The 48,036-nt window shown below is 68.1% G+C and carries 50 protein-coding genes and 2 pseudogenes (1 of these 52 running past the window's edge); 31 read left to right on the plus strand and 21 right to left on the minus strand.

Features of this window, described 5'->3' with window-relative positions; all coding sequences use genetic code 11:
- A protein-coding gene (locus LFM09_RS23015; protein WP_414098589.1) for a DNA repair helicase XPB crosses the window boundary here: on the minus strand, positions 1-491 show its beginning. It extends 1,150 nt beyond the left edge of the window; the window shows 491 of its 1,641 coding nt (coding positions 1-491); it begins with the start codon at positions 489-491; its stop codon lies beyond the left edge, outside the window.
- Between the two features lie 234 nt (positions 492-725).
- On the opposite strand from LFM09_RS23015, the gene LFM09_RS23020 reads away from it, so the two are divergent.
- From LFM09_RS23020 to LFM09_RS23035, 4 genes are all read left to right on the plus strand, one after another.
- A complete protein-coding gene (locus tag LFM09_RS23020; RefSeq protein WP_414098590.1) occupies positions 726-1,319 on the plus strand; it encodes a hypothetical protein in 594 nt (197 codons plus the stop codon).
- A 50-nt stretch (positions 1,320-1,369) separates the two neighbouring features.
- Complete coding sequence (locus tag LFM09_RS23025; RefSeq protein ID WP_414098591.1) at positions 1,370-1,852, plus strand: hypothetical protein; 483 nt, start codon at positions 1,370-1,372, stop codon at positions 1,850-1,852.
- Between the two features lie 161 nt (positions 1,853-2,013).
- Complete coding sequence (locus LFM09_RS23030; protein WP_414098592.1) at positions 2,014-2,568, plus strand: hypothetical protein; 555 nt, start codon at positions 2,014-2,016, stop codon at positions 2,566-2,568.
- A 97-nt stretch (positions 2,569-2,665) separates the two neighbouring features.
- Entirely contained in the window at positions 2,666-3,466 is an 801-nt protein-coding gene (locus tag LFM09_RS23035) for a hypothetical protein (RefSeq protein ID WP_414098593.1), read from the plus strand.
- A 55-nt stretch (positions 3,467-3,521) separates the two neighbouring features.
- Here the strand turns inward: LFM09_RS23035 and LFM09_RS23040 are convergent, their stop codons facing one another.
- The gene (locus tag LFM09_RS23040; RefSeq protein WP_414098594.1) at positions 3,522-4,499 is read right to left on the minus strand and encodes an ABC transporter substrate-binding protein; all 978 of its coding nucleotides are present in this window, start codon (positions 4,497-4,499) and stop codon (positions 3,522-3,524) included.
- A 484-nt stretch (positions 4,500-4,983) separates the two neighbouring features.
- Here LFM09_RS23040 and LFM09_RS23045 point away from each other — a divergent pair, with 484 nt between their 5' ends.
- The 4 genes from LFM09_RS23045 to LFM09_RS23060 are packed head-to-tail and all read left to right on the plus strand — an operon-like array spanning position 4,984 to position 10,104.
- Positions 4,984-8,325, plus strand: coding sequence for a nitrate- and nitrite sensing domain-containing protein (locus tag LFM09_RS23045; protein ID WP_414098595.1), 3,342 nt, complete (start codon positions 4,984-4,986; stop codon positions 8,323-8,325).
- The gene (locus tag LFM09_RS23050) at positions 8,322-8,741 is read left to right on the plus strand and encodes a roadblock/LC7 domain-containing protein (RefSeq protein WP_030470879.1); all 420 of its coding nucleotides are present in this window, start codon (positions 8,322-8,324) and stop codon (positions 8,739-8,741) included. Before LFM09_RS23045 ends, LFM09_RS23050 begins: the two co-directional genes overlap by 4 nt.
- A gap of 30 nt (positions 8,742-8,771) precedes the next feature.
- A complete protein-coding gene (locus LFM09_RS23055) occupies positions 8,772-9,518 on the plus strand; it encodes a DUF742 domain-containing protein (RefSeq protein ID WP_414098596.1) in 747 nt (248 codons plus the stop codon).
- The gene (locus LFM09_RS23060; RefSeq protein WP_030470877.1) at positions 9,499-10,104 is read left to right on the plus strand and encodes a GTP-binding protein; all 606 of its coding nucleotides are present in this window, start codon (positions 9,499-9,501) and stop codon (positions 10,102-10,104) included. Before LFM09_RS23055 ends, LFM09_RS23060 begins: the two co-directional genes overlap by 20 nt.
- Positions 10,105-10,243: 139 nt before the next feature.
- Here the strand turns inward: LFM09_RS23060 and LFM09_RS23065 are convergent, their stop codons facing one another.
- Together LFM09_RS23065 and LFM09_RS23070 are read right to left on the minus strand one after the other, a co-directional pair.
- Positions 10,244-10,921 carry a hypothetical protein gene (locus LFM09_RS23065; RefSeq protein WP_414098597.1) on the minus strand — a complete coding sequence of 226 codons (678 nt, stop codon included), beginning with the start codon at positions 10,919-10,921 and terminating at the stop codon, positions 10,244-10,246.
- Between the two features lie 117 nt (positions 10,922-11,038).
- Positions 11,039-13,291, minus strand: a complete 2,253-nt coding sequence (locus tag LFM09_RS23070; protein WP_414098599.1) for a helicase-associated domain-containing protein — start codon at positions 13,289-13,291, stop codon at positions 11,039-11,041.
- Positions 13,292-13,395: 104 nt separating this feature from the next.
- On the opposite strand from LFM09_RS23070, the gene LFM09_RS23075 reads away from it, so the two are divergent.
- The 4 genes and pseudogenes from LFM09_RS23075 (at position 13,396) to LFM09_RS23090 (ending at position 16,481) form a co-directional block, all read left to right on the plus strand.
- Entirely contained in the window at positions 13,396-13,581 is a 186-nt protein-coding gene (locus LFM09_RS23075) for a hypothetical protein (protein WP_109633120.1), read from the plus strand.
- Positions 13,582-13,688: 107 nt separating this feature from the next.
- Positions 13,689-15,071 (plus strand): NAD-dependent malic enzyme, encoded by a 1,383-nt coding sequence (locus tag LFM09_RS23080; protein WP_414098600.1) that lies wholly within the window; start codon positions 13,689-13,691, stop codon positions 15,069-15,071.
- Between the two features lie 47 nt (positions 15,072-15,118).
- Positions 15,119-15,592 (plus strand): cyclic pyranopterin monophosphate synthase MoaC, encoded by a 474-nt coding sequence (moaC, locus tag LFM09_RS23085; RefSeq protein WP_414098601.1) that lies wholly within the window; start codon positions 15,119-15,121, stop codon positions 15,590-15,592.
- Between the two features lie 8 nt (positions 15,593-15,600).
- A pseudogene (locus LFM09_RS23090) lies at positions 15,601-16,481 on the plus strand (molybdenum cofactor biosynthesis protein MoaE).
- Positions 16,482-16,799: 318 nt separating this feature from the next.
- Here the strand turns inward: LFM09_RS23090 and LFM09_RS23095 are convergent.
- The gene (locus tag LFM09_RS23095; RefSeq protein WP_414098602.1) at positions 16,800-17,426 is read right to left on the minus strand and encodes a transglycosylase family protein; all 627 of its coding nucleotides are present in this window, start codon (positions 17,424-17,426) and stop codon (positions 16,800-16,802) included.
- Between the two features lie 413 nt (positions 17,427-17,839).
- Between LFM09_RS23095 and LFM09_RS23100 the strand changes: the two genes are divergently transcribed.
- Positions 17,840-18,295, plus strand: coding sequence for a hypothetical protein (locus LFM09_RS23100; protein ID WP_414098603.1), 456 nt, complete (start codon positions 17,840-17,842; stop codon positions 18,293-18,295).
- Between the two features lie 2 nt (positions 18,296-18,297).
- Here LFM09_RS23100 and LFM09_RS23105 read toward each other — a convergent pair whose 3' ends face one another.
- A complete protein-coding gene (locus LFM09_RS23105; RefSeq protein ID WP_414098604.1) occupies positions 18,298-18,570 on the minus strand; it encodes a MoaD/ThiS family protein in 273 nt (90 codons plus the stop codon).
- Positions 18,567-19,625, minus strand: coding sequence for a GTP 3',8-cyclase MoaA (gene moaA, locus LFM09_RS23110; protein ID WP_414098605.1), 1,059 nt, complete (start codon positions 19,623-19,625; stop codon positions 18,567-18,569). Before moaA ends, LFM09_RS23105 begins: the two co-directional genes overlap by 4 nt.
- Positions 19,626-19,740: 115 nt before the next feature.
- Here moaA and LFM09_RS23115 point away from each other — a divergent pair, with 115 nt between their 5' ends.
- The 4 genes from LFM09_RS23115 (at position 19,741) to LFM09_RS23130 (ending at position 23,446) form a co-directional block, all read left to right on the plus strand.
- Positions 19,741-20,187, plus strand: coding sequence for a MarR family winged helix-turn-helix transcriptional regulator (locus LFM09_RS23115; RefSeq protein WP_414098606.1), 447 nt, complete (start codon positions 19,741-19,743; stop codon positions 20,185-20,187).
- Positions 20,188-20,191: 4 nt separating this feature from the next.
- A complete protein-coding gene (locus LFM09_RS23120; RefSeq protein WP_414098607.1) occupies positions 20,192-20,980 on the plus strand; it encodes an HAD-IIA family hydrolase in 789 nt (262 codons plus the stop codon).
- A gap of 70 nt (positions 20,981-21,050) precedes the next feature.
- Positions 21,051-21,836: a metallophosphoesterase gene (locus tag LFM09_RS23125; protein WP_414098644.1), complete on the plus strand. Its 786-nt coding sequence runs from the start codon at positions 21,051-21,053 to the stop codon at positions 21,834-21,836.
- Between the two features lie 14 nt (positions 21,837-21,850).
- Positions 21,851-23,446, plus strand: a complete 1,596-nt coding sequence (locus LFM09_RS23130) for an AMP-binding protein (protein WP_414098608.1) — start codon at positions 21,851-21,853, stop codon at positions 23,444-23,446.
- On the opposite strand, the gene LFM09_RS23135 is transcribed toward LFM09_RS23130, so the two are convergent.
- Positions 23,443-23,934, minus strand: a complete 492-nt coding sequence (locus tag LFM09_RS23135) for a DUF3558 family protein (RefSeq protein ID WP_414098609.1) — start codon at positions 23,932-23,934, stop codon at positions 23,443-23,445. The genes LFM09_RS23130 and LFM09_RS23135 overlap by 4 nt on opposite strands.
- 116 nt (positions 23,935-24,050) lie before the next feature.
- Between LFM09_RS23135 and LFM09_RS23140 the strand changes: the two genes are divergently transcribed.
- Complete coding sequence (locus LFM09_RS23140) at positions 24,051-24,443, plus strand: VOC family protein (RefSeq protein WP_414098611.1); 393 nt, start codon at positions 24,051-24,053, stop codon at positions 24,441-24,443.
- Between the two features lie 57 nt (positions 24,444-24,500).
- On the opposite strand, the gene LFM09_RS23145 is transcribed toward LFM09_RS23140, so the two are convergent.
- Positions 24,501-24,875: a YccF domain-containing protein gene (locus LFM09_RS23145; protein ID WP_414098612.1), complete on the minus strand. Its 375-nt coding sequence runs from the start codon at positions 24,873-24,875 to the stop codon at positions 24,501-24,503.
- A gap of 22 nt (positions 24,876-24,897) precedes the next feature.
- Here LFM09_RS23145 and LFM09_RS23150 point away from each other — a divergent pair, with 22 nt between their 5' ends.
- Entirely contained in the window at positions 24,898-25,854 is a 957-nt protein-coding gene (locus LFM09_RS23150) for a Gfo/Idh/MocA family protein (protein ID WP_414098613.1), read from the plus strand.
- On the opposite strand, the gene LFM09_RS23155 is transcribed toward LFM09_RS23150, so the two are convergent.
- On the minus strand, positions 25,833-27,038 hold the full coding sequence (locus tag LFM09_RS23155) for an Nramp family divalent metal transporter (protein WP_414098615.1): 1,206 nt from the start codon (positions 27,036-27,038) through the stop codon (positions 25,833-25,835). The two genes, LFM09_RS23150 and LFM09_RS23155, sit on opposite strands and share 22 nt — an antisense overlap.
- Before the next feature lie 46 nt (positions 27,039-27,084).
- Entirely contained in the window at positions 27,085-27,627 is a 543-nt protein-coding gene (locus tag LFM09_RS23160; RefSeq protein WP_414098616.1) for a TetR/AcrR family transcriptional regulator, read from the minus strand.
- 52 nt (positions 27,628-27,679) lie between these two features.
- Between LFM09_RS23160 and LFM09_RS23165 the strand changes: the two genes are divergently transcribed.
- Entirely contained in the window at positions 27,680-28,297 is a 618-nt protein-coding gene (locus tag LFM09_RS23165; RefSeq protein ID WP_414098617.1) for an HAD family hydrolase, read from the plus strand.
- Here the strand turns inward: LFM09_RS23165 and LFM09_RS23170 are convergent.
- The gene (locus tag LFM09_RS23170; RefSeq protein WP_414098618.1) at positions 28,269-28,472 is read right to left on the minus strand and encodes a hypothetical protein; all 204 of its coding nucleotides are present in this window, start codon (positions 28,470-28,472) and stop codon (positions 28,269-28,271) included. The genes LFM09_RS23165 and LFM09_RS23170 overlap by 29 nt on opposite strands.
- Before the next feature lie 124 nt (positions 28,473-28,596).
- Between LFM09_RS23170 and LFM09_RS23175 the strand changes: the two genes are divergently transcribed.
- Positions 28,597-28,986, plus strand: a complete 390-nt coding sequence (locus LFM09_RS23175) for a cold-shock protein (RefSeq protein ID WP_086662725.1) — start codon at positions 28,597-28,599, stop codon at positions 28,984-28,986.
- Positions 28,987-28,999: 13 nt separating this feature from the next.
- The gene (locus LFM09_RS23180) at positions 29,000-29,584 is read left to right on the plus strand and encodes an HD domain-containing protein (protein WP_414098619.1); all 585 of its coding nucleotides are present in this window, start codon (positions 29,000-29,002) and stop codon (positions 29,582-29,584) included.
- Here the strand turns inward: LFM09_RS23180 and LFM09_RS23185 are convergent.
- From LFM09_RS23185 to LFM09_RS23195, 3 genes are read right to left on the minus strand one after another with little or no spacing between them, the layout of a single operon-like run.
- Positions 29,581-30,015 carry a DUF2771 family protein gene (locus LFM09_RS23185; protein WP_414098620.1) on the minus strand — a complete coding sequence of 145 codons (435 nt, stop codon included), beginning with the start codon at positions 30,013-30,015 and terminating at the stop codon, positions 29,581-29,583. The genes LFM09_RS23180 and LFM09_RS23185 overlap by 4 nt on opposite strands.
- A 31-nt stretch (positions 30,016-30,046) precedes the next feature.
- A complete protein-coding gene (locus tag LFM09_RS23190; RefSeq protein ID WP_414098621.1) occupies positions 30,047-31,549 on the minus strand; it encodes an MFS transporter in 1,503 nt (500 codons plus the stop codon).
- 19 nt (positions 31,550-31,568) lie between these two features.
- Positions 31,569-32,309 carry a glutaminyl-peptide cyclotransferase gene (locus LFM09_RS23195; RefSeq protein WP_414098622.1) on the minus strand — a complete coding sequence of 247 codons (741 nt, stop codon included), beginning with the start codon at positions 32,307-32,309 and terminating at the stop codon, positions 31,569-31,571.
- Between the two features lie 58 nt (positions 32,310-32,367).
- Here LFM09_RS23195 and LFM09_RS23200 point away from each other — a divergent pair, with 58 nt between their 5' ends.
- Positions 32,368-33,096, plus strand: a complete 729-nt coding sequence (locus LFM09_RS23200; protein WP_414098623.1) for a DUF3027 domain-containing protein — start codon at positions 32,368-32,370, stop codon at positions 33,094-33,096.
- Complete coding sequence (locus LFM09_RS23205) at positions 33,093-35,867, plus strand: sacsin N-terminal ATP-binding-like domain-containing protein (protein ID WP_414098624.1); 2,775 nt, start codon at positions 33,093-33,095, stop codon at positions 35,865-35,867. The genes LFM09_RS23200 and LFM09_RS23205 overlap by 4 nt, the downstream gene beginning before the upstream one ends.
- On the opposite strand, the gene LFM09_RS23210 is transcribed toward LFM09_RS23205, so the two are convergent.
- The 3 genes from LFM09_RS23210 to LFM09_RS23220 are packed head-to-tail and all read right to left on the minus strand — an operon-like array spanning position 35,833 to position 39,059.
- On the minus strand, positions 35,833-37,101 hold the full coding sequence (locus LFM09_RS23210) for an MFS transporter (protein ID WP_414098625.1): 1,269 nt from the start codon (positions 37,099-37,101) through the stop codon (positions 35,833-35,835). The two genes, LFM09_RS23205 and LFM09_RS23210, sit on opposite strands and share 35 nt — an antisense overlap.
- Positions 37,102-37,159: 58 nt before the next feature.
- Positions 37,160-37,585, minus strand: a complete 426-nt coding sequence (locus LFM09_RS23215; protein WP_414098626.1) for a MarR family winged helix-turn-helix transcriptional regulator — start codon at positions 37,583-37,585, stop codon at positions 37,160-37,162.
- Between the two features lie 40 nt (positions 37,586-37,625).
- Complete coding sequence (locus tag LFM09_RS23220; protein ID WP_414098627.1) at positions 37,626-39,059, minus strand: NCS2 family permease; 1,434 nt, start codon at positions 39,057-39,059, stop codon at positions 37,626-37,628.
- A gap of 16 nt (positions 39,060-39,075) precedes the next feature.
- On the opposite strand from LFM09_RS23220, the gene LFM09_RS23225 reads away from it, so the two are divergent.
- Complete coding sequence (locus LFM09_RS23225) at positions 39,076-39,339, plus strand: DUF2530 domain-containing protein (RefSeq protein ID WP_414098628.1); 264 nt, start codon at positions 39,076-39,078, stop codon at positions 39,337-39,339.
- A 177-nt stretch (positions 39,340-39,516) separates the two neighbouring features.
- Here LFM09_RS23225 and LFM09_RS23230 read toward each other — a convergent pair whose 3' ends face one another.
- Positions 39,517-40,140: a superoxide dismutase gene (locus LFM09_RS23230; RefSeq protein ID WP_414098629.1), complete on the minus strand. Its 624-nt coding sequence runs from the start codon at positions 40,138-40,140 to the stop codon at positions 39,517-39,519.
- 91 nt (positions 40,141-40,231) lie between these two features.
- Between LFM09_RS23230 and LFM09_RS23235 the strand changes: the two genes are divergently transcribed.
- From LFM09_RS23235 to LFM09_RS23250, 4 genes are read left to right on the plus strand one after another with little or no spacing between them, the layout of a single operon-like run.
- On the plus strand, positions 40,232-41,884 hold the full coding sequence (locus LFM09_RS23235; protein WP_414098630.1) for an ABC-F family ATP-binding cassette domain-containing protein: 1,653 nt from the start codon (positions 40,232-40,234) through the stop codon (positions 41,882-41,884).
- Entirely contained in the window at positions 41,881-42,291 is a 411-nt protein-coding gene (locus tag LFM09_RS23240; RefSeq protein WP_030467775.1) for a hypothetical protein, read from the plus strand. Before LFM09_RS23235 ends, LFM09_RS23240 begins: the two co-directional genes overlap by 4 nt.
- Positions 42,292-42,326: 35 nt before the next feature.
- Positions 42,327-43,286 carry a hypothetical protein gene (locus LFM09_RS23245; RefSeq protein ID WP_414098631.1) on the plus strand — a complete coding sequence of 320 codons (960 nt, stop codon included), beginning with the start codon at positions 42,327-42,329 and terminating at the stop codon, positions 43,284-43,286.
- Complete coding sequence (locus LFM09_RS23250; protein WP_414098632.1) at positions 43,283-44,137, plus strand: hypothetical protein; 855 nt, start codon at positions 43,283-43,285, stop codon at positions 44,135-44,137. Before LFM09_RS23245 ends, LFM09_RS23250 begins: the two co-directional genes overlap by 4 nt.
- Before the next feature lie 10 nt (positions 44,138-44,147).
- Here the strand turns inward: LFM09_RS23250 and LFM09_RS23255 are convergent, their stop codons facing one another.
- The gene (locus tag LFM09_RS23255) at positions 44,148-45,644 is read right to left on the minus strand and encodes a glutamate--cysteine ligase (RefSeq protein WP_414098633.1); all 1,497 of its coding nucleotides are present in this window, start codon (positions 45,642-45,644) and stop codon (positions 44,148-44,150) included.
- Positions 45,645-45,853: 209 nt separating this feature from the next.
- On the opposite strand from LFM09_RS23255, the gene LFM09_RS23260 reads away from it, so the two are divergent.
- Entirely contained in the window at positions 45,854-46,645 is a 792-nt protein-coding gene (locus LFM09_RS23260) for a TrmH family RNA methyltransferase (protein ID WP_414098634.1), read from the plus strand.
- Between the two features lie 7 nt (positions 46,646-46,652).
- Here the strand turns inward: LFM09_RS23260 and LFM09_RS23265 are convergent, their stop codons facing one another.
- Positions 46,653-47,252: a DUF2537 domain-containing protein gene (locus tag LFM09_RS23265; protein ID WP_414098635.1), complete on the minus strand. Its 600-nt coding sequence runs from the start codon at positions 47,250-47,252 to the stop codon at positions 46,653-46,655.
- A 550-nt stretch (positions 47,253-47,802) separates the two neighbouring features.
- Here LFM09_RS23265 and LFM09_RS23270 point away from each other — a divergent pair.
- A pseudogene (locus tag LFM09_RS23270) lies at positions 47,803-48,036 on the plus strand (hypothetical protein); the annotation flags it as partial.

Below are 48,036 nucleotides of genomic sequence, written 5' to 3' on the forward strand. Positions count from 1 at the left end.
CCGGCGTGGTCCTCGGCCGGCCACCCGACCTTGAGCAACAGCTGCTTGAGCCGCCCCCGCTCACTGGGATGCACGACCACCGTGTCGTCGTCGATCCGCGCCCCGAACATCGGCGCGATCTTCTTGTTCCGCAGCACCTCTTCGAGCACAGCGCGGTCGTTCGAGTGCAACACCAGCCCGTGCGCCGGGTTGTTCGTCAGCACGAGCCGCCCGAACCGCCCCATGGTGTCGACCACGTCCACGAGCAACGGCTGCGGCACCGGGTAGCGGCTGAACCGCACCAGCGCGTCCACCACCTGCTCGGCGTCGTGGCCTGCCGCACGTGCGTTCCACAAGGCCAACGGCGTCACGCGGTAGGTGTGCACGTGCTCAGGCGCCCGCTCCAACTCGGCGAACGGCGCGATGGACGTACGCGCGTCGTCGGCGAGCGGGTGGTCGACCTCGAGCAGCAGCGTTTTGTCCGACTGGACGATCAGGGGGCCATCGGTCACGCGTACAAGTCTCCCTGACGACGCCAAATGCGTTCGACGTGCGTCGACCGGCGGCCGAGCCCCTGCCGCCGACCGTTTGGAAACAGCCCGAGACCGGTACCCGAGCCCTGCCGCCCCGACTCCGCCACCCAGGGCCCGGCTGACGACGCGAAACGCGTTCGACCTGCGTCAACTGGCGATAACAAGTGTGAGGCGACACACGCAGCCAACACGCGGTGTCGTACGTTCTCGCCCATGAGCACCGAGTCGACTGATCCCGTCGAGCCCCCCGCTTCGGTGGCACCGGCTTCCGTGGACACCGATGGAACCGAGACCGACGAGTCGCCCAAGAAGAACAACTGGCTGAAGTTCGTCATCGTCGGCGTGCTGGCGGTCGTGCTGGTCGGCGGCGGCGTGTGGGCGCTCACGGCGCTCAACAGCACCAAGGTCGGCGACTGCGTCAGCGCCTCGCCGCAGGACGTCGACAAGCCGGACGGCGAGTGGAACGTCTCCTCGCAGGGCTGCGGCGACCAGGCCGCCACGCACCGGGTCGCCAAGGTGCTGGCCAACACTGATGACGCCTGCCCCGACGAGGGCATCTACGAGCCCGTGAAGTCCGGTGGCGACTCGTTCTGCCTGATGCCGAACCTCGCCGAGGGCAAGTGCTACACCTCCGGTGACGACGGCGCCTTCAAGACCGAGCCGTGCACCACCGAGTCGCCCGTGAAGATCGTGAAGAAGGTCGACGGCCTGCCCGAGGAGGGCACGGTGTGTCCCGAGGGCTCCAGCGAGCTGCGGTTCAGCGAGCCGGCCTCGGTCTACTGCATGGGTGTGCACGAAGGGTCCTGATCGGGTGAACCCGCACAAGTTCACCACCTGACGCGACCGATACCCAGGCCATGAAGAAGGTCGGCCTGGGTATCGCTGTTGTCTTCGCGCTCGTCCTGCTCGGCGGTTTCGTGCTGAACCAGCTGGGCGATGTGGCGAAGGCGGCGCAGGTCGGCGACTGCGCGCGCATCACGGGCGCGCTCGACAACCCGAAGTACCAGGCGCTCGACTGCGCCTCGGAGATGGCGAACGTCAAGATCGCCAAGATCCTCCCGTGGAACGAGCAGAAGTGCCCGTCAGGTGGCATGGACTACTCGACGTACACGGGCGACTCCACGTTCTGCCTCATGCCGAACTTCGTCGAGGGTTCCTGCTACGGCCAGGACCCCGAGTCCGGCATCGCCAAGGTCGACTGCACCACCAAGGACGCGGTGAAGGTCGCCAAGGTGCTCAGCGGCAAGGCCGACCGCGCAGCCTGCGGTGACGGGCGCGCGGCGGTCTTCCCGGAACCCGCCGTCACCTTCTGCCTCCAGCGCGGGGACACGCAGCAGTAGACCTGCACTTATCTTGAGGTCAGGCGGACTTACCTCGAGGTGTGCACAAGCACCCGTAACGTTTCCGTAAAGCGGCAGCGGATTCCACTTCCGCGTGGCAACCTCTCCTCCGGCCGTTGTCGGGGGGCATGGGCCACATGGGGTAATCGGAAGCAGGAATCATGAGCACTGAACCAGTCGCGCCCGCACCTGCGCAGGAGCAGGCACCCGTCGAGCCGAAGAAGAAGTCGAGCATCGGCAAGAAGATCCTGACCTACGTCGTCGGTCTGGTCGTCGCCGGCGCGGCGATCTACGCGTTCAACTACTTCACCAGCGACGTCGCGCAGGCGAAGGTGGGGGACTGCGCGAGCGTCACGGGTACCTCGACCAGCCCTGAGTACAAGCCGGTCGACTGTGCCGCCGCCGAGGCGAACTACGTCGTCGGCAAGGCCGGTGGCACCAACGAGGCGTGTGGCGAGAACTACGACGAGTACACGCAGTCGCAGCGTCGTGGTCCCAAGACCAAGCTGTGCCTCGCGCCGCTGTACGCCGAGGGCAAGTGCTTCGACGAGGCCGTGGGCGGCGTCGGTGCCAAGGCCGTCGAGTGCTCCGGCAGCGCAGCGTTCAAGGTGACCAAGGTCGTCAAGGACACCGCCGCGCCGCAGTGCGCCGCAGAAGAGCAGGCGGCTTCGTTCCCCGAGGCCAAGCTGCACTACTGCCTCGGCGCACCCGCGTAACGGTTCGCGCCGTAGTTCGACCTCAAGAGGAAACCGGAGTCGTGGCACACGGCTCCGGTTTCGCGTTCTTCGCGTGTCCCATCGGAGAGGAATCAAGGTGACACCCCCCAACTACCCCCAGCAGCCAGGGCCTTACGGCCCGCCTCCCGGTGGGCAGCCCCAGCAGCCCTACGGTCAGCAGCCCTACGGCCAGCAGCCCTACGGCACGCCTCCGCAGGGCATGCCCCAGCAGCCGGGCTACCCCGGTGACCCCTACGCCCAGCCGCAGGGCCAGCCCGGCCAGCCCTTCGGCCCGCCTCCGCCGCCTCCCGGCCAGATGCCGCCGGGCATGCCGATGCCGTACGGGCAGCAGCCGCCGAAGAAGGGCGGTGCCGGCAAGGTGATCGGCTCGATCCTCGCGTTCGTGCTGGTCGCGGGCGGTTTCTTCGTCGTTCGCACGGTGCTCAACAGCACCGGTGAGCCCTCGGCCAAGCCGGGCGACTGCGCGAGCGTCACGGGCACCACGATCAGCCCGAACTACAAGAAGGTCGACTGCGGCGCTCCCGAGGCGAACTACATCATCGCCAAGGCCATGAAGAGCACGTCGGAGGCCTGCCCGAGCGACGACTACGCCGAGTACGAGCAGTCCGGCGGACGTCGCGAGACGCTCAAGCTCTGCCTCGTGGAGAAGCTCGAAGAGGGCAAGTGCTACGAGGAAGAACTCGTGAAGATCAGCATGGGCGGAATGAAGGCCGTTGACTGCTCGAAGGGCAACAACGAGTTCGCCGTCCAGAAGGTCGTGAAGATCGAGAAAGTCGTCAAGGCCGCCACTGCCGATTGCGGTGAAGCGACCGCTGTTTCGTACAACGAACCCGCGCCGGGCATCACGTACTGCGTAACGGCGCTCGCCGGACAGTGACCGAAACTGAGAAAGGCGGGCCACAAAAGCCCGCCTTTCTCATGTCATTCAGCAACTAGCCGGTAGTACCTGGCGGCAACAACTGCTGCACGTCCAGACGACCGGAAAGCACGTCCTCGGTGTCCATCATGTCGGCGACGCGCTGGAGCCGGATCGGGTTCAGCGACAGCGGGAACGTGCCCACGGACACGAGCGCCGCGGTCGGCTGGTCGACGTCTGCGTAGCTGGTCAGCGAGTCCTGCACGCTCAGCTTGTTGGCCTGTGCGCGCTGCTGCGCCTCACGCAGCACGTCGCGGAACACCTTCAGCGTCTTCGGGTTCGCCTCGGCGAACTTCTTCGACGCCGCGTAGCCGGACATCGGGAAGTCCAGTGTCGGGCCGCGGGCGGTGTCGGTGACGATCTTCGCGCCGATCTTGCGCTGCGCCTTCGTGATGAAGGGCTCGATCATGAACGCCGCGTCGACCTCGCCGGAGGTCAGCGCGTTCTCCATGTCCGCGAACGGCATGGCGTTGAACTTGATCTTCTGCTTCTCGACCGCGGCGGTGTCCAGCACGGCACGCGTGGTCAGCGCGCCGATGTCGGTCTCGCTGTTCACGGCGATGCGCGGCTGCGGCTTCTTGCCGGGGTCGTCGTAGTCCGAGTTGGCCGCCGTGACCAGCGCCATCGAGTTCGGACCGGCCTGGTAGGCCTCGCCCTGCAGCTGCAGCTCGGTGCCCTCGGCGACCGCGCGGAACAGGCTGACGTGCGTCGCCCACGTGATGTCGAGCGTGGTGTCCAGCTGCTTGATGGCCTCGGCCTCGCTGGGCTGGGTGACCAGGTTGACCTGCAGACCGGCCTTCTCGAAGAGCTTCTCGGTCAGTGCGATTCGCAGCGGTGCGACGTCGACGACCGGCAGCACGCCGATGCGCAGGGTGTCCCGCTCAACGTCCGCGGCACCGCCGTTCGACGAACTTCCGAACAGGCTGCAGCTCGCGGTCAGAACACACGTGATGAGCACTGCAGCAAGCCGCAGAGCTTTGGCTCGGGTAGCCATGGCACCTCTCGCCGGTAGGCCTTGAGTAGCATCAAGATGATCAGTGAGTGTCGTCACGGACCAGGTAGTCCGCAGTCCGAACTGCGAGTTCGAACGGACGTGGGGCGTGCCGACAACCGGGGATGTTAACCACCTGAACGTATGAAACGACACCCCGTCTCGATACGGTGAGTGCTTCCGGAGACTTCCCCAGAGCAGGGGGTGGCCATTACGCTCCCCGCTCGGGTGGCACTGGTCGTAGTAGACCGACGTGTCTTCAGACGGGGTAGGGCGCCTCACCGGGCGAACGACCTCTGTGCTGCAATTCGGCCCGTTTGACGAGTCCATGCTCGGTCCTGGGGAGAGACCGGGACACTGCTGCTGGAAGAGGAAGCCCAGAGTGGCCCGACGTGAGAGAGGTCCCAGCCAGTTTGGCGTGGGTGACACCACACGCTCCGAAAGGCCCGAATCGGGTGACGGACTGGCTGCGCTGGGTGACGGGACGATGAATGTGACGCCGCACGCGGTGAAGCAGGACGTCGCGCCCGGACCCGGACAAGGACCTGCCAGGTCCGCGGGATGGCGGCTGCGCAACTGGCGGTTGCGCACGAAGCTGCTCGCCGTTCTGCTCATCCCGACGGTCGCCGCCCTCGCCCTGGGTGGTCTGCGCGTGCGCAGCGACCTCCAGGCCGCGACGGAGTTCAACAACCTCGCGAACCAGATCCGCCTGGAGACAGCGGTCGCGGACCTGGTGCAGCAGCTCCAGCGTGAACGCGACCTGTCGGTCAGCTACGTCGCCTCGAACAAGAAGGTCGACCGGGTCGTCCTGGAGCGCCAGCTGCGCCGGGTGAACGACACCAGCGAGGCGTTCAGCAACAAGATCGCCGAGCTGAGCTCCGACCTGAACCCGCCGGCCGTCGAGCGCTTCCAGGTCGCGTTCAACCAGCTCAACCGCCTGAACAGCCTCCGCAACTCGGTGCGCGACACGCAGTACCCCGCCGAGGCCGTCCAGCGCACCTACTCGGAGTCCATCGAGACCCTCATCGGTCTCGGTGAGCAGACGATCTCCGAGATCAACGACCCCGCGCTGGTGCGACTGCACCTGACGACGAACGCCATCGCGCGCATCAAGGAGCAGGAGTCGCTCAAGCGAGCGATCCTCCTCGACGTCTTCCAGCGCAAGGCGTTCACCCCGTCCCAGCTGCGCTCCCTGCAGGCAGCGGACGCGGAGCTCGAAGCCGCACGTAACGACTTCCGCAAGTCCGCGACGCCCGAACAGGCCAAGATCTACGACGACACCGTCACCGGCCTCATCGTCGACACCGCGAACGACATGCAGGAATCGGCGATCAACCAGCAGAGCCGCAACAAGGACTTCAGCCAGCTGACGTCCGAGAAGTGGGACATCGCCGCCACGCTGACGGTCAACCTGACCCGTGACGTCGAGAACCTGCTGGTCGAGCAGCTGCAGAACCAGACCGACGTGGCCGCCGGCGACGCTCGCCGCAGTGCCTACATCCAGTCCGGCATCGTGCTGACGCTGCTCGCGCTCGCGTTGCTGATGGCGCTGTTCGTCGCCCGCTCGATCCTCAACCCGCTGCGCACGCTGCGCCGCACCGCCCTCGACGTCGCCGACCACGGTCTTCCGGACGCGGTCGAGCGGATCCTCGCGGACCCGAACCCGGAGGACGCGGCCAAGACGGCCGTCGAGCCGGTGCCGGTGCACACGCGTGAAGAGATCGGTCAGGTGGCGCGCGCGTTCGACGCGGTGCACGGTGAAGCGGTGCGACTGGCCGCCCAGCAGGCCCTCCTGCGTGACAACGTCAACGCGATGTTCGTCAACCTGTCGCGCCGTTCGCAGGCGCTGGTCGAACGCCAGCTGAACCTGATCGACCGGCTGGAGCAGGACGAGCAGGACCCGGACCAGCTGGCCTCCCTGTTCGAGCTGGACCACCTCGCCACGCGTATGCGCCGCAACTCGGAGAACCTGCTGGTTCTCTCGGGCACGGACCTCTCGCGGCGACTGACCAGGCCCGTCCCGGCCGCCGAGGTCCTCGGCGCCGCGGTCTCCGAGGTCGAGCAGTACGCCCGCGTGCAGGTCGGCCAGACCCCGGACCTCACCGTCCAGGGCCGCGCGGTCAACGACCTCGTGCACCTCATCGCCGAGCTGCTGGACAACGCCACGGCGTTCTCCGACCCGGTCACCAAGGTCACCGTTCGCACGGCCAAGACCCGCAAGGGCGAGCTGGCGATCGAGATCCAGGACCGCGGTGTGGGCATGGGCGACCAGGAGATCCTCGACGCCAACGAGCGTCTGGCCGACCCGCCGGACGTCGACGTCGCCGTCTCCCGCCGAATGGGCCTGTACGTGGTCGCGCGGCTGGCCAAGCGCCACGACATCAAGGTCCGCCTGCGCGGCAACGAGGACATCGAAGGCGGTACGACCGCACTGGTGATCGTGCCGGAGACGCTCATCGCGTTCCCCGGCCAGGCACCGGCGTCGACTCCGCCGTCCGGTACCGGCATCGCGGGTGCGTTCGGCATGCCGTCCCAGGCGCCGGCTCCGATGGCGCCGATGGCGCCGATGGCTCCTGCCGAGCACACGACCGAGATCGGCACGACCGCGACCAGGGCCAGCGGAATCGCCGGAGCGTTCGGCGGTGCCACCGGCACCACGCCGAGGATCGACGAGTCGAGCCCGAGCATCCCGGTCAGCTTCGTCCCGAGCGCGCTCACCGACACCGGTGCGGGCGCGACGGCGGTGCCGGTCTACAGCGAGCCGCCGATCGAGGACGCGACGCCGTCCGAGCGGTGGCGGCGCGACCAGCTGGCGGCCGTGGAGCCCGAGGGCTCGTTCGGTGAGCCGACGCTCTTCACGGCCTACGAGGACCGCCACGAAGAGGACGGCGGCGAGATCTCCTTCGAGCCGGGCTACGAGACGACCCAGTTCGTCCCGATCTCGCCGATGGACGACGAGCCGGTCTCCACCAACGGCGTCTCGCGCGCCTCGGTGGACTCCGACCTCGCGCACCGCAACGGCACCTCGGAGGCCTCGCGCAAGCAGGTCGAGCACGACCTGGACGCGCCGACCGAACGCCTGCCCATCTACGAGGCAGTTCTGTCGCAGTGGTTCCAGGCCGTCGGCAGCGAGACGTCCGCGTCCGCGGCCCAGCCGGTTCCGACTGCGGCGGAACACCCCGAACCTGCAGAGGCCAACGGACGTGTTGAGTCCAGGCTCGGCAGTGTCGAGAAGGCCGACAACGCGAACAAGGGCGGTGTCGAGTACATCGACGAGCCTCCGACCACCCCTCCGCTCTCGGACGGGCCGGAACCGGAGCTGCCGACCCGCAAGCCCAAGCCTGTCCCGGCGGTGGCACCCACCACCACGTCGGCCGCTGGTCTTCCCGTGCGCCAGCCGCGCGCGAAGGTCCAGCCGGCGGTCGAGGAAGCAGTAGTCGCACCCGCTGAGCAGGAGCGAGTTGTGGAACCGGAGCCCGTTGTGGAGGAGACTCCAGCGGCGGCACCCACTTCCGAGTCGGCTTGGCAATCGCCTGCCGATGAGGGATGGCAAGCGGCTCAGGCGTTGTTGAACAAGGCGCCGGAGACGAAGACGACGGCAGGATTGCCGAAACGGACACCGAAGGCTCAGCTCGTGCCAGGATCTGCAGCACCCAAGCCGCAGTCCCTGACACAGACGGCACAGCGACCTCCGCTGCCGCCCCGCTCCGCCGATGCGGTGCGCGGACGGATGTCGAGTCTGCAAAGTGGTGTCCGGCGAGGCCGGCACGCATTGATCGAGGCATACGCTGGTGACCAATCGAGCCGGCAGAACGAGGAGCAGGAGTGACGACCGCAGCGCAGCCAGGCAGCTTTGGTTGGCTTATCACCGACTTCGTGCGGAGGGTGCCCGGCGTGGCACATTCCGTCGTGGTGTCCGCGGACGGGCTGTTGCTCGCGGGGTCCCAGGGTCTTCCCCGGGACCGTGCAGAGCAGCTCTCCGCAGTCGCGTCCGGCCTGGTCAGCCTCACACAGGGTGCTGCCCGCTGCTTCGAAGCAGGCGGGGTCAACCAGACCGTGGTCGAGATGGAGCGGGGTTACCTGTTCCTCATGTCGATCAGTGACGGCTCGTGCCTTGCCGTCCTCGCCGCCCCCAACTGCGACATCGGCCTCGTGGCCTACGAGATGACGCTGTTGGTGGAAAGAGTCGGTCAACAACTCACCCCGGAGCTGCGCGCGCAGCTTCAGGGTGTGGTCCGTCGCTAGACCTCACTGGCAGTTCAGGGGTGAGAACAGATGGCTGGAAGATCTGGCGCTAGAGGCCGTGGCTTCGGTAGGAACTTCAACTACCAGGAGTGGGCCGCTGGTGGGTTCCAGTTCGACGAGCCTGACGAGATACCCCAAGAACCAGAGGAAGCCGAGGACGCACCCCACGATGAGCGGGTTACAGGGCAAGGGCTAGGCGATATGTCTCAGCGTGAGGTGGATGACTCGTCGTCGTATCCGTACGACGACGTGCCGAACCGGTTCGACATCGACGGGTACGGCACCGGGTTGTTCGGTGGCCCGGGTGCGGACCTCTTCGGCCAGCACGAGATGCCGGACGCGGTGCCGGAACAACTGCCGTACACCACCGGGCCGCAGCCGGTGTACGCCACCGGTGCACAGCCTGCTGTGCGTCCGGAGGAGAATTCGTCTGCGGACTCGGGTTCACTGGTGCGGCCGTACACACGCACCGGTGGGCGCACACGGCCCGACTACGACCTTGCTATCGAGGCGCTGATTTCGACCAGCGAGCGTGGCCTCGAACGGGATGCCGCAGTACTTCCCGAGCACAGGTCGATCTGCGGGTTGTGCGTGGACACTCGGTCGGTGGCCGAGGTCGCGGCACTCCTACGCTTGCCGCTTGGCGTCGTGCGGGTGTTGATCGGCGACATGGCAAGCATGGGATTGGTTTTGATTCACCAGGGCGGTCTGGTCGTGGGGGACCGGCCTTCCATGGAATTCCTGGAGAGGGTGCTCAGTGGGCTTCGCAGGCTCTAGTCCCCAGGGCGCCGAGGGCGCACGGAAGCCGACGACCTCCGCCAAGATCGTGGTGGCGGGTGGCTTCGGTGTTGGCAAGACGACGTTCGTCGGCTCGGTGTCCGAGATCGTCCCGTTGACCACCGAGGCGGTGATGACCGAGGCCAGCGCGGGGGTGGACGACCTCTCCGCCACGCCCAACAAGGTCACCACGACCGTCGCGATGGACTTCGGCCGTGTGTCGCTCGACAGCGACCTGATCCTGTACCTCTTCGGTACTCCGGGTCAGCACCGGTTCTGGTTCATGTGGGACGACCTCGTACGTGGTGCCATCGGCGCCATCGTGCTGGTCGACACCCGCCGACTGGCCGACGCGTTCGCCTCGATCGACTTCTTCGACGACCGGCAGCTGCCGTACGTCGTGGGCGTCAACTGCTTCGACGGCCTCCTCCACCACAGGCTGGAGGACGTCCGCGAGGCGCTCACGATCGACGAGTCGGTTCCGATCGTCACGTGCGACGCGCGCAACCGGCAGTCGACGAAGCAGACGCTCATCACGCTGGTCGAGCACGCGATGCGCCAGTGGATGTCCGTCCGCGCGGGCTGATCTCCACCCGTCGGGGACAACTGCAAACGTGAACGAGGCGAGCGCCACCTTCGGGTGCGGCGCTCGCCTCGTCGTTGCGGTCTGATTCAGTTGGTCCTCGTCGTGGTGGCCTCCCTCCGGGTCGTCGTGGTCAGCCGACTCAGATGTGGAGCTGGATCACGTCCGGCAACAGGCAGACGCTGAGGATTCCCAACGCGGTGATGTTGGGGCAGCCCGACGGCTTGACCTCCTCCGGGCAGTCCTCTTCTTCCTCGTCGCCCTTCGGCTCGTCCGGCAACGCCGTCGTGTCGTCGGTGGTCGTGACGGCGGACTCGAAGGCCGGCGCGGCCTCAGGTTCAGCCGGCGGCGCGGCCACCGCGGGTTCGGCGGGCGGTGCCGCGATCTCCACGGCCACGTCGACGTTCGCCTGCGCGTCGGCGGTGACGCTCACCTCGGCGTTCTCGACCGCCACGGCCACCGCGGGCCCGTCGACCGCGGCTGCGGCGGACGCTTCGACACCGATGTTCGTGAAGGGCACGCCGACCGAGGCGTCGGCCCAGACCTCCGCGTGGCCGATGTCCAGCGCGAGCTGGATGCCCTCGTTCTCGTCGAGGCCGAGAGTGATGCCGCTGCCCGTGTTGAGGCTCGCGCCCGCGCCCAGACTGACCGGGATCGAGTTGACGTTGTTGTTGTAAGCGCCAACGGTCACGTTGACGTTGTTGTCCGCGAGAACCTCGATGATCGGGTCGGCCTGTGCTGTTCCTGTTGAGAACGGCAAGGCGAACGCCAATGCCGTTGCGGTGAGGACCGCTCTACGCGCCCACCGGGTGATGGCCATTTGCGCTGCTCCTCCTTCGTCGAGCGAGCGTCGTGAAACGCCCACGCCACTCGACGCTAGGTCGCGACGCGCACACGCAAGGGTGGACGTGCGGTTCGTCCGGGGGATGACCGACCGTCAGGCCTCGTCCACCAATGCGGCGGACGTGATGCGATGAAGAGGGAACCTGAGTACCTCTCCGTAGCTGTGGTCGTAGCCCTCGAGCACGCCCCCGCCGACCACGTGCGGCTCGACCACGCGCTGCGCGGCCGTGCCGTGGGAGTCGACGAACCCGACGAGCACTCTCTGTCGCGCCCGTGCGGCCTGCTGGAGCAACGACAGGGTGGCGGACGGCCCGGCACCGAGGTGGCCGGGGACCGTGATCCGTTCACCCCGTGGTGTCGCGGCGGCGCGATCACCGGCCCGCACCAGCCGGACGAGTTCACCCAACCGCTCGTCGGCCTGCACGGCGGGTGACGCGATTTTGCGCGCTGTCCGCTGCCTCGGCGTGGTCCGGCGCCCGCCCGGTCGCAGGTCGAGGACCTGGCCGTCGGGGCCCTCCGCCGCCGGGGCGAACCCGGCCGAGCGCAGCCCGTCCAGCACGTCTGCCAGCGGCAACGGGCTGACCAGCACCGTCGGCGCGATCCGGCGCAGCTCCAGGCGCCCGGCCTCCGGGTGCGCGAGCACCTCGCTGATCAGCACCGGGTCGTCGCACCGCAGGAACGAACCGGCGGCACCTCCGCGCAGCCTGCCGTGGCGTCGTGCGGCGTCGTCGATCAGATAGCTCAACGACTGCGGGACGGGCGTGCGGGAGCGGATCTTGAAGAGTTCCTGCAGCTCATCCGCCGTGCGTCCGGCGTCCAGCGCGCGGCGGACGGTGCTCTCGCTGATCCGGTAGACCGTCGCGCTGCCCGCCGACTCGACGTCCGCGACGAGCGCCATCTCGTCCGCGAGCTCGGGTTCGAGCCGGCCGGGCGCGATGACGGTGAGGTCGGCCTGCACGAGGACGTGGTCCAGCGGGGCCGGGAGTGCGTCGCCGAGCGCCTTGGCGGCGTGGCCAGGGCCCTCGTCGAGCAGCACGCGGCCCGCGCTGGTGATCGCGCCGAGAGCGAGCACACCGACCGCGGTGCCCTCCTCGACCGTCCAGCGCACGAGTTCGTCGCGCTGCCGCCCGCCACGGCGCGGCGCCCGCCAGGCGAGCAACGCGGCCAGGTCGGTGGGGTTCGCGATCGCGGTGCCCTTGGGGAACGCGCCGAGCGCTTCGAGGATCCATCTGCGGTCGCGTGGTGCCTGGGCGCGCCGGATCTCGTCCGCGAGGGGGTTGAAGAGCTTGTCCTTCTCGTCGCGGCGGCCGATCAGCGCGGGCAGCCGGGGCAGCTCCAGCCAGGCGCCCGCGATCGTGGCCCAGCGGACCTCGGCGGTCGCGGCGAGCCACACGTCGGCCTTGGTCGTCGGGATCCACTCCGGTTCGGCGGCCTCGGTGTTCGCGGCCAGGTCCGCGCCGACCACGAGCTCGATCAACAGTGCCGCGCGTTGCTCGTCGACGCCCAGGTCCTTGGCGACCTTGCGCAGCTCGCGGACGCCCAGGCCGCCGGTCCGCAGCACCGCCGGTGGTTCGACGGACCAGCTCGCGATCAGGTTCTCGACGTGGCGGACCAGCTCCAACGCCTCGCCGCCGCCCGTGGCGTCGATGCTCGTCTGCTGGAGGGTGCTCGTCTTCGGTTTCGGCTCGGTGACCTGGATCGGGCCGAGCGGCCTCTCACCGCGGAACTGGAGCGCGATCTCTCGCGGCAGCTCAACGGTGCCGGGGTCGCGCCGCAGCAGCAGGCCGCGCGCGAGCAGGCGTTGGACCGGGGTCTCCGCCTTTTCGAGCGGCACGACCCGTGACGCGTCCTTGGTGTCACCGATCGGCGGGCCGGCGGCGAGCTTCTGCAGCACGCGCTGTTCGCCCTCGGTGATGCCGTGCAGGTCGTACGTCTGCCCGGTCGACCGGCCGAGTCCGCCGGGGTACGTGCCGAACGCCTCGCGCGTGACCGGAGGCACCGACATCGCGTCGTCCTCGCCCCACACGAGCGCGAGGGAGCGCAGTTTCGTGACGGCCAACTTGAGCGGCTTGGGCTTCACGTCCGGCCCGAGCACCTGCGCGAGTGTGGCCAACGCCACGGGCTCGGTGTCCGCGCCCTGCACCACCAGGCCTTCGAGCACGGCCAGCGTGAACGTGTCGAGGTCCTCGCAGGCACGCGCGATCGACGCCCTGGTGCCTACCCGTGTCGCGAGCACGGACATATCGGCAGGTGGGGGCGTTGCCAGGTCGGGGCGCGCGCGCAGCAGTGCCACGAGTGCGACGTCGTCCTGGGCGCGCAGCCAGTCGGCGAGAGTGATGCCGGACATTCTCACCACGGTATATGGGCCGGTCGGGATCTCGTCCTTGCCCGGATGAGAAATCAGGGTCTGTCACACTTGTCGCGTCATTGGGCATCACCGAGGAGGAGATCGTGGCGAAAGGACGCCCTGGACGGGTCGACCCGCACTGGCCGGAGGGCCCCGACGGTGGCCACCCCGTCACCGAGCTCACCAGCGACGTGCAGGGTGCGCTCTCCCCGTTCGGCACTGTGACGTTCCCGCTGCCGGTCGAGGACCTCGGCTACACGCACCCGGTGACCGAGATCAACAAGTCCTGAGTGCTTTGTCAGGCCGGTCTTAAGACTGGTCGAGTCGCGTGAGTACCGCAATGGGGCCGGGGATAGGCTCACTTCCCGCTTGAGCAGCACTGCGTGGGAGGACGACGATGCCGGTCCCCGGCCCTGGTTACTCGATCACCGTTCGCCTGGAGGCGCCGCCGTCAGCGAGCGCCGCGGGTGACCTCACCTCGGCCGTCGGCCGCGCCGGCGGGGTGATCACGGCGTTCGACGTCGTGGAGTCGCACAACGACCGCGTCGTCATCGACCTCACGTGCAACGCGCTGTCCGCGAACCACGCCAAGGACATCACCGACACGCTGGAGACGTTGCCCGGCATCGTCGTCCGCAAGGTGTCGGACCGGACGTTCCTCGTGCACCTCGGCGGCAAGATCGAGGTCTCGTCGAAGGTGCCGCTGCGCAACCGCGACGACTTGTCTCGGGCGTACACGCCCGGTGTGGCCCGTGTGTGTGAGGCGATCGCCAAGAACCCGGACGACGCGCGCCGTCTGACGATCAAGCGCAACACCGTCGCGGTCGTCACCGACGGCTCCGCGGTGCTGGGCCTGGGCAACCTCGGCCCCGCCGCCGCGCTGCCGGTGATGGAGGGCAAGGCGGCGCTGTTCAAGAAGTTCGCCGGCGTCGACGCCTGGCCGGTCTGCCTGGACACCCAGGACACCGAGGAGATCATCCGCGCGGTCGAGCTCATCGCTCCCGTGTACGGCGGCATCAACCTCGAGGACATCTCCGCGCCGCGCTGCTTCGAGATCGAGGCCCGCCTGCGCGAGAAGCTCGACATCCCGGTCTTCCACGACGACCAGCACGGCACCGCGATCGTCGTCGTGGCCGCTCTGCGCAACGCGCTGCGGGTCGTCAACAAGGACATCAAGGACTGCCGCATCACGGTCTGCGGCGTCGGCGCCGCGGGTTCGGCGATCATCCGCCTGCTGCAGGCCCAGACGCCGGGCGACATCATCGCCGTGGACGTCGACGGCATCGTGCACCGCGACCGCCCCGGCCTGGACTCGAACCTGAAGTCCATCGCGGCCTCCACGAACAAGGACAACCAGTCCGGCCGCCTGCACGACGCGCTGGTCGGTTCCGACGTGTTCATCGGCGTCTCCGCGCCCAACCTGTTCGGTGCCGAGCAGGTCGCCACGATGGCCAAGGACGCGATCGTCTTCGCACTGGCGAACCCGGACCCCGAGATCGACCCGATGGAGGCCCAGCAGCACGCCGCCGTCGTGGCGACCGGCCGCTCGGACTTCCCGAACCAGATCAACAACGTGCTGGCGTTCCCCGGCGTGTTCCGCGGCCTGCTGGACGCACACGCCCGCACCATCACCGACGCGATGCTGCTGGCCGCCGCGCAGGCCATCGCCGACGTGGTGGACGGGGACAGGTTGAACGCGTCGTTCATCGTCCCCTCGGTCTTCGACAACACGGTGGCGCCCGCCGTCGCGGAAGCCGTCCGCAAGGCGGCGACTTCGTAGGGATTTCGGCACGGGCCGTTCCTGTGAGCGAGGCATACGATCGCGGTATGACCAAGCAGTTCACCCACCTGGACTCACAAGGCGCGGCCCGCATGGTCGACGTCTCCGGCAAGGAGCAGACCACCCGAACGGCCGTGGCCACCGGGATCCTGCACACGACCGCCGAGGTGGTTGCGCTGCTGGGCGCCGACGGCCTGCCCAAGGGCGACGCCCTGGCCACCGCCCGGATCGCGGGCATCATGGCCGCGAAGCGCACCTGGGAGCTCGTCCCCCTGTGCCACCCGATCTCGCTGTCGTCGGTGGTGGTGGACCTGGCCCTGGCCTCGGACTCCGTCCTGATCTCGGCCACGGTCCGCACCACCGACCGCACCGGCGTCGAGATGGAAGCGCTGACCGCGGTCTCGGTGGCCGGCCTGACCCTGCACGACATGGTGAAGTCCGTCGACCCGGCCGCGTCCCTGGACGCGGTGCGGGTGGAGCGCAAGGAAGGCGGCAAGTCCGGTCTGTGGGAACGTCCGTGAAGGCGGTGGTGATCACGGCCTCCAACCGTGCCGCCGCCGGCGTTTACTCGGATCGCAGCGGACCCTTGATCGTCACCTGGCTTTCGGAGCGCGGCTTCTCGGTCTCCTCGCCGGTCGTGGTCCCGGACGGAGATCCGGTCGCGGAGGCGTTGAAGTCCGCTGTGGGTGAGGGCGCCGACCTCGTGATCACCACGGGCGGCACCGGCATCAACCCGACCGACCGCACCCCCGAGGCCACCCGCTCCGTCCTCGACTACGAGGTGCCCGGCCTGGCCGACGCCATCCGGATGTCCGGCTGGCCACGCGTCCCGGGCTCGGTCCTGTCCCGCGGCGTGGCAGGCGTGGCGGGCCGAACCCTGATCGTGAACCTGCCCGGCTCCACCGGCGGAGTGCGGGACGGTCTGGACGTGCTCGGCACCGTCGTGGAGCATGCGCTGGACCAGTTGCGCGGAGGTGACCACAGATGAGTGTCGTGCTGAGGGCAGTCGTGACCGAGGAACCCCTCTCGGTCGAAGAACACGCCGCCCTGGTCGTCTCCGACCGAGCAGGCGCGGTGGTGACCTTCTCCGGCGTCGTCCGGGACCACGACGGCGGCAAGTCGGTGCTGGAGCTGGAGTACCACTCCCACCCGTCCGCGGGCGACGTCGTGGCCGAGGTGGTCGAGTCGCTGGCTCAGAAGTACTCGGGCGTGCACGGCATCGCTGTGTCGCACCGGGTCGGGCCGCTGAAGATCGGCGACGTGGCGCTGGCCTGCGCCGTGGCCGCCGAGCACCGCAAGGAAGCCTTCTCGCTGTGCGCGGACCTGGTGGACGAGGTCAAGGCTCGGCTGCCGGTGTGGAAGCGCCAGGTGTTCTCGGACGGCAAGGACGAGTGGGTCAACTGCCCCTGACCGCGAGCGACGGCGGAGCCGAGCCACCGCCCTTCCGCGGTGGCGAAGGGAACCAAGGACTCGCTCAGCCGCCAAAGCAAGGCGAGCGTCTGCACGGCGAGCGATCCCTCCACTGGAACGCAACGGCCCGCTCGCAACGGGACCACCGCCGTCGGCGAGCCCGCCGCCCGTGAGCCGCAGAACACCCCGCAAACGCAGGCAGGGACCTCACCGTCGGGGGGTAACGGTGAGATCCCTGGTCCTGAGCCAGCCCGCATCAAGCGAACCGACGATCAATCAGCCCGCATCAAGCGGACGGTGAATCGGCCGAGACCCTGCTCAGATGAGGATCTTGTGGCCCGGGAAGATCAGGTCGGGGTTCGTGAGGAACTCCTTGTTCTTCTCGACGATGGCCTGGTAGCCACCCGCGACCTTGTTCGCCTCGGCGATCTTCGACAGCGTGTCGCCCGGCTTGATCTCGTAGTTGCCGTTCGGGTTCGTCTTCGAACCCGCCAGCACCTGCACCGGCGCGGCGGCCTGGCGCTGCTGCGGCTGCGGCTGCGTCTTGCGCTGCTGCGGAGCCGGGGTGCTCTTGCGGACCTGGCCGGCGCCCATCTTCGCGCTGCAGGCCGGCCACGCGTTGCGGCCCTGGCCGGCGAGCACGCGCTCCGCGACAGCGATCTGCTGCTCGCGGGAGGCGTTGGCCGGGTTGCCCTGGCCGCCGTAGGCGCGCCAGGTCTGCATCGTGAACTGCAGACCACCGTAGTAGCCGTTACCGGTGTTGGTGGCCCAGTTGCCACTGGCCTCGCACTGCGCGAGTGCGTCCCAGTCCATTCCAGGGGCGGCGTTGGCGGTGCCAACGGCCAGGCCCAGAGGGGCACCGGCGATGATGCCGGCGACCGCGACCTTGGCGATAGTGCGAGCGGCGGAACCCTGCTTGCCCTGCTTGCCTCGGTTGAAAGCCATGTGCCTCTCGGTCCACCGCACCTGCTGCCAGGAACTCGGGTTCGGGGCCCGGTGCGTTCCTGCGTCCCAGTCCGGCGGTTTCTCTCGCTCGGGGTTGTTCCGGAGAACCCTCGGACTGGGCTCGGTGCTCGGTCCTCCGGTCTAGCTCGTGGCTGGTCGGGGCCAGCCGAGGAGCGACCGTACGTAACCGACGGGTGGCTCACCAAACGTATCAGGCTGTGATGCGCGTCACAGTAACGTTCTGACACGTTGTGCAGAGGCTACAAAACGCCAGGTCAAAGGTGTCGTTATCGGTCCGTTTCCATTCTGAGATCCACCGAGATCTATTACAGAAAGTGAGGCGTGGCTCACGTGGTTTCGGCCATCGGAGACACGCCGCTCACGGTCGTGGGACGCCTCTACGATCACTTGTGATGGCAACCCAACTGGCCCCGGCCGGGCACCACCTCATCACCCTCGCCAACTACCAACGGGTTGACGTCACCCGCTTCCAACACGACGCCACAGACGACCGATCGGCCCTCGCCGCGTTGATCGAGCACGAGCTGTACGGCCACAACCACGCCGGCGGCGAACCCGGTGACGACCCCACCCGGCACGGCCCGTACTGGCGTGACCGGATCACCGTCGACAGCTTCGAGCCCGTCGACGCCGCCGCGGCGGAGCGACAGTTGCGGAGGTGGGCCAACGGAACCGCCGAGCTCGACCGCGAGGTGTACGGGCCGTTGCGCGTCGCGAAGAGCGTCTACCGGCTGCGCGAACTCGCCGACCACGCCGTGCACGACTGGGGCTGGGTCCTGTGGGACTTCCAGGAGTTCGTCCTCGCCGGCGACGGCACCCTCACCCTGGTCGTCGCCGCGGTGGACTGAGCTCAGCCGCCCGCGAAGGGCGGCAGCACGTCCAGCTGGGCCCCAGCAGGCACGCGCACCGACGTGTCGCGCACAGCGACCCCGTCCAGCAGGAAGCTCGAAGCCGCGAGCACCTTTCCGAGCTGCGACCCGTGCAGTTCGCCGATGGTCGACACCACGAGCGCCACGGTCGGTTCGGCGGAGTCGAGCAGCAGGTCCTCATCGGCCACCCCGGCCGCGGCACGTGCGCCCGCGAAGTAGCGGACCTTCACGGCGGTTGCAGAAGGCACCGTCATCCTCCGATAGCGCTCATGGGGCGGTCAGGCTGGTGGAAGCCCGCGTCGTTGATGCCGTGACCGGCCGCCTTGGCCCACATCGTGGCACGCCAGGCGTCGGCGATCGCGGAGTCGGGCGAGCCGTCGCGCAGCAGCGTGCGCAGGTCGGTCTCGGTCTGGCTGAACAGGCAGTTGCGGATCTGGCCGTCGGAGGTCAGCCGGGTGCGGTCGCAGGCCGCGCAGAACGGGCGGGTCACCGACGCGATCACGCCGACCGTTGCGGGGCCGTCGTCGACCAGCCAGCGCTCTGCCGGGGCACCGCCGCGCGGGGTTTCCGAAGGTGTGAGCCTGAAAGCGGACGAGAGCATCGTGAGGATCTCGTCGGCCGTGACCATGTTCGTGCGCGTCCAGCCGTGTTGCGGGTCGAGCGGCATCTGCTCGATGAACCGCAGTTGGTAGCCGTTCTCCACGCAGAATCGCAGCAGCGGGACGGCCTCGTCCTCGTTCACGCCCCGCAGCAGCACGGAGTTGACCTTCACGGGCTCCAGGCCGGCCTCGCGGGCGGCGTCCAGGCCGTCCAGCACGTCCGTGATGCGATCGCGCCTGGTCAGCGTGGCGAAACGGTCCGGGTCGAGGGTGTCCAGCGAGACGTTGATCCGGTTCAGGCCGGCGTCCTTCAGCGAGCGGGCGCGGCGGGACAGGCCGATGCCGTTCGACGTCATCGACATGCGCGGGCGCGGCTCCAGCTCGGCCGTCGCGGCGATGACGTGCTCCAGGCCGCGGCGCAGCAACGGTTCGCCGCCGGTGAAGCGGATGTCCGTGACGCCGAGGTCGACCACGGCGATCCGCATCAGGCGGATCAGCTCGGCGTCGGTGAGCAGCTCGTCCTTCTGCAGCCAGTCGAGGCCCTCGGCCGGCATGCAGTAGGTGCAGCGCAGGTTGCAGCGGTCGGTCAGCGAGACCCGCAGGTCCGTCGCGACCCGGCCGAACTTGTCGAGCAACAACGGCGTGTCTGGCCGTGCGGACACGTCGGTGGTGCCGCGCACGATGGGTAGTCCCAGATCAACAGCTGTCACCCCTACCAGGGTAATGAACAACCTCTTGTGGATGACGCTACAAATAGGGTTTCTCACGTTCCGCCCGTTTGGAGCACTCTGACAAGGAATTGTCTTAGTGGCTAAGATGTTCAACATGGAACCTGAGGTGCTGGAGAGGTTCACCTGGTACATGCGGGAGCAGAGCGCGCTCACCGTCATGTTCCACACGAAGGTCGCCGAGCAGATGGGCCTCTCCGCGACCGACGAGAAGTGCCTCGACCTCGCCATGAGGGCGGACGGCCCGCTCACGGCCGGCCGCATCGCCGAGCTCTCCGGCCTCTCCACCGGCGCCGTCACCGGCGTGATCGACCGCCTCGAACGTGCCGGTTTCGTCCGCCGTGTCCGGGATCCGCACGACCGGCGCAAGGTCCTGGTCGAGGTCACACCGGGCGACCTGCCGAAGTTCGCGCACCTCTTCGAACAGGCCCAGGGCAGCCTCGTCGAGACCCTCGGCCACTTCGACGACGATGAACTTCAGGTGATCGAGCGTTACCTGAAGCTCCAGATCGAGACGTTCCGCAGGCGCGTGATCGATACTTAGGCCCATGTGGCACTACTTGATGGACATGGACGGTGTTCTGGTTCACGAAGAGCACCTGATCCCCGGCGCTGACGAGTTCGTCGCGGAGCTTCGTGCTTCCGAGACCCCGTTCCTCGTGCTCACCAACAACTCCATCTACACGCCACGGGACCTGCGCGCGCGTCTGCAGCGCACCGGCCTGGACATCCCGGAGACCTCCATCTGGACGTCCGCGCTGGCCACGGCCAAGTTCCTCGACTCGCAGCGCCCGAACGGCTCGGCGTTCGTGATCGGCGAGGCCGGCCTCACCACCGCGCTGCACGAGATCGGCTACGTGCTGACCGACCGCGACCCGGACTACGTGGTGCTCGGCGAGACCCGCACCTACAGCTTCACCGCGATCACCAAGGCCATCCGCCTGGTCGAGGAGGGCGCGAAGTTCATCGCGACCAACCCGGACGCGACGGGCCCCTCCCGTGAGGGCTCCCTGCCCGCGACCGGCGCCGTGGCCGCGTTGATCGAGCGCGCCACCGGCCGTGAGCCGTACTACGTGGGCAAGCCGAACCCGTTGATGATGAGGTCGGCCCTGCGTGCGCTCGGTTCGCACTCCGAGAACGCGCTGATGATCGGCGACCGGATGGACACCGACGTCCGCTCGGGCCTGGAAGCCGGCCTCTCGACCATCCTCGTGCTCTCCGGGATCTTCACCGCCGAGCACGCCGAGATGTACCCGTACCGGCCGACCCGCGTGCTCAAGTCGATCGCCGAGCTGGTCGGTCACTCTCAGGACCCGTTCGGTGACTGGAGCGGCTGATTCGCACTGGCCACTGACGCGCGGGGGCCAATCACCTATCGTCGCGGACGTGGACACGGATCGACGCCCGATGTACGTCGTAGGTGACGTGCACGGGCACCTAGCCGAACTGATCAGAGCCCTGCACGTCGCCGAACTGTGCGACGAGGAAGGGCACTGGATCGGCGGCGAGGCCGAGCTGTGGTTCCTCGGCGACTTCGTGGACCGCGGGCCGGACGGCGTGGGCGTGATCGACCTGGTCATGCGCCTCGGCGAGGAGGCGGCCGAGGTGGGTGGCACGGTCAGCTCGCTCATCGGCAACCACGAGGTGCTGCTGCTCGGCATGTACCGGTTCGGCGACGACCAGGTGCCGGACAGCGCGGGGCCGCGGTCGTTCGCGCGCAGCTGGCTGCTCAACGGCGGGCTGCGCAGCGACCAGGACCGGCTGACCGACGCGCACGTCGAGTGGCTCACCAGCCGGCCCGTGCTGAAGCTGCGCGACGACCACCTGCTGATGCACTCCGACACGGTGGCCTACCTCGAATGGGGGTCCTCGATCGAGGAGGTCAACGAGGCCGTTCGCCAGGTGCTCAAGGGCGACGACCTCGTCGACTGGTGGGAGTGCTGGCGCAAGATGACGACCCGGTACGCGTTCCGAGGTCCGCAGGGGCCGGAGATCGCGGACGAGCTGCTGGCGACGTTGGGCGGCAACAAGATCGTGCACGGCCACAGCGTCATCGCCGATCAGCTCGGGGTCTCGCCGGAGCAGATCGAGGGACCGCTCGTGTACGCCGACGACAAGGTGCTGGCGATCGACGCCGGCCTCTACAGCGGCGGGCCCTGCCTCGTCGTCCCCTTGCCATACGTCGAAGCCTGACTACGGTCGGGGAGATGAGCGCGAGCTACTCCTCGGGCACGTCCGCCGCCCCGCTGCTGGGTGACACGATCCACGCGAACTTCGCCGCGACCGTCGCGCGGTTCGGCGACCGCGAGGCACTTGTCGACAAGGCCACAGATCGACGGTGGACGTACGCGGAGCTTCACGCCGAGGTGGAGAAGGCCGCCGCGGGGCTCACGACGTTGGGCGTCCGCAAGGGCGACCGGGTCGGCATCTGGGCGCCGAACTGCGCGGAGTGGGTCTTCGTGCAGTACGCGACGGCCCGGATCGGCGCGATCCTGGTCAACGTCAACCCGGCGTACCGCGTGCACGAGCTGGAGTACGTGCTGAACCAGGCGGGCATCCACACCCTGGTGTCCGCGCGGTCGTTCAAGACCTCCGACTACGCGGCCATGATCGAAGAGGTCCGTCCGCGCTGCCCAACGTTTCAGCACGTCGTGTTCGTCGACGATCCACAGTGGACTGGCACCGGGATTCCGGACGTCGAGCTCGACCGCGACGACCCGATCAACATCCAGTACACGTCCGGCACCACGGGATTCCCCAAGGGCGCAACGCTTTCGCACCACAACATCCTGAACAACGGCTACTTCGTCGGCGAGCTCCTCAGCTACACCGAGAACGACCGCATCTGCGTGGTGCCGCCGTTCTACCACTGCTTCGGCATGGTCATGGGCAACCTCGCCGCAACCAGCCACGGCGCCTGCGTCGTGATCCCGGCCCCGGCGTTCGACCCGGCGAAAACCCTTGCGGCGGTTGAAGAAGAGAAGTGCACGTCGCTGTACGGCGTGCCGACGATGTTCATCGCGATGCTCGACCTGATCGACGGCTACGACCTCTCGTCGTTGCGCACCGGCATCATGGCGGGCTCGCCGTGCCCGGTCGAGGTGATGAAGCAGGTCGTCGAACGGATGGGCATGCGCGAGGTGTCGATCTGCTACGGAATGACGGAAACCTCCCCGGTGTCGACGCAAACGCGAACCGACGACTCGCTCGACCGGCGCGTCGGGACGGTCGGCCGGGTGGGCCCGCACCTCGAGGTCAAGATCGTCGACCCGGAATCGGGTCTCACGGTTGCGCGCGGGGTGCCGGGGGAGCTGTGCACGCGCGGCTACTCGGTCATGCTCGGCTACTGGAACGAGCCCGAGAAGACGGCCGAGGCGGTGGACCAGGCGGGCTGGATGCACACCGGCGACCTGGCGGAGATGGACGACGACGACTACGTGAACATCACCGGCCGCATCAAGGACATGGTCATCCGCGGCGGCGAGAACATCTACCCGCGTGAGATCGAGGAGTTCCTCTACACGCACCCCGACGTGCTCGACGCCCAGGTGATCGGCGTGCCGGACGCCAAGTACGGCGAGGAGCTCATGGCATGGGTGCGCATGCGCGAGGGCGCCGAGCCGTTGACCGCCGAGGCCGTTCGCGCGTTCTGCACCGGAAAGCTCGCCCACTACAAGGTGCCCCGGTACGTGCACGTCGTCGAGGAGTTCCCGATGACGGTCACCGGCAAGGTCCGCAAGGTCGAGATGCGGGCGAAGTCCGTGGAGCTGCTGGGCCTCGACGACAGCGCGAAGCACGCCTAGGTCAGCTTCGGTTCGATCACCGTCATCACGGCTCGAGCGACCTCGCACGCCTTGCACGCCTTGCCGCCGGCCTCCGTGAGCATCTCGGCGGCGGCCACGCCCTCGGAGTGCGTCAACACGACACTGCACGTACCCGTGCCCCCGCTGTTCTCGGCGAGCACGCCCGAGTGGCTGCCGATGGTGATCGGGGAGGTCTTGAGCCCCTTCGGCTTGGCGAGGAACTGCTCGGGGGTGACCTTCTCGCGGAGGGTGACCTGGAGCGGGCCGCTGTCCCTGGAGAGCCAGAAGCAGCTCGAAGCGTTGGCGTAGCCGTTGTAGAACCCGTACTCGGTGAGGTCGGCCGGATCGAACAGCCGGCAAGAGGGCGTGTCCGACGGAGTGGTCGACGGCGCCACGAACGGCTCGATCGGCTTGTACTCGGGCTGCGCCAGCCCGCAGCCGGACAGTCCGAACACGACGGCGAGCACGGCGAGGCGCAAGGTGTTCACGGAGTGAAATCGTCTCGTGAATCAAACAACGCCGCAGGTCACGAAGGGGTGAAAGGCCTCTTGCCAACTGAGTGTGACGCGCGCAACATCGGTGGATTCCGCCGAAGGAGGCGCCCATGCTCACCGCCACCAAGACCACGACGATGCTGCCCGTCGAAGATCCCGAGCGCGCCGGACGCTTCTACTCGGACATGCTCGGCCTCAAGCCCCTCACCACCGCGCCGGACGGCACGCGGATCTTCGCGCTCGGCCAGGGCGACGCGCTGGGCCTGATGCCCGCGGAGAAGGGTGCGCAGACCGCCCACACGGTGCTCAGCTTCGAGGTGCCGAACCTGGAGGACGAGATCCGCGAGCTCGAGGACAAGGGCGTGCACTTCGAGGACTACGACCTGCCCGACTTCAAGACGATCAACCACATCGCGGTCATGGGCAACGAGCGCGCGGCGTGGTTCACCGACACCGAGGGCAACATCCTGTGCCTGCACGAGCTGCTGGGCGACGAAGCCTGACAGCCGTGCTCCCGAGTGGTCTTCCGCTCCTCGCCCCCGACGAGGAGCGGGAGACCCTCACGGGACCTCGATGATCTCCTTGCCCAGCGGCACCAGCGAGACCTTCACCAGCTTGAAGTTGGCCACGCCGAGCGGGATGCCGATGATCGTGACGCACAGCGCGATGCCCGTGATGACGTGGCCGATCGCGAGCCAGATCCCGGCGACGATGATCCAGATGACGTTGCCCAGCAACGACCCGGTACCCGCACCCGGCTTGTCGACGACCTCGCGGCCGAACGGCCACAGGGCGTAGTTCGCGATGCGGAACGACGCGATGCCCCACGGGATCGTGATGATCAGGACGCAGCAGATGAGACCGGCGACGGCGTAGCCGACGGCCAGCCAGAACCCGGCGAAGATCAGCCAGATCACGTTCAGGATGAGGCGCATGCCTTCAATCTAAGCTCACGTCATGAAGTGGGGTGTGATCGCAACCGGCGGTATCGCGCAAACCGTGACCGCAGACATGCTGAAAGTTCCGGACGTCGAGGTGGTCGCGGTGTCGTCGCGCGACCTCGCGCGTGCGCAAGCGTTTGCCGATCGGTTCGGCATCAAGCGCGCCTACGGCGACTACCGTGAGCTCCTCCGCGACGAGAACGTCGAGATCGTCTACGTCGCCACACCACACGCCCAGCACCACGAGGTCACGCTCGCCGCGCTCGACGCCGGCAAGCACGTGCTGTGCGAGAAGCCGATCGCTCTCTCCTCCGCCCAGGCCGAGGAGATGATCGTGAAGGCGAGCGTCGAGAAGCGCTTCCTGATGGAGGCCATGTGGACGCGGTTCAACCCGTTGATCCGCAAGGTCGCCCAGGCCGTCGCCGACGGTGAGATCGGCGAGGTGCGGATGATCCGCGCGGACTTCGGTTTCCAGCACCCCTTTCACGAGAGCGACCGGCTGTGGGCGAAGGAGGCGGGTGGTGGTTCGGTGCTCGACCTCGGCGTCTACCCGATCGCGCTCGCGCACCAACTTCTCGGTACGCCAACGCACATCGCCGCGCACGGCAAGCTCGCATCGTCCGGAGTGGACGCCGACGCCGGAATCCTGCTCGGCTACGAGAACGGTGCGCACGCCCTGCTCAGCTGCTCACTCGTGGCGAACACCGGCAGCAGTGCCACCATCGTCGGCACGCGCGGCCGCATCGAGATCGTCGACCCGATGTTCAACCCCACCAAGGTGATCATCAACGGGGTCGAGCACGTGACCGACGACATGGGCTACCGGCACCAGATCCACGAGGTTCAGATCTGGGCGTCGACCGGCCAGGTCGAGCACTCCGAGATGTCGTGGGTGGCGACGATGGACATCATGCGCACGATGGAGGAAGTGCTGGAACAGCTCGGCGTCTCCTACGAGGACACCGTCAGGTAGATCAGCGCCACGTTCAGCACGACCACCGCGAACGCGACAACCCCAGCAGCAACGGTGACCGAGCGCCGGTTCGTGTACGAGCCCATCAACGGCCGGCGCGCGGTCAGCCACACCAAAGGCACCAGTGCGAACGGGATGCCGAACGACAGCACGACCTGCGACAGCACCAACGCGAACGTCGGATCGACCCCGAACGCCAAGATCGCCAACGCTGGCACCATCGTGATCAAGCGCCGTGCCAGCAACGGAATCCGCACCCGCAGCAGCCCGTCCATCACGACCGCGCCGGCATAACAACCGACCGCGGTCGACGCGAAACCCGAAGCCAGCAAACCCAGAGCGAACAGCAGCGCGATCCCGCCACCCAGCGTGGAACCGACCGCCGCGTGCGCGCCTTCCAGCGTGTCCACGCCGTCGCGACCGTGCAGCGCCGAAGCCGCGACGAGCAGCATCGCCATGTTCACCGCGCCGGCCAGCATCATCGCCACCACGACGTCGACCTTCGTCGGGCCGAGCATCGCGGGGTTGCGGCCGTGCCGGTCCCGCGCCAGCGCCGAGTGCAGGTACACCGCGTGCGGCATGACGGTCGCGCCGAGCATGCCCGCCGCCAGCAACACGCTGTCCGCGCCGTCGAACCGCGGCACCAGGCCCGCAACGGCACCGGACCCAGATGGCGGCGACACGAACAGCCCCGCCATGAACCCGACCGCGATCACGATCAACATCGTGGTGATCACGCGCTCGAACGGCTTCTGCCCGCGCCGGTCCTGGACCAGCAGCAGACCCGTCGACACCACCCCGGTGATCACGCCACCGAGCAACAGCGGAAGATCGAAGAGCAACGACAGTGCGATGGCGCCACCGAGAACCTCGGCCAGATCGGTCGCCATCGCGACCACCTCGGCCTGGCCCCAGTACGCGAGCCGCACCGGCCGGGGCAGGTGATCGCGCACCGCCTCCGGCAACGACTGCCCGGTCACCAGACCGAGCTTCGCCGACAGGTACTGCACGAGCCCAGCCATGACGTTCGCGACGACGAGCACCCACACCAGCAGGTAGCCGTAGCGAGCACCAGCCGCGGTGTTGGTGGCCACGTTCCCCGGATCGACGTACGCGATCGCGGCGACGAACGCCGGACCGAGCAACGCCGCACCCGCGCGCAGACGCGTTGAAACAGCGACCACCGGACACCTCCCCTTGCTGCAAGATTATTGCAACAAGGGGGGTGCTTCACGCCTCCAACGTGGCACGGGCCACTCTGACGACGGCGTCGACCGCCCCGTCGAGATCGCCGCTCGGCATCAGCAGGTGGCTCAACGCGAGCCGCACGGTCGTTTCGGCAGTGAGCCGCACGTGCCTGCCGGGGAAATGTTCGCAGAGGTGCCGTTCGACGACCTCGGTCGCCTGGAACAGCACGGGATGGCCGCGGGTGGTGAGGAACGGCAGCAGGTCCTCGGCGTCCTGTCCGGTCAGCACGGCGGAGACCAGCCGGTCCTTCTCGGTCTGCTCGAAGGTGAACCGGAACGCCGACCGCATCGCCTGCCACGGGTCGGGGTCCTCGCGCAGCCTCGTCGTGACGCCGTCGAGGTACTCCAGGGTCCGGTGCGCGGCGACGGCCTGGACGAGGCCCTCCTTGTTGCCGAACTCGTTGTAGACGGTCTGTCTGCTCACCCCGGCGCGACTCGCGACCTCGATCATGCGCAGCCCGTGGAACCCGTGGGCGGCCAACAGATCAGCGGCCGCCTCCAGTAAGAGCTCGGTGATGTCGCTCACGCTCCCACCTTTACACAGTTATCGTTTTTGTAAAGACGTAGAGTCAGGTTCTGTGCCTTTCACCGTGGGTTTCGACCTCGACATGACCCTCATCGACCCGAGACCAGGCATGGCGGCGGTGATGAACGAGGTGGGCGCCCGCACCGGCCACGCGCTGGACGGCGAGCACTTCGCGGCGAACCTCGGCCCGCCCCTCGACATGATCTACCGCGAGATGGGCGTGCCCGAGGACGAGGTTCCGGACATGGTCACGCTCTTCCGCGCGCTGTACCCGATGGTCGTGATTCCCGGCACGGTCGCGCTCCCAGGTGCTGCCCAAGCGTTGCAGTGCGTCCGCGAGCTCGGTGGCAAGACCATGGTCGTCACCGGCAAGTACCGCAAGAACGCCGCGCTGCACCTCGAAGCCATGGGCTGGGAGGTCGACCACCTCTACGGCGAGCTGTGGGCCACGGGCAAGGCGGAGTCGCTCAAGCTGCACGGCGCCGCGATCTACGTGGGTGATCACGTCGGCGACATGCGCGGGGCCGAAGCCGCCGGAGCGCTGGGCGTCGGCGTGGTGACCGGGCCGTGCAGCCGCAAGGAACTGGCCGAGGCAGGCGCCGCGGTCGTGCTGGAGGACCTGCGCGAGTTCCCGGACTGGCTCAGGACTTCTTCTGGCGTGCTTTCCTGATCACCGCGATGATCCCGAGCCCGAGGCCGATCGCGGGCAGGTAGGTGGCGGCGACGTTGAGCCACACGGGCAGGTCGCTGTGGCCCGTGGCGAAGAGCACGAAGACCGCGACGATCGCCAGCACGCCCACGGCGAACAGGCCGACGGCCAGCGGCAACAGCTTCGGAGCGGTCATACGAGCAGGGTAGTCGCGCTAACGGAGGTGCCTTCTTCAAGGTCTTCTGGCTACTCTGGTGGGACGCGTCCTGGGTACGCCTGGGGCGCGTTCGTTGTGCAAGAGCAAGGGAATGGTGAGCGCGGTGCCGACCGGCAAGGTCAAGTGGTACGACACGGAGAAGGGCTTTGGGTTCGTCACCCAGGACGGTGGCGAGGACGTCTACGTCCGCAAAGCCGCACTGCCTCCCGGTGTCACCGGTTTGAAGGCCGGCCAGCGCATCGAGTTCGGCATGGCCGAAGGCAGGCGTGGTCCGCAGGCGCTCTCGGTGCGCCTGGTCGACCCGCAGCCGTCGGTCGCCGAGGCGCGCCGCCGTCCCGCGGAGGAGCTGCACGGCCTGATCGAGGACATGATCAAGCTGCTGGAGACCAAGGTGCAGCCTGACCTGCGCCGCGGCCGCTACCCGTCCGACAAGAAGAGCATGAAGCTCGTCGCCGAGGTCGTCCGGGCGGTGGCGCGGGACCTCGATCCGTAAAAAGATCGGCTCCATGTCTGAAGCGGACCGGATCGTCGAGTTCCTGTACGAAGTCGGCCAGCTCAAGCGCCTGCCCCGAGCGGGGTGGCTGTTCGCCGGGGTGCAGAACCCCGAGTCGGTGGCCGCCCATTCGTTCCGGGTGGGAGTTCTGGCGTACGCGATCGCCGTTCAGGAAGGCGCTGACCCGGATCGGGCGGCGACACTCGGCCTGTTCCACGACGTGCCCGAGACGCGGATCGGCGACATCCCGTACGTCGGCAAGCTCTACGTCGACGTGAAGGTGCCACCCGAGAAGGTGGCGGCTGATCAGGTGCAGCACCTGCCCGCACCGCTCGCCGCGCACATCGAGGCGTTGGTGGCCGAGCACGAGTCCGCGAAGGGCGACGACTTCACGCCCGAGGCGCGCTGTTCACGTGACGCCGACAAGCTGGAACTCCTGTTGCAGGCGCGGGAGTACCAGGCTGCCGGCATCACGAAGATGGAGCGCTTCATCCAGACCATGCAGGCGTCAGTGGTCACCGACACCGGCAAGGCGTTGCTCGACAGCGCTTTGCGGATCGTGCCGAGCGAGTGGTGGGAAGCCTTCGGCAAGCGTTAGCGCGTGATGTCGACGACCCACGAACCGCGCATCAGCGGCTGGCCGGTCTCCAGCACCGCGCCGGCCGCCTCGTGCACCTCGATGCGCAGCAGCTGGTCGGACTCGTTGGGCACGGCCAGCGTGTACGTGTAGTCCTCGCCCTTGCCGAGCAACGGTGAGGTGCAGCCCTCCTGCACCTTGGCGGAGTTCTCGTACACGCACACGACCTCCCAGAGGCCGTCCGCGAGCTGGCCGTCGACGGAGATCTGCACGACCTTGCCCGCGGGCACCTTCAACGAGCCGGGCGCGTTCTTCTCGGCGCAGTTGTCGCCGGCGAGGTCGCAGTAGATCGTCGGCTCCATGCGGATGGTCTTGCCGTTCGCGTAGAACGTGACCTCTGGGTCGTGCTGCGGCAGCGCGCAGCCGGTCAGCACGAGAACGCTGGCAGCCATTACGGAAGCAAGTCGACGCACGTCAGGCAGCCTACGGGGTCACCGGGGCCGGCCTGCGGACCAGGTGATGCAACGACGTGCCGTTGCGGTACATCCACGTCTGCGTGAGGCCGAGCGCGAGCAGCACGGCCAGCACGAGGAAGCCGACCCAGAACGTCGCCGGCAGCAGCACGCCCAACGCACCGCCGAAGACCCACGCGAGCTGCAGGATCGTTTCGGAGCGCCCGAACGCCGACGCGCGCGACTCCTCCGGCAGGTCGTCCTGGATCACCGCGTCCAGGCTGATCTTGGCCAGCGAGGACGCCGTCGCGCCCAGCAGGCCGACGACCGCCGCCGTGACGAGTCCCGGCAGCGCGGCGGCCACGATCGTGGCGGCCAGTGCCGTGCCCACGCAGGCGAGGATCACCTCGTCCGGCTTGCCGAAGTGCTGCCGTGCGCCGATCGCGTTGCCGAGGAAGCTGCCCGCACCGGCCGCGCCCGCGATCACGCCGAGCAGCAGGAGCTGCTGGAACGCGTCACCCTCGGTCTGCGCGCGCACCACGAAGGCCGCGAAGAGCGTCAGGAACCCGGTCAGCATCCGGATGGAACCGTTGCCCCACAACGCGACCACGATGTGCCGCGACACGCGCCGCTTCGCGGGCTTGGCCGTGAGGGTCGCGGGGACCTCGCCCTCGGTCACCTCGACCCACGACGGGATCTTCATGCAGAACACCGCGTTCACCAGACACAGCACCGCGGTGAACCACAGCGCTCCCGGCGAGCCGAACAGGTGCGCGAAGCCGGCCGCGAACGCACCGAACACCGCACCCGCCGCGAGCCCGAAGACGGTCATGCGGGCGTTGGTCTTGGACAGCGTGATGTCCGGCGGCAGCACGCGCGGGGTGATCGCGGACTTGAGCACCGTGAAGGACTTCGACAGCACCATGCTGCCCAGCGCGGCCGGGTACAGCAGCCAGTTGTCGAAGTTCAGCGCCATCACGACCGCCAGCACGACCCGCAGCACGCACGACGCGGCCAGGGCGAGGCGCCGGCCCCGTTGGATCCTGTCGAGCAGCGGGCCGATCACCGGTGCGATCAACGCGAACGGCGCGACCGTGATCAGCAGGTAGAGGGCGACCTTGGTCTTGGATTCCGCTGTCGCCGCGGAGAAGAAGAGCGTGTTCGCCAGCGCCACGGCCATCGCCGCATCGGCGGCGTAGTTCATCATCACCGCGTAGGTGACCGACGACATGCCGGACTTCTTGGCGCCGTCGGCGTGGGCCGCGCGCCGGAACGCCGCGACCGCTTGCTGCGAGATCTGCTTGCTGCGGAACCAGGCGACGCGCGTGACCGTGAGCTTCTTCGGCGGCTTGGGCGTCGGGGTGGTCTGCTGATCTTGGTTCGGCAGCGGCCGGGTGTTCTGGGGACGGCGGGGCGGGGGCTGGAATCCGTGTTCGGACGCGGGTTGCTGACGCTGCCGCGGCTGGTACTCGTCGTCCTGCCACGGGTAGCGCTTCGGAGTCGGCTCGTCACTCCACCCGCGGTCGCCCGTCACACCCTCAATCCTGCCCCATTCAGTTGAAGCGCACTCGGAAGATGGTCGGCCAGTTCTTGCCTGTGACCAGGAACTCGTTGGTTCCGGGGATGTGCGCGATGCCGTTGAGGACGTCCACTTCTTCGCCGCTCGGCTTCAGCGACGCCAGGTCGTAGCTGTTGACGACCTGGCCGTTGGTGGGGTCGATGCGGATGATCTCGTCGGACTTCCAGACGTTCGCCCACACCTTGCCGCCGACGCACTCCAGCTCGTTGAGCTGCGCGACCGGCTGGCCGTCCCTGCTGACCTGCACGCTTCCGGTTTCCTTGAACGTCTTCGGGTCGCGGAAGGTCAGCTTCGCGCTGCCGTCGCTCATGACCAGGCGCTGGCCGTCGTCGCAGATGCCCCAGCCCTCGCCGTCGTAGCTGACGCGGCGGATCTCGTCGAGCGTCTTGCGATCGCGTTCGATGGCCACGCCGTTGCGCCAGGTGATCTGCCAGATGGTGTCGCCGACGACCGTGATGCCCTCGCCGAAGAAGTCCGGCGGGAGGTCGACCTTCTTCTGGACGTTGCCGCTCGACGGGTCGAGCGCGCGCATCGTCGACTGACCTTCCAGACCCGTGCCCTCGTAGAGGACGCCGTCGACCAGTTCCAACCCCTGGGTGAACGCCGACGTGTCGTGCGGAATCTTCTGCAGGACTTCTACCTGCGGTTTTGCTGGACCCTGAGTGGAGCAGGCGGCGAGAACCGCGACGAGGACCAGCCAGAAGGGTGAGCGCACCCCACGGAGGGTGGCACGAGTTTTCGTCCCGGCGAAGACCTGCGGCACAATTCACCACGTGACCGCGACTGAGATGCTCACCGACGCCGTTGATCTCGCCCGCGCCGCCGCTCAGGAAGAGGCGGGTGCGGAAAGCGTCGGCGCTCACGTCGGGGTGCACGCCGAGGACGAATACTCGGTCACGCACCTGTTCGAGGCCGAGCACGCGGGCTACCGCGGCTGGAACTGGGCCGTGACCGTCGCCCACGCCGGCGAGGGCACCCCGGTGTCGGTCAGCGAGGTCGTGCTGCTGCCGGGCCAGGACGCCCTGGTCGCCCCCGAGTGGGTGCCGTGGAGCGAACGGGTCCGCGCCGGTGACCTCGGCGTCGGCGACCTGCTGCCGCCCCGCGAGGACGACCCGCGCCTGATCGAGGCGTACGTGCAGTCCGACGATCCCGCCGTCGAGGAGGTCGCGCTGGAGATCGGCCTCGGCCGCACGCGCGTGCTGTCCCGCGAGGGTCGCATCGAGGCTGCGGAACGTTGGTTGAACAGCGACTTCGGCCCCCGTTCCGACATGGCTCGCAGCGCGCCCGCGCACTGCGGCACCTGCGGCTTCTACACCCGCGTCGCCGGCGCGTTCGGTGCCGCGTTCGGCATCTGCGCGAACGAGATCGCGCCCGCCGACGGCCACGTCGTGCACGTCGAGTACGGCTGCGGCGCGCACTCCCAGGTCGAGGTCGACATCAGCCCGATGGTGCCGGTCGCCGACCTCGTCTACGACGACGCGCAGCTGGACGTCTCGGAGTGACCGACCCGTTCGGCACCGAGGCCCTGCGCACCTCGGTCCTCGCCGCGTGGCGTGGTTCGCCCACCCGCTTCCGCGAAGACGCGAACGCTGAAGAAGATCTTCGACTCGGTGGTTACCGGGACCGGCTTCTGGTCGAGCTCGCCCAGAACGCCGCCGATGCCGCGGGTGCCGAGCCCGGTGTGTTGCGGATCACTCTCGTTGACGGCGAGCTTCGGGCCGCCAACACGGGTGCTCCGCTGACCGCTGCCGGTGTTGCCGCTCTGGCCTCCCTGCGGGCTTCGGCCAAGGAGTCCGGTGTCGGGCAGTTCGGTGTCGGGTTCGCGGCTGTACTTGCTGTCTCGGACTCGCCTCGGGTGGTTTCCACTTCGGGCGGCGTGGAGTTCTCCGCCTCGCGGACCCGTGCCGAGGTTCCGGAGCTCGCTTCCGAACGCGGCGGCGACGTGCCGATCCTGCGGCTGGTGTGGCCGGTGGTGGAGGACGTTCCGGACGGCTTCACGACCGAGGTCCGGCTGCCGCTGAAGGTCGATCTGTCGCTGGACGACCTCGCTGCCGAGGTGCCGGACCTGCTGCTGGCGTTGCCCGGGCTGCGGCGCATCGAGGTGGGCTCGCAGTCGTGGGAACGCTTCGTGACCGCCGATGGTGTGGTCACCGTCGGGTCGGTGCGCTGGCTGGTCGAGCGGACCGTGGGGGAGCTGCCCGACGAGCTGGTCCAGGGCGTGGAGCACCGTCCTCAGTGGACGGTCTCGTGGGCTTACCCGCTGGACTCCCCGCTCGGTGAGGACGTGCTGCACGCGCCGACGCCGACCGATGAGCGGTTGTCGTTGCCTGCGCGGTTGATCGCGACTTTGCCGGTCGAGCCTTCGCGCCGCCGGGTCCTTCCCGGTGCAGCTGCGTGGTCGGTGCTCGACGCTGCCGCCGCTCTGTACCCGGCCTTGATCTCTCGGGTTCCTGCGGTGGAGCGGACCGCTCTGGTGCCGTTGCCCGGGTTCCCGCTGTCCGAAGTGGACTCACGGCTGCGCACGGCGGTTCTGCGGGAGTTGAGGGCTGCTTCGTGGCTGCCGCTGGCTTCCGGTGAGTGGATCGCTCCCGCGCGGGCTCGGGTGCTGGACGTCGGTTCCGAGGAGCTCGTCGAGCTGGTCGAGGACACGTTGCCCGGGTTGCTGGACGCCGAGCTCTCCGCTCCTGCCCACGCGAAAGCCTTGGCAGCACTGGAAGTTCCGCGCGTGACCACCGCCGAGGTCGTTGCCGCGCTGGCCGGCGCCGACGGTGATCCCGCCTGGTGGCGCGAGGTCTACGCCGCGTTCGCGCCGCTGGCCGAGGTCGACCCGGACGTGCGTGAGGCCCTGCAGTCGTTGCCGGTACCGCTGGCCGACGGCCGCACGGTGACCGGCCCGCGCACCACGCTGATCGCTGACGAGCCGTTGCCGGGGTTGCGGGTCGTGCACCCGGACGCCGTGCATCCGTTGCTGGTGCGGCTCGGGGCGGTCGAGGCAGGCGCTACCGAACTGCTCGCCGACCCGTCGCTGCGCGAGAACGTGGCTCGGTCGTTGGAAGACGCCGAGGCCGGGCTCGACGGCGAAGACCTGATCGAGACCGTGCTGCGGTTGGTCGACCGGGCTGCTCTTCGTGCTGGTGAGGAGCCCTGGCTCGGGGCGTTGGCGCTGCCTGACGCTTCCGGCGAGTGGCATCGGGCCGATGAGTTGCTGCTGCCCGACTCGCCGCTCGTCGATGTGGTCGAAGCGGACGCGTTCCCGTTGCTCTCCAAGGAGATCGCCGAGAACTACCCGCGTGCCGCGCTGGTCGCGGTGGGTGTGGTCGACGGCTTCTCGCTGGTGATCGACGACGAGCCCGCCGGTGCTGATCACGACCTGCCGGACGAGTCCGCGTGGTGGTCGTCGATGCCGGACGAGCCCACGCGAGTCGTGGCCGTCCGGGACCTGGACCTGGTGGCCGACTGGCCGGCCGCGCTGCGGTTGTTGGCCTCCGACCCGGTCACGTGGCGAGCGGTCACCGAACCGGACGGGTACACCGGGTGGTGGATCGCCCGGCACGCAACGCTCGCGGGCAAGTCTCCGCGTGAGTACCGGCTGGCCGAGGCCTCGTTGCTCGACGGGCTGTTCGACGTCGTGCCGGATCTGGAACTGCCTGAGCACGTGCTGCGCGCGGCGGGTGTCCGGTCGCGGCTGGAGATCCTGGACGACGACGATGCCGAGTTCGTCCTGGAGCGGCTCGGGGACGCGGATCGCGTGATCGCCGACGCCGTGGTGCTGAGGGCTCATGCCGCGCTGCCCGAGGGTGACTTCGCGCCGCCCGAACGGGTTCGGGTGCTGTCCGGTGAGGTCGTGACCGCGGACGACGTCGTTGTTCTGGATCACCCGTGGTTGTTGGGCGTGGTGCCGGCTTCTCGGGTGTTGCTGGCTGACGGGTCGGAAGAGTTGGCCGACCTGTTGGATCTGGCGCTGGCGTCGGAGGAGTTCGACGGGTCGCCGGATCACGTCGGCGAAGTCGTTCAGTGGCAGGACCTGGCCGCGGTTCGGATGGCCTGCGAGCTGCTCGAGGTCGCGCTGCCGGACGGCGTTGTCGTCGTGCACGACTCGTTGTTCGTTGACGGGCAACGGGTCGAGTGGTGGATGGCGGACGGCGTGCCGCACGCCGCGGACACCCCTGAAGGGCTTTCGCGGGCGCTGGCCTGGGTGACGGAGCGGTGGGAGGACCGGCACACGTTCGCCGCGCTGATCACCGATCCGACGGCTGCAACTCTGCTGGGCTGAGTTCCACCGGCTTCTGCTTCTTCTTCCTGCGCAGGCGCGGCTTCGCGATGTCGCCGCGCCGCATCAGGATGATCCAGGCGGTGATCGTCACCAGCATCGACACCGCGCCGCCGATCACGATCGGCGCGCGGCCGTTGATCTCGCCCAGCCAGCCCATCAGCGGCCCGCCCACGGGGTTGCCGCCCAGGAAGACGAGCATGTAGATGCCCATCACGCGGCCGCGCATCTCGGGTTCCACGGCCAGCTGGATGGTGGCGTTGGCGGTGGTGTTGAAGGTCATCATCGCGATGCCGACCGGGATCATCATCAGGCCGGTCAGGAGCATGGTTGGCATCAGGCCCGAGACGATCTCCAGTGCGCCGAACACGACTCCTGAGCCGATGAAGACGGTCAGGCGAGGTGTTTTGCGTCTGGCCGCCCAGGTCGCGCCCGCCAGGGTGCCGAAGGCGATGAGGGTGGAGAGCAGGCCGTACGCGTCGGCGTCGCCCTTGAAGACGTTGCGGGCCATGATCGCCAGCGTCATGTAGAAGTTCATGCCGAACGTGGCGATGAAGAAGACCAGCAGCATCACGGTCAGCAGATCCGGGCGGTGCTTCACGTACCGCAGGCCGGACAGGAGCTGGCCCTTTTCGCGCGGCACGGGCTCGGAACGCATCAGTTCGTGCGTGCGCATCAGCCAGACGCCCATGACCACGCCCACGAAGCTGATGGCGTTGGCCAGGAAGACCCAGCCGGTGCCGATCGCCACGATCGTCACGCCGGCGATGGCCGGGCCGATGATGCGGGCCAGGTTGAACATCATCGAGTTGAGCGCGACGGCGTTGGTGAGCGACTCGCGGCCGACCATCTCGACGACGAACGACTGGCGCACCGGGGTTTCCACGGCGGAGAAGCAGCCGAGCAGGAAGCAGAGCACGTAGACGTGCCAGAGCTCCACGACACCGGTGACGTCCAGGAGGCCCAGCGCCAGAGCGCAGATGCCCAGCGCGGATTCGAGCCACAGCAACAGCTTGCGCTTGTCCATGCGGTCGGCGAGCACGCCGCCCCACATCGACAGGAGCAGGACGGGTAAGAACTGCAGGGAGGCGGCGATACCCAGGGCGACCGGGGAGCCGTTGGTGAGTTCCAGGACCAGCCAGTCCTGGGCGACGCGCTGCATCCAGACGCCGACCAGCGAGATGATCTGGCCGGAGGCGTAGAGGCGATAGTTGTGTATGCCTAACGAACCGAACATGCCGGTACGACGAGGTGGCGAACTGTCCGCTCCACCACCCGCGTAACCCGCCACGTCGTTACTGCCCCGCCATCCTGTCGATGATCTCGGCTGCCTGGGCGAGCAGTGCCCGTTCCTCGGGCTCCAGCTCCGCCAGGCGCTTGTCGAGCCACGCCTCGCGCGCGGTGATCTCGTCTTCCAGGTACGTCAAGCCTTCGCCGGTCAGCTCGACGATGGCTTGACGGCCGTCGGTGGGGTGCGGGCTGCGCGTCGCGAAGCCGTACTCCTCCAGCGCTGCGATCACGCGCGTCATCGACGGCGGCTGCACGCCTTCCTTGGCCGCGAGCTCGCCCGGTGTCAGCGGTCCGCACTTGTGCAGTGTGGACAGCGCGGACACCTGCGTCAGCGACACCGACGAGTTGGTGCGCTGGGCCCGCAGGCGACGATTCAGGCGAACGACGGCAAGCCTCAGCCTGCTCGCCAGTCCGGGTTGTTCGGTCGCCACGTAGTTAGCATACCTCACGAAATAGTTTCTCGCCGAAAGGTCAGTTGAGCAGGGCCTGGATCGGGCCCAGGGAGAAGTAGACGACGAACGCGGCCGCCACGATCCACATCAGCGGGTGGATGGCGCGCGCCTTGCCGGTCAGCATCTTGAGCAGCACGTAGCTGACGAAGCCCGCGCCGATGCCGTTCGCGATCGAGTAGGTGAACGGCATCACCACGATGGTGAGGAACGCGGGCAGGGCGATGGTGAAGTCGCTGAAGTCGATCTCGCGGATCTGCATCATCATCAGCGCGCCGACGATCACCAACGCCGGTGCGGCCGCCTCGATCGGCACGACCTCGTAGAGCGGCGTGAAGAACATCGCGAGCAGGAACAGCACACCGGTCACGATGTTGGCCAGACCCGTTCGCGCGCCCTCCGCGATGCCGGACGCCGACTCGATGTAGACGGTGTTCGACGAGCTGGACGCGGCACCACCGGCCACGGCGCCGAGGCCGTCGACGAACAGGGCCTTGCTCACGTTGGGGAGCTGGCCGTCCTCCTTGATCAGGTCCGCTTCCTTGCCGAGACCGGTCATCGTGCCGACGGTGTCGAAGAAGTCGGTGAGCACCAGCGTGAAGACGATGAGCGCCGCGGCCAGGGCCGGGAGCCGCGTCCAGGCACCGAACGACACCTCGCCGAGCAGCGACAGGTCCGGCACGCCGAAGACCTGGTCGGGCAGCGCGGGGTAGCCGAGGTTCCAGCCCTTGGCGTTGGTGCCGGCCGACGGGCCCGCCTTGACCAGCGCTTCGAGGATGATCGCGAAGACCGCCGTCGCGACGATCCCGATGAGGATCGCGCCCTTGACCTTGCGCGCGAACAGCACACCCGTGAGGACCAGTCCGACCACGAAGACGAGCGTCGGCCAGCTGGCGATCGACCCGTTGATGCCGAGCCCGACCGGCACGGTGGTGTTGGCGGCGTCGGGCAGGCGGCGCACGAACCCGGCGTCGACCAGGCCGATGAAGGTGATGAAGAGGCCGATGCCGACCGCGATGGCGGCCTTGAGCTCGTTCGGCACGGCGTTGAAGACCGCGGTCCGCACACCCGTGACCACCAGGAGCAGCACGACCAGGCCGTTGACCAGGATGAGGCCCATCGCCTCCGGCCACGTCACCTTGGCGGCCACGGAGACCGCCACGAACGAGTTGATGCCGAGTCCCGTGGCCAGCGCGAACGGGTAGTTCGCGATCAGTCCGAAGAGGATGGTCATGACACCGGCGACGAGCGCCGTCACCGCCGCGACCTGGCCGACCGGGAGGATGTTGCCCAGCACGTCCGGGTGCGCGCCCGGCCCGGTCGGAGCGAAGCTGCCGATGATCAGCGGGTTCAGCACCACGATGTAGGCCATCGTGAAGAACGTGACGACACCGCCGCGCACTTCACGCGCCACGGTCGACCCGCGCTCGGAAATCTTGAAGAACCCGTCCAGCATCTGGTCTCCTAACGCTGTGTCCGAACGCGACTCCGCCCCAAGCCCACCACCGCTGCCGCACAGGCTGGCGGACCCCGTGCCGGTCGTGCTGGGGGGAACGGCGCTGTGGTTCCTCGGTTTTTTCGTGGTCCTGATCGTCGACCGCTCGAACAGCACCCTGCTCTGGACGACCCTGTGCGGCGGTCTGCTCGGGATCATCGGGTACGGAGTCTTCTACTGGCAACGTCGGGCTGCGAGGCGAGGGTCACGTGGTGCTCAGCAGGGCCTGGACGACGTCTGATCTGCAGGGCTTCCCAAGGAAGCCAAGTTAGGCTAACCTAAGTCACGTCGCTTCGTGGTGGGAGCGGCAGTCAGTTCGGGAACGGACGAGGCCCCCGCTCTGGGCAGAGCGGGGGCCTCGTCGTGTTCAGCGAGCGGGAAGCTTTGTCGGAGCGCCCACCGCCGAAGCCTGCGAAAATCAGCCGAGCTGCAGACCGTTCTGGCCCGCCCGTGCCGCCTCGAAGCGCGCGGACACGTCCTCCCAGTTCACGACGTTCCACAGCGCGGAGATGTAGTCGGCCTTGAGGTTGCGGTACTGCAGGTAGTACGCGTGCTCCCAGATGTCGAACGCGAGCAGCGGCGTGGTCGCGATCGACAGGTTCGAGTGGTGGTCCTTGAGCTGCAGCGTGACCAGCTTCTGGCCGATCGGCTCCCACGCGAGGATGCCCCAGCCGGAGCCCTGGATCGACGACGCCGCGGCGTTGAGCTGGCCGCGGAACTTGTCGAACGAGCCGAAGTGCTCGTCGATGGCCGCCGCGAGCTCGCCGACGGGCTTGTCGCCGCCGTTGGGCGAGAGGTTCTTCCACCACACCTGGTGCAGCGCGTGGCCGGCCAGGTGGAACGCGAGCGTGGTCTCCAGGCCGACGATGCCGCCGAAGTTCTCCTTGTCGCGAGCCTCTTCGATCTGCTCCAGCGTGTCGTTCGCGCCCTTGACGTAGGCGGCGTGGTGCTTGCCGTGGTGCAGCTCGTTGATCTCGCCGATGATCGCGGGCTCCAGGTCGCCGTAGTCGTAGTCGAGATCCGGCAGCACGTACTGGGCCATGACATCTCCCCATTTGCAATCTCTTGGTACTTGCAACTTACTAGCAACAAGGCCGAGTAAACCAGTTGCGGAGGCACGTAGCGTCGAAAGCGTGTCCGTGCTGACAGCCAGGAATATTTCGCTGTCGTTCGGTCCGAGGACCGTGATCTCGGAGGTTGATTTCGATGTTTCGCCTGGTGACCGCGTCGGTCTGATCGCGCCCAACGGTGTCGGCAAGTCGACTTTGCTCCGTTTGCTGGCGGGTGACCTGCTGCCGGAGACCGGATCTGTTTCATCCACCGGAACGGTCGCGCACCTGACGCAGGAGACCCTCCACGTAACTGGAGAGTCGCTCCGCGACCACCTCGCCCGCCGCACCGGCGTCGCCAAGGCCGAGGACCGGCTGCAGCGCGCGGCGGAGGCGTTGGCCGAAGGTGGCGGTGAGGACTACCCGGAGGCGTTCGACCACTGGACCGCGATCGGTGCCGGTGACTTCGACGAACGCGCGGACGCCGTCTGCGAACGCCTTGGCCTGCAAGCCGACCTGCTCGCCGGGCGCTCGCCGGACGAGCTGTCCGGCGGTCAGCAGGCGAGGCTCAGGCTTGCGGCCGTGCTGCTGACGCGTGCGGACGTGTTGCTGCTCGACGAGCCGACGAACGACCTCGACGGCGCCGGGCTCGACCTCCTGGAGTCCCACGTGCGGGGCTGTCCGGGCGCGATCGTGCTGGTCAGTCACGATCGGGAGTTCCTGGCGCGCACCACGACCGCGATCGCCGAGCTCGACGAGTTCTCACACCAGCTCAGCGTGTTCGGTGGTGGCTGGGACGCGTACGTCGACGAGAAGGCGAACGCGGACCGGCGCGCGCAGGAGGAGTACGAGGCCTACGCGGGCAAGCGCGACTCGTTGGTGCAGCGCAGCCGCCAGGTCAGGGAGTGGTCGCGCAAGGGCGTGCGCCGGGCGACGAGCGCCAAGATGCGCAACGACGAGCCGGACAAGAACGCCCGTGAGGCCCACAAGCGCGGTGCGGAGAACCTGACCGCGAAAGCGTCCGTTGTGGACCGTCAGCTGGAACGCCTGGAGGAGGTCGAGGAACCGCGCGAGGCGTGGCAGCTGCGGTTGACGTTGCCGTCGGCCGGGCGGGGCAGTTCGGTCGCGTTCACGTTGCGTCAGGCCGTGGTCAGCCGCGGCGACGTGACGCTCGGGCCGATCGACCTCACGATCGGTGCGGGCGAGCGGTGGCGGATCACCGGGCCGAACGGGTCCGGCAAGTCGACGTTGCTCGGCGCGCTGCTCGGCCGGATCCCGCTGGACTCGGGCGACTGTTCGATCGGGCCGGGTGTCGTGGTCGGCGAGGTCGACCAGCTGCGGGCCGAGTTCGCTTCAGACGCTTCGGCGCTGCGGATCGTCGCCGGCGCGACCGGGCTGCAGGACGTCGAGGTGCGCACGTTGCTCGCGAAGTTCCGGCTCGGCGCGGACTCGGTGCTGCGGCCGGCCCGCGAGCTGTCGCCGGGCGAACGCACCCGCGCGGGGTTGGCCCTGCTCCAAGCGCGCGGCACGACGTGTTTGGTGCTCGACGAACCTACGAACCACCTCGATCTGCCGGCGATCGAACAGCTCGAACAAGCGCTGGAAACTTACGAGGGCACGTTGTTGCTGGTCACGCACGATCGGCGGCTCGCATCGGCCGTGCGGGTGGATCACGAGATCAACGTGCGCGACCTCCTCACGTTTCCTCGTGTTAAGGGTGGAAGATATGGGCCATGACCACCGAGGAGGACTGGCCGGTCGAACAGACCTGGTCGATGCGCAACACCCACTGGCACGCCTATGTGGAACACACATCGCTCGACCACGCCTCTCCTCGGCAGGTTCGTCTTGAACGCACCCCGGAAGAAGTGCTGACCTCACCTGCTGAGGTCGCGGCTTGGCTCGAGGTCAACCTGCGCAGCGCGACACGGCCGGAGGAGACCGGCAAGAAGCGCGTGAAGGACGAGCGCGACTTCACCGACTCGAACCGCGTGCACGCCTCACTGGCGTCCCGCGGCGAGTCGATCTACACGGGGGTGAAGGGCGAGCTGACGCTGGCGGTCGAGGCCGTGACGCCGGACGAGTGCCGGATCTCGCACGACGGCGCGGACGTCGCGCCTTTGAAGGCTGGACGCCGCCGCTAGATTCAATCCCCAGGGGATGACTCTGGGGGAGCTCCATGAAGCGTTTGGCGCCGGTTTTGGGTGCGCTCGTGCTGGTCGGCGCGGTCGTTGCGGTGGTGATGTGGCACCAGTCGGAGCCGGCGCCCAAGTACGTCGTTCTGCAGTACGCGGACGGTTCGGAGCTCTGGCGCACCGGCGATCCGGAGACACCTCTCGTCCGGCAGGTGGTCAGGGAGCTCGGCACGCGGGCGTCGCTGTCGCTGGACGAGCTGCGCAAGACCGGTGCGGTCGTGGTGACGACGATCGACGCGAAGGCGCAGTCCGGTGCGATGGCGGTGATCCGCGAGTCGTCCGCGGCGCTGCAGTACTCGATCACCGCCGTCGACCCGGCCAGTGGCGCGGTGCGGACCTACGCGCCGGGCAACGACCCTGCTGTCGACTACGCGGGCGGGGTGGTTCGGGAGCCCGGCGCGGCGTTCTTCCCGTTCGACGCCGTTGCCCTGGTGCAGGACGGCAAGGCGCTTTCTCAGACCGCAGACCCGCGGAAGGCTCTCAGGGCGGCGCAGCGGGCCGGTGTGCCGGAGTTCGCGGACATCGAGGGCACGCGGACGAAGCTGCTCGACGGCTCGGGGTTGCGGCCGTTCGACCTGGCGTCGGCCTATGCGACGTTGGCCGCGGACGGCGTGCACCGCGACGCCCACTTCGTCACGCACGTCAGTGGTGGGGACGGCGCGACACTGCATCAGGCGAGGGACACGCCGCAGCCCGCGTTCGACCGGGATGCGTTGCGCAGCAAGGACATCTCCGGGCAGGTCACCCGTGTGCTGAGGGACGACCCCGCGTGCGGTGACAACCCGGAGATGGCGTGCCGCACGGCTGCGTTGGATCGGCACGCGTGGATGGTCGCGTGCACGCCGCAGCTGTCGGTTTCGGTGTTCGTAGGGGGAGAGCAGGCCGTTGACGTCGGTCTGCCCAAGGCTCTTTGGCAGAAGTTCCTGGAGAAGTTGAAGCCGTGAAGTCGTTGTTGCGCGTGTTGGGCGCGCTCGTGCTGGTGTCGGGGATCGTCGCTTATGTGGTGTGGCAACGGCCTGAGCCGCCGGTGATCCCGCCTCCGGCGCCGAAGGAGGTCGTGCTGCAGTACGCGGACGGCTCGAAGATGTGGAGCAGTTTCGACGGAGGCTTCCGGCCACCGCCGCTGGTGTCGAAGGTGTTCAGGGAGCTCGACCAGGCGAAGGTGCCGTACGACTCGCTGCGGGTCAGCGGTGCGGTGGTGCGCACGACGATCGACGCGAGGGCGCAGTCAGTGGCGGCCACTGTGATCGGCCGGTTGGCTGAGCCGCAACGGAAACTGGGCGTGTCGGTGACCGCGATCGATCCGGCTTCCGGCGCCGTGCTGGTGTACACGGGCGGCTCCCGGCAGGAGGTCGACATGGCCGGCGGGGTGATCACGACACCGAGCCCGGGGATCGTCGAGCCGTTCGCGGCGGTGCCGGACCTCGTGCAGCCCACGATGAGCCCGCTCGACGTGAACGTCGCCTACGCGACCGTCGCCGCTGGTGGAGTGCTGCGTGAGCCGCGCTTCGTCAACTCGGTCACCGCTGCGGACGGATCGGTGCTGCACAAGGCGATCGACAACGGGAAGCCCGTCTTCGGACGTGACATCGCCGACCGGATCACCGCCGGGTTGAAGGAGAAGGCCGGCTGCAACGGGGCTGCCTGTGTGACTGGTGCGTACCCGTGGCTCGCCGGCTACACGCCGGAGCTCGCGGTGACGGTGTTCATCCTGGAACAGGCCGGCGCCGTCGTCGACGACCCCGACCTGCCCAGGGTGATCTGGCAGGAGTTCCTGGCCACGATGGCAGGGTGAGCCCGCGTGCTCACCCGACGTGCCAGGTGTGCACCGGTTCGCCCGCGTGCATGAACTCCATGTACCGCTTGAGCATCCCGGAGAGCGCGGCGTCCCGGGACAACCCGCGTTCCTCCAGCAGCGCAACGGTTTCCCGCTGCCACGACGATCCCGTGCGCCGCGCGAGGCAGCGCTGCTCGATGACGCCGAGGTAGCGTTCGCGGGCCTCGTCGGAGACACCGCAGTCGCGCAGACCCTCGTGCGCCATCGGCAGCAGGCGGCGCAGCACCAGCTCGTCCGGCGGGATCCAGCCGATGCCGGGCCAGTACAGCTGGGCGTGCATGCCGTGGCGGGCGCCGGTGTAGAGGTTCTCCTCGGCCGCCTGGAACGACATCTGCGTCCACAGTGGACGTTCCTGGGCGATGAGGGCGCGCTGGGCGCCGTAGAAGAAGGCCGCGTTGGCCATCGTGTCGAGCACGGTCGGTCCCGCGGGCAGGACGCGGTTCTCCACGCGCAGGTGCGGCACGCCGTCGTGGACGTCGTAAACCGGGCGGTTCCAGCGCCAGATCGTGCCGTTGTGCAGCCGCAGCTCGGAAAGACGAGGCGCGCCACCGGCTTCGAGGGTCTCGATCGGGTCCTCGTCGTCGGTTTCGGGCAGCAGGCTGGGGAAGTAGCGCACGTTCTCCTCGAACAGGTCGAAGATCGACGTGATCCACCGTTCACCGAACCACACGCGCGGACGGACGCCCTGGTTCTTCAGCTCGTCCGGCCGGGTGTCGGTGGCCTGCTGGAACAACGGGATGCGGGTCTCGTGCCAGAGCGCTTTGCCCAGCAGGAAAGCCGAATTCGCGGCGATGGCGACCTGCACCCCGGCCAGGCACTGGGCGGCGTTCCAGTGCGAGGCGAAGTTCGTCGGCTCGACCTGCAGGTGCAGCTGCACCGACGTGCACGCCGCTTCCGGCAGGATCGACTCCGCGTAGGTCAGGAGCTTCTCCGGCCCCTTGCCCGGCATCGCCGGACCTTCCATGTGCAGCACCATTTCCTCGCCGCGGGCGGAGAAGATGGTGTCGTTGAGGAGCGCGTAACGCGGGCTCTCGGAGAGCCACTTGCGGTCGAAGTGCCGTTCTCGCAACGTGGGCAGCACGCCGATCATGGCGAGGTTGGCGCCCACGTCGTTCGCCTTCGAGTCGGCGTTGTCGAGCGACGCGCGCAGTTCCTCTTCCAGGCCAAGCATCTCACCCCCGGCCAGCTCGCGCGGGGGAACGTTGATCTCCAGGTTCTGCTGCCCCAGCTCAAGCGTGTACGAGGGGTCGTCGATCTTCTCGAGCACCTCCGAGTTCGCCATCGCCGGCCGCATCGCGTCGTCGACGAGGTTCAGCTCGATCTCAAGCCCCATCTGCCGACGGGGAAAGGAAAATGTGTCTTCGGCCAACATCGTGGCCAATGCGTCGAGACTTCGCTGCATCTTCTCGCGATAGCGCTGGCGATCGTCTCTGGTGAACGTGCGGCTGGACACTTCGCTTCCCATGCCGCTACCCCTTCGCTCGGCGCCGGTGGGCGCGGGCCAGGCGGAACGCCAAACGTGACACAGCGGAAACCTCCTTTACATCGCCCAAATCGGTGCTCTCTGTCACGCCGAGGTAACAACCAGCGATCATCCGCTGGTCGGGCGTGCGCGGTTCCGCCCTCCGGACTACCTGGCCTGTTCCACATCGGGCAGGATGCGAAACTTCCGGCGTGGCAAAGGTGATCGAGATCAACGACCCGGCCGACCCCCGGCTGGACGACTTCCGCGACCTGTCGACGGCCGACCGCAGGCCGGACAGGCCGGGCGGACGTGGTCTCGTGATCGCCGAGGGCGTGGTGGTGGTGGAACGTCTGCTGGCGTCGCCGTACCCGGTGCGCGGGCTGCTCGGGGTGCGGCGGCGGATCGAGGCGCTGGACCTTTCTGACCTGGACGTTCCCGCTTACGTGACGTCAGCTGAGGTTATGGCGTCAGTCGTCGGTTTCCACTTGAACCGGGGTGTACTGGCCGCCGCCGACCGCGCTCCAGCGGTGTCGTTCGAGGAGCTGTCCGACCGCTCGACGCGCCTCGCCGTGCTGGAAGGCGTGGGCGACCACGAGAACCTGGGTTCGATCTTCCGCAACGCCGCGGCCCTGGGCGTGGACGGCGTGGTCCTGGGCCCAGGCTGCAGCGATCCGCTGTATCGACGCAGCGTCCGCGTCTCGATGGGGCACGTCCTGCGCGTGCCGTTCGCTAGCACGGATCAGTGGCCCGCGGCGCTGAACATGTTGCGGCACAAGGGGTTCACAGTTGCCGCTCTGACCCCGCGCGCTTCCGCCCTGCATCTTGCAGATGCCGGTTTGCGCGGCCGGCGGGTAGCGGTCCTGCTCGGCTCCGAGGGCCCGGGCCTGACCGAGGAGGCGATCTCCGCGGCCGACGTGGCCGTCCGGATCCCCATGTCGTCCGGCGTGGACTCGCTGAACGTGGCCACCGCCGGCGCGGTGGCGTTCTACGCCTTGCTTTAGGTGTCTTCTAGAGCAGCGTCAGGATCAGCACCAGCCAAGCCACCAGCACGCCAGTGACCACGCCGTACGCGACCCAACGCCACACCGGAACCCTGCGCCCGAGCCACACACTCGGCGCCAGACCGCCCACGACCAGCACGTTCGCAATCAGCGCGAGCCACCGACTGGTCTCACCGAGCCCGAGCGAAAGCGACACCACGGTCACGGTGACGATCGCCGCGGTGATGAAACTGACCGTCAGCCCCGTCCCCCACGGCGTGGGCTCCGGGGCCTCCTCCTGCTCGGCCCGTGCCGGTGCCTTCACCGGCACTTCCGGCGCGTCAACGCTGACCAGCTCACCACTGACCGGATCCGTGTACTGAACGCTGGCGTTCATGACGGCGGCAATTCTCCCCGCGAGCTGCTTCCCTCGACGAGTCACCAACGCACTGGCCACCCCGTCAGCCGGGGTCTCGGTGCGCACCACAGCGTCCGCCACCTTCGCCCACTCGTGCAGCGCCTCAGCCAAATCAGCACCAAGCGGCAGGCTGTGCGGGTCGACCTCGCGCTCACCGGACTCGTCCTCCCCGGCGAGCACGGCGCGGCCGTCCCGGACTCGCAACTCCACGAACCCTCCTACGGTCTTCCGGAGCCTCGGCCCAGAACCTATCGGACTGGGTCGGACACGGAGAACGCCTCGCGTGGGCTGGTCCCGGTTGTCGTTGTGCGCGGATCGGCTTGCGGGCGGGCGGGTCGGCTTGCGGGCGTTGGTCGCCGGTTCCAGCGGGGTGGTCACTGCCGTGCGGGCGGTCGCCTTGCGTGCGTGGCTGGGCGGGTCTTTAGACGGGCCGGGTCATTTCATCGCCGCTTCGCGACGATTGCGATTGGGGCTTGACTTCGGGGCCCTTACGAGGCGCTGGTTGGCCTGTAAAAGCCGGGCTGATAAAGCGCCCGGCCGATCCGAACGCGGTAGCGCCTCGAACCCAAAGTCAAGCCCCAATCGCCGTCGTGCGTGGGCGCGTTGACACCGCACCTCGCCATTACCGGTACCCATGCGGGCATTAGTCCTTTTCGGGCTCGGCTTCGCCTTCCCCGCGAGCGGGCGGCTTGGTCGATTCATTCGATCGTGTCTGGCTTTGCGCGTAATCTAATCGTGATCTTGCGGTAGATTAGAACACGTGATCGACGGTCTCGCGCTTCTCTCCACTGACGATGTGCTCCGGCGCATCGTCGGTAAAGCGATGGAGATCCGTACTGGCGAGCACGAGTTGATGGAGATGATCGCCGAATTGGATCGGCGAGGCGCCGCATCCGAGCTCGGCTATAAAGATCTGCCGTATGTGTTGAAGCACGCCGTGCGGTGGGATCGGACTGTCGCCAAGCAATGGGTCGAGAACGCCGCGTTGCTGAGC

It is taken from the genome of Lentzea alba (assembly GCF_047445655.1).
GTDB lineage: Bacteria > Actinomycetota > Actinomycetes > Mycobacteriales > Pseudonocardiaceae > Lentzea > Lentzea alba_A.

Coding starts and splice junctions, on each gene's coding strand:
- LFM09_RS23220 (WP_414098627.1), bottom strand. CDS start 39,059: ATGCTGGACGGGTTCTTCAAGATTTCCGAGCGCGGGTCGACCGTGGCG.
- LFM09_RS23185 (WP_414098620.1), bottom strand. CDS start 30,015: ATGGCTGCCAGCGTTCTCGTGCTGACCGGCTGCGCGCTGCCGCAGCAC.
- LFM09_RS23025 (WP_414098591.1), top strand. CDS start 1,370: ATGAAGAAGGTCGGCCTGGGTATCGCTGTTGTCTTCGCGCTCGTCCTG.
- LFM09_RS23210 (WP_414098625.1), bottom strand. CDS start 37,101: ATGTTCGGTTCGTTAGGCATACACAACTATCGCCTCTACGCCTCCGGC.
- LFM09_RS23140 (WP_414098611.1), top strand. CDS start 24,051: ATGCTCACCGCCACCAAGACCACGACGATGCTGCCCGTCGAAGATCCC.
- LFM09_RS23065 (WP_414098597.1), bottom strand. CDS start 10,921: ATGGCCATCACCCGGTGGGCGCGTAGAGCGGTCCTCACCGCAACGGCA.
- LFM09_RS23045 (WP_414098595.1), top strand. CDS start 4,984: ATGAATGTGACGCCGCACGCGGTGAAGCAGGACGTCGCGCCCGGACCC.
- LFM09_RS23105 (WP_414098604.1), bottom strand. CDS start 18,570: ATGACGGTGCCTTCTGCAACCGCCGTGAAGGTCCGCTACTTCGCGGGC.
- LFM09_RS23040 (WP_414098594.1), bottom strand. CDS start 4,499: ATGGCTACCCGAGCCAAAGCTCTGCGGCTTGCTGCAGTGCTCATCACG.
- LFM09_RS23030 (WP_414098592.1), top strand. CDS start 2,014: ATGAGCACTGAACCAGTCGCGCCCGCACCTGCGCAGGAGCAGGCACCC.
- LFM09_RS23100 (WP_414098603.1), top strand. CDS start 17,840: ATGGCAACCCAACTGGCCCCGGCCGGGCACCACCTCATCACCCTCGCC.
- LFM09_RS23245 (WP_414098631.1), top strand. CDS start 42,327: ATGAAGCGTTTGGCGCCGGTTTTGGGTGCGCTCGTGCTGGTCGGCGCG.
- LFM09_RS23145 (WP_414098612.1), bottom strand. CDS start 24,875: ATGCGCCTCATCCTGAACGTGATCTGGCTGATCTTCGCCGGGTTCTGG.
- LFM09_RS23115 (WP_414098606.1), top strand. CDS start 19,741: ATGGAACCTGAGGTGCTGGAGAGGTTCACCTGGTACATGCGGGAGCAG.
- moaC (WP_414098601.1), top strand. CDS start 15,119: ATGACCAAGCAGTTCACCCACCTGGACTCACAAGGCGCGGCCCGCATG.
- LFM09_RS23055 (WP_414098596.1), top strand. CDS start 8,772: ATGGCTGGAAGATCTGGCGCTAGAGGCCGTGGCTTCGGTAGGAACTTC.
- LFM09_RS23020 (WP_414098590.1), top strand. CDS start 726: ATGAGCACCGAGTCGACTGATCCCGTCGAGCCCCCCGCTTCGGTGGCA.
- LFM09_RS23150 (WP_414098613.1), top strand. CDS start 24,898: ATGAAGTGGGGTGTGATCGCAACCGGCGGTATCGCGCAAACCGTGACC.
- LFM09_RS23180 (WP_414098619.1), top strand. CDS start 29,000: ATGTCTGAAGCGGACCGGATCGTCGAGTTCCTGTACGAAGTCGGCCAG.
- LFM09_RS23130 (WP_414098608.1), top strand. CDS start 21,851: ATGAGCGCGAGCTACTCCTCGGGCACGTCCGCCGCCCCGCTGCTGGGT.
- LFM09_RS23230 (WP_414098629.1), bottom strand. CDS start 40,140: ATGGCCCAGTACGTGCTGCCGGATCTCGACTACGACTACGGCGACCTG.
- LFM09_RS23095 (WP_414098602.1), bottom strand. CDS start 17,426: ATGGCTTTCAACCGAGGCAAGCAGGGCAAGCAGGGTTCCGCCGCTCGC.
- LFM09_RS23125 (WP_414098644.1), top strand. CDS start 21,051: ATGTACGTCGTAGGTGACGTGCACGGGCACCTAGCCGAACTGATCAGA.
- LFM09_RS23080 (WP_414098600.1), top strand. CDS start 13,689: ATGCCGGTCCCCGGCCCTGGTTACTCGATCACCGTTCGCCTGGAGGCG.
- LFM09_RS23120 (WP_414098607.1), top strand. CDS start 20,192: ATGTGGCACTACTTGATGGACATGGACGGTGTTCTGGTTCACGAAGAG.
- LFM09_RS23070 (WP_414098599.1), bottom strand. CDS start 13,291: ATGTCCGGCATCACTCTCGCCGACTGGCTGCGCGCCCAGGACGACGTC.
- LFM09_RS23170 (WP_414098618.1), bottom strand. CDS start 28,472: ATGACCGCTCCGAAGCTGTTGCCGCTGGCCGTCGGCCTGTTCGCCGTG.
- LFM09_RS23240 (WP_030467775.1), top strand. CDS start 41,881: ATGACCACCGAGGAGGACTGGCCGGTCGAACAGACCTGGTCGATGCGC.
- LFM09_RS23255 (WP_414098633.1), bottom strand. CDS start 45,644: ATGGGAAGCGAAGTGTCCAGCCGCACGTTCACCAGAGACGATCGCCAG.